Raw genomic sequence first — 57,671 nt, 5'->3', positions numbered from 1 at the left:
GAGTTGGTACCGCAATATTTGGTGCGCGCGATTAGTCAGACGCTTTGTTTGAATGATTGTTGCTTGCAATAGCTGTTACTTGAAAGAATTGTCTGTTGCCATAAGCTATTATTAAAACCGTTCTCTCTGCTCTTTGTGCAAACAGTATTTTATTGAAAGTTGGCCTTATATTAATAGGTTTAATACAAACGCTGTTTGGTTTAAACAACATCCTCGGACTTAGTTACCAGCAGTTGATTGATTTTGAGTTTTTCAGTAGCAAGAATCTCAAAATGATAATTGGCATAGTCAATACTGTCGGTCTTTTTGGGAATTTTGCGTAGCATATACATCATAAAGCCACTGATCGTTTCATAGTTTTGACTATGCGGTAGACTGACGATACCAAGCGCCCTAATAACATCTTCAATCGGGGTCATACCGTCGATCAGCCACGAGTTATCAGTGCGCTGAACGATGGGCTGCTCCTCTAAAGTAACTAGCTCGCCCATTACAATACTCATCACATCTTTTAGGGTGATAACGCCTACTACTAAAGCGTATTCATTAACGATGACCGCAAAATCTGCACCCGTTGATTTAAACGTTTCTAACACTTCAAATAGCGATAGCGTATTGGGAACGAACAGCGCAGGTTTTAGCAGCGCTTGATCGGTCAGGCACACTAGCTGTTGTTCAAGTACCGATGCCAAAAAGCTACGGGACTCAACATAACCAATGATATGTTCTAAGTCGTCGTCGATGCAAACTAAGAACTTATTGTGCGGCTGTCTAATCATTACCGCGACTATATGCTCAGTACTAGCCTTGCTATCAAAGTAAACTACATGCTCACGAGGATTCATCACTGAAGTCACTGTTCGCTCTTGCATCTCAAAAATATTTTCAATTAAATGGTGTTCTTGATGCTTAATGACTCCTGCTTCTGCACCAGCATCCATTACCGCATAGATATCCTCTGAAGTCATATCGTCTTGACGAATTGTGGAAATACCTAGCGCTTTAAACAGTACGTTTGCTGCGCCATCGAATACCCAAATTATAGGCTTAAAAATAAAGATCAAAAATATCATTGGTCGTACTAATTTGACAGAAACATTTTCAGAGTCTGACATAGCCAGCCGTCTTGGCATTAAGTCAGCGAGCAGTGAAAACACACTAGTGATAATGATAAACGACAGTACAGAGGCTACAGTTTCATTTTTAAATAACAGCGATAAATAAGGACTGATAGCTGATTCGCCAATCGCTCCAGCGGAGATAGCTACTGCATTGAGCACGACTTGGACTACGGTAATGAAGCTGCCGGAATGTTGTTGCATATTGAGGACATCAAGGGCACGTACTTCCCCTTCTTTGGCCATCACTTGTAACTTAATCTTGCGGCTGGCGGCAATGGCAATTTCAGCACCAGATACAAAGGCGCTTAGGGCCAGTAATAAAAACAGAAACACACTAGCGGTTAGCAAGCTCATGAAATACTCGGATAAATATAGATGGGATTATTGAAGCGATAATTAAGGAGACGATTAAGTCGGCTATTGGGATAAAGATAAAAAGTAACGACACAAAGTAAAGACAGTGACTAAATTTTATTAACAGGTAATAAAAAAGCTGGGCAAGTACCCAGCTAATAATTTCATCATTGATTTTTCTATAAGTCTGATTGTCGGCTAGCTAGGGTTTAAGCTAGCTAGCCTCTATCTTTTATAGTTAGCCTTTTAGTGACCATTTATTTACTAAGGGATAGCGACGCTCGCGCCCAAAAGCCTTGTGGCTGATCTTAGTACCTATGGGTGCTTGTAGGCGCTTAAACTCGCTATGGTCGACCATCTTGATGGTTTTAGCGACTAAGTCTTCGTCAAAACCTCTAGATACGATATCTTGATAGCCCATATCTTCATCGATATATAAGGTGAGGATACCGTCCAATATGGCATAATCGGGCAGACTGTCTTGGTCGGTTTGATCAGCTCGTAGCTCAGCTGAAGGTGGGCGAGTGATGACTCGTTCAGGAATAACCGGGGTGTCTTCTAAACGATTACGATAGCTGGCCAAGTCATAAACTTGGGTTTTATAAACGTCTTTTAATACGTCAAAACCACCCGCCATGTCACCATATAAAGTAGAGTAGCCTACTGCTAATTCAGATTTGTTACCAGTAGTAATAACCAAATGACCAAATTTGTTCGATAGCGCCATCAAGATCACTCCACGGGCGCGAGCTTGGATGTTCTCTTCTGTAGTGTCCGCTGGTGACTTGTTAAATAATGGAGCAAGGGTATGACGAATGCCTTCTACTGCATCAAAAATAGGACATACAGTATAAGAAACATTCAAGCGGCGTGCTTGTGCTTGGGCATCCTCTAAACTAATTTTTGAGGTGTACTCATAAGGCATCATCACGGCATAGACTTTGTCTGCGCCTAAGGCGTCGACAGCGATACATAAAGTCAGCGCTGAATCAATACCACCGGACAGACCAATAATCACCCCAGTAAAGCCGGAGTTATTAACATAATCACGTAAGCCCACTACTAAGGCTTGATACATCTCAGACTCACGGCTCAATGATAGGGGCGCTTTAGCTTGAGTGTTAAAGGTACCAGTATTGACATCTAAAGTGGCTAGCAACAGCTGATTCATAAAGCGTGTAGCTTCGTGAGCAATATTACCGTTGGCTTGTACTGCCATTGAGCCACCGTCGAATACTAAGTCATCTTGACCACCAACTGCATTAACATAAATAATCGGTAGCTTATTGTCACTACTGCGCTTGCTTAGCATGGCTTTGCGAGTATCTTGCTTTTCTCTTTGGAAAGGAGAAGCATTGAGACTAATAATGAGCTCTGCACCTTGCTCCTTTAGTTCTGCAATTAGGTTCTTTTCCCATAAATCTTCACAAATAAGAAGACCTATAGTTATACCTTTATAGTCAAATAAAACTTGGTTACGACCTTTATCAAAATAACGACGCTCGTCAAACACCCCGTAATTAGGTAAGAATTGCTTATGATAAAAGCCCTTTTGATGGCCGTTATGCAAAATAGCCGCTGAGTTAAAAGTACCGTGATGATCCACATGAGGGTATCCAACAATCATGACGATATCTTCAATGTCACTCAAGTTAGACAAAGCGCTTTTGATACGGCCTGAAAGACTAGGGCGTAGTAATAAATCCTGTGGAGGGTAACCTAAAAGCGCTAATTCAGGGAAGATAATAACATCAGCACCTTGTTCACGTGCTTCTATTGCAAGCGCACGCATTTTTTCAGCATTGGCGGTAATGTCACCGACTAAGAAATGCGATTGAGCTAAGGCAAAAGTAATAGAGTTGGTCTGTGCAGATGGTTGTTCAGCAGTATTAGTAACAGAGGGATGAGCGTGGCTATTGTCTTTTGACATTGTTATTGTTCCTATCAATATAGTATTTAAAATTTAGTGGATTATTATTTATTTGGATCGTCTAGTTAAAATGCTTAGTTAGAATGTGCTCACCAAACTATAATATATGGCTTAGTTTTTTAAAATAATTCAGTTATAGGGCTTAATGATTTAACTTGTTTGTACAATTTATCGCTTATGATGTTTGCTAGCTAAAGTATTATTTGGCCAGTAAGCTAGCCAAATAATACGTAAAAAGTATAAAAAAAGTAAATGCTTAGCTACTATTCTTAAATTTAGCCTCAAGACAGGTCCGTGAATCTAGTGCTGAGACTGAGCTATATAGTTGTACTAGCTAGCAAAAATATTGCCAAATAGGCAGCTAAAAAAAATCTCAATGGATTTCGTATGCACAAAATAATACCCTTAGTATAACATCAATTACTAATGCTAAGAGAACGCTACGGTGTTTTTGCACCCTAAACAAAACTATATTATTATCGACTTAAGTGAGTTTTGCTTACTATTACCTTTAGTTTTATTTCAATACTAAGGCGTGTTGAACATTCGACTGCAACAGTGTCTATTAGTCCTTGTTCAACGCCGCCTTAACAGACTACCTAAAACAAAATTGTAAGTAAAAATTACAACACAGTATTATTTATTCGTCTTATCCTATTGCATAATGGCTGCTGGTTGTTAAGATGTTTGCTAGGCGCATAGATATACAGTTTATAAACTTTTACTCATAGGCTCATGCCTACATATTCATATAATTCGCAGTAACATCCTATAAGGCTGTTACTGGTTGGTTCATACGCTATGATTGAAAACTGGACAAAAGAGGTCGTTATTCAGCGATTACTAGCCATTACGTTACTAGTGATACTGTTTATACTTTGCTTTCAAGTGGTGCAGTTCTTTATTGTGCCAGCACTTTGGGCTGCGATTTTGGCCTACGTTACTTTTCCTATTTATAAGTTTTTCCATGAAAAAGTAAAGTTCAGTTCAAATGTTAGTGCGGCCATTATGACCATTAGTATCTCGCTAATGATAGGGGTACCCTTAGTTATAGCGATATTTATACTGCAACAAGAAGCGCTTAGCCTCTATACTAATCTCATCTATCGTATCAAAGTCGGCTATCTTGATATGCCCGATTCTCTTAAAAACCTACCGGTTATTGGTCAACAAATTCAAGATATCTTATGGAGAGTAAATAAGAATCCTGAGGGTACTCTCGAAGCTTTTCGTGCTTGGATTCAGTCGCACTTATACTACGGCAAAGTGGCTCTCGATGTATTGTTCAGCAGTCTTGCCAAATTGGGTATGGCTTTGATGACGCTTTATTTCTTTTATCGTGATGGCATCAGTCTAATACGGCAGATTCGTCAAGCCTTGCGTAATATCATCGGCAACCGTATTGATGGCTATATTGATTCTGTAGGCACCACCACGCGCGCTGTAGTCTATGGTATTGGTCTAACGGCATTAGCGCAGGCATTACTGGCTGGCGTCGGTTATTACTTTTCTGGTGCGCCTAGTCCTATCTTGCTTACCCTCATCACTTTCGGAGTGGCGCTAATACCTTTTGGTACCCCGTTTGCGTGGGGCGCAGTATCGATCTGGCTGTTGAGTCAAGGTTATACTACTGAAGGTATTGGTCTCGCTTTATGGGGTGTTTTAGTGATCAGCTGGGTCGATAATCTTATTCGTCCTATCGTCATTAGTGGCGCTACCAAGATTCCTTTTATCATTATTTTTATCGGCGTATTAGGCGGTCTTACAGCTTTTGGTTTCGTTGGTTTGTTCATAGGCCCTGTAGTACTAGCTATTGGCCTTGCCATTTGGCGTGAGTGGATATCACAGCATAAAAACGAGATTTTTGCCCCTAAGCAAGTGTTATTAACTGATAATCAAATGTTATTAAACTTCGAGAAGCAGAATAAAGACGATAGTGAAAATCCTGCAAACAGTTAATAGCTGGTAATGGTAAATGAATATTCCTATATACCAATAACCCTATAACCCTATAATCCTATAATCCTATAATCCTATAATCCTATAATCCTATAATCCATTAAGCTGATGGCACTACTATGTTAACTAATAAACCGATTGTCCTGACTATCCTTGCCGATAGTAATATCGCTAGCCTTGATGACTTTTTTAATTCGCAAACCTTAGCTCAAGATGCAGCGCAGAATATAAAAATTATAAAAGTAGTAGGCCGTGATATAGATGCGCAATTGCTAAGCGAGCTACAACCGGATGTATTGCTGATACGTTCAGTGACGCTAGTGGACAAGCAATTACTAGCTAATAATACTAGTGTCAAATTTGTTGGATCAGCCACCATTGGTACTGATCATGTCGATCAAGCTTATCTGGCTGAGCGTCATATCACTTTCGCTAATGCTGCTGGCTGTAGCAAACATTCCGTTGCCCAATATGTGCTGACAGCGATACTGACTTTGCAGCCCCAATACTGGCAGCAGCCGATGACCTTAGGTATTATTGGACTAGGGAATATTGGCAGTACGCTAGCTCAGTATGCTACTGATCTAGGCTGGCAAGTACTAGGTTACGATCCGTTGTTACCAGCATCAAAATATAATAATGCCAGCTTTGAGCAACTGCTTAGCCAAAGTGCTGCTATTAGTTTGCATGTGCCTTTGACGGTTGCCGCTAATGGCAAAGCTATTAACAATGCTAGCGATTATCCAACTGAGCATCTTATTGATTCAGCAGCGTTGCAGCTTATGTCGCCTGATGCGCTACTGATCAATAGTGCGCGCGGGCCAGTGATTGCTGAAGCAGCGCTAAAGGCCAATATTGAAAGTACTGGACGCCAAGTGGTGCTAGATGTGTTCGAGCATGAGCCGCAAGTCGACAAGAGCTTACTGGACCAATTAGCTTTTGCCACGCCACACATTGCAGGATATAGCGTAGAAGGTAAGCTGCGCGGCACCCAGATGATCTATGACGCCCTATGCGAACAGTTGGCAGTCGAACCTGTGCAATCTATGCTGCATCTATTGCCAGCGAACTTGTACTTATGGTCTGAGCTTAAAGCTCATCCTGAGCGTTTGGATAAGTTTTATGATATCGCAGAAGATGACCGAGCATTGCGGGCAAAAATAGTGGATGGGCAAGTCAAAGGTGCTGACTTTGATCAGCTGCGTCGGGACTATCACTTGCGTCGTGAATGGCAGTCCTAATGGTTTCGTCTCTAATATTTAACGTAAAAATCTAGTTGACAACTACCAGTGAGCACTAGTATAAGATGAGCCTAAATAATGAGTCGCTTATAAAAGCTACGGAGGATAAGGCAGTTTATGGGCCTACAATGAGTTTAGCAGTGGCGCACAAAAGAGCAAAAATGCTAGCTGACATCAGGCAGTTTTTTGCGCAGCGTCAAGTGTTAGAAGTGCAGACGCCCTTATTGTCACAAGCAGCAAATACTGACACTTTTTTGCAGTCAGTGGCTTGTAGGGTAACTTATCAGGACAAGCCTAGTGCTTATTATCTACATACTTCACCCGAATTCGCTATGAAACGTTTGCTCGCTAGTTGGCAAGTAGCGATTTATCAAATCTGTCCAGTATTTCGTGATAACGAAATTGGTTCGCGCCATAATATTGAATTTACTATGCTCGAATGGTATCGACTAGGTTATAGCTTGACGGAGCTAGGCGAGGAGTTGGCAAAATTACTAGAAGTGCTTTACGGTTATCCGGTAGTTATGACTCACTATCGCTATATCGATGCGTTTATTGACTTTGTAGCTATTCACCCTCTCACCTCTAGTGTTACCGCATTGAGAGCTATAGCTGAGGATAAAGGTCTAGTCGCTAAAAGTTTTGCGCCGCCGTCCCACTCTGTAGAAAGTGAGGAGAGTATTAGCGCCGTTTTAGAGGATGACGCTGACAATCGTCAACAGTGGCTGGATCTATTGTTTAGTCACTTGGTAGAACCCAATCTAGGTCACGATTTACCTACTTTAATCATCGACTATCCTCCAGCTACTGCTGCACTAGCTAAGACTGATGTTGACAAAGACGGTAATCTTGTAGCCAAGCGCTTTGAGCTGTATATAAATGGTATTGAGATTGCTAATGCTTACGATGAACTGGCCGATGGCGCAGCGCTGCAACAACGCTTTGAGCAGGACAATCTGTTACGTCAACAGCATGATTTAGCACAAATGCCTATTGATCAGCATCTAGTTGCTGCTTGTGATGACTTACCGGCTTGTAGTGGTATAGCCGTTGGTTTAGATAGACTATTGATGGTTATCTCAGGTGCCAAAAATCTAAGAGAAGTGATCCCTTTCCCTAGTGATTTGGCCTAATAGCTAATAGCGATTAACCAGTAATTAACAAGCCATCAGCAATACTCATTAATTATCAATCATCAATAGCTACGCCATTTAAATAAACAAAAGAGCGTACAGGCTTTTTAGCTTGTACGCTCTTTTTAAGTATCTACTTACATGATGGTATAGTCGCCATGCAAAATACCCTTCGCAAGTAAAAAATTTACAATTTAAAGTCAGTTCAAGCACGGGGTCTAATTAACGAACTAAACGGTTCAGCCCATCAGCAAAAGACTTTTTATCACGGTCGCCATAAGGTTTCTGACCGCTCATCTCCTGCAATTCTAAAACGCCAGTACCACGCATAGTATCCATGAAGTCACGCATATTGAGCTTTTGCTTAATGTTATTATGATCGTAAATGACCCCACGTGAGGTCAGTACTTTGCCGCCTTTATCCAGAATATCATTGGCTAGTGGAATATCGCTAGTAATAGCCAAGTCTCCTGCTTGAATATTTTCAGCGATATAATCATCAGCTTTATCAAAACCTTGTGGCACCACGGTCATAATTAATAGCGGTGACTTACGTAATTTAATAGGCTGATTGGCGACGAATATTACGGTAGTCTGAGTACGTTCAGCTGTTTTAATAATCAAGTCTTTGGCTATTAGAGGTACTGAGTCAGCATCAACCCAAATCTGCATTATTTTTTCACCTTATTAACAGGTTGTTTTGTAGATTTTGGCTTAGTAGTGGTTTTAGGCTCTGCTGTTTTGGTGGCATCAGCATTATTACTAGTCATCACTATTTCAGCAGCGCTTGACTGCTCCTGTTGCGAATCGTTGCTTTGAGTATCGGTTACTAGTTCCGCTATCGCTTGGTTAATTAATAGTGAAGAGGGCTTTTTATCTAAGCCCATTTTATTAGGCATGATAGTGATCAGCTTAGCTAATGCCAGTTCTAAATCGGCAACATCATTGGGCATCAGGGTAATATGAGCAATCTTGCGATCTTCACGCTCAGCTTTATGATAGCTGTGATAGTGCGCGCCATCAATAGCCATTATCGCTTTAGTATCTGGATACTGCCCTAGTACGTTGAGCATAATAACCGGATGTATATTATCAGTATCTCCAAGGGGCAAGCCGACCACCGCCCGTATGTGATTTTCAAACTGACTAGTAACAGCGCCTTCAATGCTCCAATGCCCAGAGTTATGCACTCTTGGAGCAATCTCATTCGCCAACAGGTAATCATTACCGCGCTCATCTTTAGTAACGAACAGCTCAAGCGCCATAACGCCTACGTAGTCGAGATGATTCATCAAACTAGTCATGCTGCTCTGTGCTTGCGCAAACAAGTGGCTAGTGCCTACAGCTGGTGCTTGAGTTTTAGCCAACACACCTTGATAGTGATGGTTTTCCACTAAATCATAACAGCGTACGGTACCGTCTTGGCCACGTGCTGCAATGATGGATACCTCACGGCTGAAGTTAATAAAGCCTTCGGCTATAAGTGGTGCTGGCAGTGAAGTAAGGCGACCATCGCCACTCACCGCAGCTTTGAGCTCTTGCCAAGCCAGCGCTATGTCACTTTGCTCTTTTATAACGTATTGACCTTTGCCATCATAGCCACCACGACTGGTTTTCAACACGATAGGCAGGCCCAAAGTACTGCAAGCTTGCTGCAAGTCAGCTAGAGAGGAAACTGCTTTAAACGGTACAGTAGCGATGTCAAGATCATTGAATAATTGTTTTTCTTTTAAGCGGTCTTGCGCAATCTCAAGGGCGATAGGAGGTGGAAACATTCCCTGTTTTTGCTGGCTAGCAGAAAGTTTAGCCAAGCGTTCAACAGTCGCAGTAGGGGTGTTTTCAAACTCTAGCGTAAATACTTCAGCAGCAGCGATGAAATCCTCTAATTGCTCACTAGTATAAACCCGACCATAGAGGCCAGCTGGACAATCAGCATTGTCCTCCAAAAACACGCACTGATAACCTAACGGCATAGCTGCTTGAGCTAGCATCATGCCGAGCTGACCACCGCCTAAGATACCGATAGTGCGAATAGTTTGAGTAACAGGATAAGCATTGGCTGTGGTCATAGCTGGCCTTTAAATTAATAAGATGATTTGAATGATTTGGTTAAGCAGACTCTACAATACTCTAGAATATTGCAGAATCAAAATCTAGGGATAGCTCGCAGAGTAGTAAGGCTAATAAAATAGCAAAAGGTGCACTATAGGCACCTTGTCACTAAAACACTTATGTAAAAGACTTATACAAAGTAACCATTACCTACAATAAAACCTATTTATTAGCAAGTAAGTTAAATACAGTAGCTGTTTTTTATTTACTGGTTAATGATACCTGGGGTGGGACTAGCTAAGATAGTTTCGGTTTGCTTTTGACGTAGGTCATGCAGTTTGGTAGCTAGCACCTTATCTTGTAGCGCCAAGATCTGAATAGCAAGCAAAGCAGCGTTATAAGCACCGGCACTACCGATCGCTAAAGTACCAACCGCCACGCCTTTAGGCATTTGAACGATAGACAATAAGCTATCCCAACCGCTGAGCATAGAGGACTTAACGGGTACACCCAATACTGGCAATGGCGTTTGGCTGGCACACATACCTGGTAAATGAGCAGCACCGCCCGCACCAGCTATAATCACTTGTAAGCCATTATCTTTGGCGGCTTTGGCATAATCAAACAATCGGTCAGGCGTTCGATGGGCTGAGACTACTTCGCATCCAAAAGCAACATCGAAGTCAGCTAATAGTTGTGCAGCAGCGCTCATAGTAGCCCAATCAGACTGCGAACCCATGATGATACCTACTTTGGCTGGGCCGGCAGGTGAGGTAATGGGATTAGGTTGGGTAGTGACAGTGCTCATGGCGCAATATCCTCAAAAAGACTATCATACAAAAATTCTACTACTGCCGTAAAGACAAGTTTGAGTGCTACTGTTAATAGAGCATAATTTAGCGGTTTTTTAAACATTATTTAACTGCCGATTGCCAAAGGATGAATAGCTAATTAATAATTAGTTAATTAATCAGACTGTATCAAACCGTATTAGACAGTAGAAGATTAACAGTCGTGGCGATGCTGGACAAAATTGCTGGAGGAGAGTGCTAAGGACTTAGTAGTCTCTAACTGGTAGCAAGTCAAGTAGCCACTATCTACCGCTGCAGAATAGTCGGTACAAATAACTTGTGCACTTAAGGGCTGTGGCTCACCAGTTAGCCAATAATGGCCCACGAATACTAGTTTATCGGTCTTTAAAGTAAAATCGATATTTTCTGCTAAGGCATCTATCGGAATCTGCGCTAATCCTGAATCTGGGGCGCGCGCAATTTGATGGATAGTGCGTTTATTTAATTCATCTAGCCACCAGCGTACTCGCACTCTTGAACGTTCAGTACCTTCTTTATCGATAATGACTAACCCTGCTGGTAGCGGAGTTTCTACTCCCTTTAGCACCCGCTCTAATGCCTCATAAGGCAAGCTGTGCTTTTGTGAGGTCATTATCAGTGCTTGCTCCGTTAGACAGTGATTAGCGCTCAATAACGGCTGCAATACCGCCATGCTGTCGACATCCCAGCAAGCATGGACAAAACAAGCGTAGTCAGTTTCAATCCATAATGGTAGCTCATATAAACGTGCCAGCCAATAACGATGTAAATCAGAACCAAATGCTATCTCTGCCAAAAATGCTTGATGCTGAGCAGTATGGATAGCATTGTGCGGGCGTAAATACTGATCTGGCTCATTGGGGTCAATGGTAGCATAGGCTAAGGCATTGTATTCATGATTGCCCATAACCGCATCGGCCACATCAGCGTCTAACATGGCAAATACTAACTCTAAGGTGGCGAGCTGCTGCGAACCTCGGTCTATCAAGTCACCAATGAACAGCGCTCTATGATTGTTAGGAGGTTCAAAATATTGGCCGTTATGAACATAACCTAACTGCGTGAGCAAGCCAATAAGCTTGTCCGCATAACCGTGAATATCGCCGATAATATCTATAATCATAACTAGCTTTCTATACTGATTTTTTATACTAAAAGGTACAGCCCACTAAAAGCTGGGCGAGAGTAAAGCGTTAATGAAATGTGGCAATATCTGAGGCTGTAGAGCAATAGTAGCTATTACCCCAAAGGCACCACCCCATAAGTGAGCCATATGATTGATATTAGAGCCACCACGCTTGTTGGCATAGATACTGTAAGCGACGTAGGCGACAGCGAATAAAATCGCAGGAATAGGCACGACTGCGAATAAATAAATCATGTCCCAAGGTGCTAGTAAGATAAAGGCGAACAATACTGCTGACACCCCACCTGAGGCGCCTAGGCTTAAGTAACTGGCATTGCCTTTATTTTTAAGATAGCTTGGAATCATCGCCACGACGATAGCCAAAACGTAGAACACTAAAAAACCATAACCTGCTAAAAACGGCTGATATATGCCTTCAATAGCTCTACCAAAAAAGTATAAAGTGAACATATTAAACAGCAAGTGCATACTGTCCGCATGAATGAAACCGTGAGTGACAAAACGATCCCATTGCCCACTGCTTACTGCTGGTGGATAAAAAATAAGACGATTAAACAAGGCCTTATTTTGCCATGCCAATAAGCTTACGATAACCGTAATAATAATAATAAGGGTGGTGTGGTTCAGCAAAGGGAAATCCTTAGGCAAATACGAATTAATAAAGGGGCTAAAAGCCTACTAGCTAACATAAAAGGGTATAGCAAAAATCTAACAAGTAGACCTTATCTTAGTGACTTTAAAAATAAATCACAACGATAGCGCAGCGTAATTTACATACACATACAAATTTGTAATGACTAACTACGGCTTTAGGAGTAGTACTTTTTATTGCTTATTTATTAGCAGATTCATTTAATAGTTAAATCTTTCTATGCCCCAGCGAAATCTGTTATCAAAGCTCTCACTACCAAATTAGCAGCCAAATTGACTGCTGGCGGCTACTGAAGGGACTACTGTACTAGTACTGCCATTTTAACGCTATTCTTCCATCAGGAAAGTATTAACAGTGATGTTTTAAGGAAGCCATTTTAGGAGAAATTTCTAGGAGCCATTATAAACGACTAATTATAGAAGACTGTAGGTTTTTTAGCGACAATAGCTAACAAAAGTTAATTATTATCTAACTAATGAGTGACTTTAATAGCAATTATGTCCATAGTGTAAGCCTTTCATAATATTTTCTTCTAAGAAATATAAGGTTTTGCCTAAGCTGCCGCTATCTGTGAGAATAGCGCTAATCTAGGTAAAAACCATGACAATTATCGATTAATCGGTATAGATCTTAATACCAGAACTACAAAACAATATAAGCGATAAGGCTTATCTAGCAGTCATCAGCTTACTTGAACAGGTCTATGCGCTACTAGTTGCCCGTCTAATATCAGCAGATATTTATAGTCATTTGCTAAGTACCCAAGCGTTAGCAACAGAGTTGACTAATAGTATTTTTGAGCAACTTTGGCCTTATTCTGAGTAGCGACAGTTTATTACTAATGATTTGGCTGTTACTTATCATGTCGATTAGGCTACTGGCTACTACCAAGCAACTAATTAACAATGCTAGTCATCTGAACTATCAAAAATTTGAGGTTCTCACTAAAGGTCAGTCGTTATCTGCTTACTTAAAGCCAAAGCAGGCAGCGATACGTCAATACTTGCCGATATGGGCAGCTCCTGTAATATCAGCTGCTATGCCAACTAGTCAAGAGCAGCTTATAGCCAGTGTTAGTATTGATTCAGTGGTTACCACTATTGTTGATAAAAAGGCTAAAGCAGAAATAGAAAACCAAGGAGTAGGAAAAGAAGTAGGGTTTTTAGAGCTAGGAGCTAGGAGCTAGGAGCTAGGAGCTAGGAGCTAGGAGCTATGAGTCTAATAGCTGCAATAACCAGAATGAATTTGATAACGTTAGTAACTTTAATCATAATCTAAAAAATTTTAACAACAGCAATCAGCCAGCTGGCAATGTGTCTTTAGCAGAAGTAGAAAATTTGGTCAGTAAGTCCATCGTATCTGACTCTTTAACCCATGCGATGCCAATTGATAAAAATATAAACCCTAATAATTAATGGCTATTTAAAGTTAATTAGGACCTGGATTATTAATCCGTTTTTATCATTCCATTAATCTATTGCTGTATCTATTTTCTAAGTTGAGTAGGTGATGATTATCAATTAGGGGTTCTCTATTATAAATTTGAAAAGCCTATAGTTCACAGGTTCTCGTAATAGATAATATTATCTGTTTATATTATGTTATCAATTCGTTGTGAATAAGGCTCGCAGTTACGCCTAACAACTGAAAAATTACTTATAGTAGCATTTACACAACATCAGGTTTATTGTGGTTCACAGTTACCCACAATTATAATGTAGGCATCCGTTAAATCGTTATTTATATTTGTATTTATTTTTATAAGTAGTTATTTAGTAGAGTGTTCTTTATTAAACTAGTTTGATTGTTAGGAGTAGTTGTTGATTGAGTTTTACAGATCTTCTTATAAAATAAGTAACGCTACCAATTATTATGATCATAGTATTTATTGAAATTTAAAAGATAATATTGGGCTTAAGTCATTATTTTTTTTATCAAATAAATTACGTTATGGATAAATATTTTAGGTATAGTGATAAGATATAATAGTAGTCAATAAATAATTTTGCTAGGCAGCAATGTCATAGTTTTACTGTTTTAAGAAAAGTGCCAATGATTTTAAAGCTTGTTGGCAAACCATTGTAACTTGAGGAAATATATTATGGATATTATTAGTCATTTAACACGCACAGTCACTCCCGCAGTACTAGGAGGTGATGATAACTCTGCCAAAAAGAATTTGCTTGAACAGTTCTATGCTGTTTTTGCCGCGCGTTTAGCGGATACAGACACTTATGACCGCTTTGCCAATGAAAATATCGCTCGTGATGATCAAGGGTTTTATGATCGCGTATGGACAGAGGGTAGTCATCGTGATCAGATATCAAGCGAGTTATCAGCTGCGCACAATGTAGACGCTACCGCTTCACGTGGTTTAATCGCTATGGCAGCTCCTTTGGCTTATCACGAGATCAAAAGCTTAGCAGGTACTACGCCAGTACCGCAGTTCTTAAATGACAATTTATCCAGCTATCAGCATCACATTCCTGCTTGGGCTAGTGCTGTTATTCCTGCTGGAATGCTGGTTGCGACTCCTGCTGGCAAACGTATTTCTGACACTACCAGTATGGCGCCATTAGTACGTGAAGAAGAAGAAAAGTCAGGCAGCTTTATGAAAGCATTATTGCCTATCATAGGTCTGATTATTTTGGCTGCTTTGGCTTGGGCCTTATTACGTGGTTGCCAAGAAAACCCAGAGCCTGTAGGAACGCCTGTAGTCACTGAAGAGCAAGTAGCAGATAATGGTCAAGTTGCCGTTGCTGCCGATGTAGAGCCTGCTGCATTACGTATCGCCACTGGCGAAACGAACAGCACTTTATATGCTTGTAGTATGACTGTTGGTGATGATGCGCTACAAGGTACTGTAATGAGTGCGATGAGCGATGCTTTCGGTACAGAAGCTGATAAGTGTCGTGCTGATGTCGATAATGACTTCGCCATAGATATGCCAGCCGCCCCACAGCTTGCTGCTATCTTAGCAGTTATTAAAGATGTTCCTAACGCCAGCATGATTATTAAAGGTGATAAAATCTTAGTAAACTCATCTGATGAGACCGTGCTAGCTAAACTAGTTAGTGACTTACAAGCTGTTGCTCCTGCTATGACGGTGGAAGCAGAAGGTCCATTGGATCTACAAGGCGAAATTGATGGTAGCTTAGCAGCTGCTGATGCCGCTATGGGCAAACTTGGTGAAAACCCAGATCCACGTGATGTTGCTCGTGCCTTAAGCTTACAAGTTATCAACTTTGAACTTGATGAAGCGCTTATTCCAGAAGCCAACAAGCCTTTCCTTGATCGCGCTGCTGCCCTTATTAAATCAGTACCTGATATGGCATTAACTATTGTTGGTAATACTGATAGCTTAGCTTCAGATGCTTATAATTTAGATTTGTCACGTCAACGTGCAGAAGCTGTAAAAGATTACTTAGTCTCTAAAGGTGTCGATGCTAGTAAGCTATCTACTAAAGGCGCAGGTGAATCTAACCCTATCGCTGATAACTCAACGGACCAAGGTCGTTTCCGTAACCGCCGCATTGAATTTACAGTATATGATGAGTCAGCAATGGGTAAAGAAGAAGAAGTAACTGCTGGTACTAGTACCAATACTGCTACTAAAGGTACGGCTACTATGCCAGATCCTGATTTGAATCCACTTGATAGCAACAATGATGATTTGCTACCAGATAGTGATGACCCAACTCAAGGTACTGCTGTAGATCCAAAGAAACCATAAGGTTAAAATATAACCCTGTTTAATTTTAACTAGTAAGTGATTAAAGTTTCTTAAAGAGCAGTAACCATAAAACAAAAACCGCGTCTTTAATGGACGCGGTTTTTTTGTTTGATTTTATCAATGACCTTGCAACCCGCCATCGATGTTGCATGCTATAGCTAGCTACTATTTATAGTTAGTAGGATCTAGTAAGTCGCTGACTTTATCTGATAACTGCTCAGCCATTGACGGAGCAAAAAAAGCCGTTGAGACCGCAAGTTTTGCTTGTTGCCAGTGTTGAAACTGCTGACAAGTTTCTTCAAGACTGCCTAGCCATTGCGGAATCTTACCGCGCATGGTTTTAATTCGATTTTGATTAGGATAAGGCAGCTCTTGTGCTGCTTCAGCTGCTTCATGAGCCGCTACTCTATCATTACAGACTAGGGCGATATCACAGCCAGCTTCAATTGCTGCTCGTACTCGTGCACTGACATCACCTGCGGCCTGAGCGCCTTGCATTGACAAGTCATCGGAGAAAATCACACCATCGAACTGTAGCTGCTGGCGTAGAATATCTTGTAACCAAACTTTAGAGAACCCAGCAGACTTAGCGTCGATCTGCGAGAAAACAACATGGGCTGGCATAATCGCATCAAGCCAAGGAAGGGTCTGCATAAAGGGTTGAATATCAGTCGCCATGATCTCATCAAAGCTACGCTCATCAATAGCTTCTGCAACATGCGAATCTGGCGCAATGGCGCCATGGCCAGGAAAATGCTTGCCAGTAGTTGCCATACCAGCGGCTTTCATACCCTGCATCAGCTGAGTACCTAGAGCCACAATTATCTGCGGATCTTGATGAAAACTGCGATCGCCAATCACTTGACTGATACCATCTCTGTCTAGCACGGGGGCAAAGCTGATATCGATACCTACTGCCAATACTTCAGCAGCCATTAAATAACCACAATCATAAGCTAAGCTTAAAGCGCGGCTCGGATCTTGATCAAATAACTTACCCAGCTGTCCCATAGCAGGCAGCTTAGTAAAGCCTTCACGTAAGCGTGCTACACGACCTCCTTCTTGATCGACTCCTATTAATATATCAGGATTGTAATAGCGAATATCGTCACATAAATGGCGTACCTGCAAAGGCTCCTTTACGTTGCGACCAAACAAAATAACGCCACCAACTTGGGCTTGCTTGATTAAGCTAATATCCTCAACCGTAAGTACTGTGCTATCAATATCGATCATCAATATGCCGTACATGATCCATTCTCCAAAGTGCTATAGTTAAGCCAAAAATTTATGGTTAGTTATAGTTTACAGCGTTTACTATTATCGCTTGCTGATTAGCTATAGTCTCTATTATAAGGCTAACTGCGCTAAAGTCTAACTAGCTAATATTATCCTATTGCTGGTATGGACTAATAGCTTTGATAAACAGTCTTGATAAGTAGCCAGTTAAAATAACGGTTGATTTCGGCTTATCCAGCTATGTTTAGGCAGAGTGCTACATTAGCAGCAGTCCGAGGATAAACGTAAAAGAAAGTTTGGTATAGCTAACTACAGAGTGTAAGATTGTTTATACAGTTTGAGACAATTTGTCACTAATGCACATGCTACTATCGATTTTTAAACTGGATTTTTGACTCAGTTTAAGTGGTTTTTCAATGCTAGTTAAATAATTTGTTATCTAGCTTTGTACTACTTATAATTGATCGATCTTTAGACTATTAGCTTGTTAATTAACAACGATATTCAATAGCGCCAATAATAATTAGTTTCTAACTTAATACCACTATTCAAAACAACTAGGTAGATATGATGAAAAAACAACCCGCACAGTGGTTACTAAGCGCCGCTTCAGTTGGTATCGCTGGTGTGATCTTGAGCCAAAGCTATGGCACGGCACTAGCAGACACCAATACAGAAGGCTTTGTAGGAACCCCAGAGCAAAAGCTCACTACTCGCCAAGTTGCGGCCTTACTTGATAGAAGCCATTATTTAAATCAGCCACTTGATACGAAGATGGGTAGTGAAATTTTGGCGATGTACATTGACAGCTTAGATCCTAATCATACTTTGTTTTTGCAGTCTGACGTTGATGAGTTCACTAAAAAGTATGGCAGCGAGTTCGGCAGTCGTCTCAAACGTGGGGATCTATCCGCCGGTGTCGAAGTGTTTGAGCGCTATAGAAAACGCTCGAATGAGTACTTCGAGATGGCGACAAAGATGCTCAAGACTAAAATAAATCTAACGGGCAACGAGACTGTAGTACTGGATCGGGAAAAGCTACCCCATTTCACTACCAAAAAGGCCCAACGCGATTACTGGGCGCAGCAGTTAAAGTTCCAGCTTATGAGCATTACTTTAGGTCAAGAGGATGAAAAAGCCAAAGAAAAAGTATTCTTGAGTAATCCTGATATTACTCGTGGACAGGATCTAGTACGTGATGATCAGCGTACGCCGAGTGAGATCTTAATGAACCGTTTCTCGCGTCAGCAAGGACAAATGAAGCGTCTTAACGATGACGAGATCATGGAAACAGTCCTCAATACGGCCATGCTTACTTATGACCCGCACAGCAACTACTATGCCCCTATTCAAGCTAATGAGTTGCAAATCCAATCCAGCTTACAGTTAGAAGGTATCGGGGTTTCTATCCGACCGGATCGCAAAAATCCAGACTATACTCGTATTGTGACTTTAGTCGATGGGGGACCAGCGGCTAAAACGGGTCAAATCAAGCCTAATGACTTGATCATCGGTATTGCTACAGATGGCAAAACTATGACTGACGTAGTGGGTTGGTCAACGCGTGAGATCGTCGGCCTCATTCGTGGTAAGCGTGGTACTTCAGTGACATTGAAAGTACGTCAGCCTAATACTCCTGAAGCCGCTACACGCACTATATCTGTAGTACGTGACATTATTCAGCAAGAAGAGTCCGGTGTCACTCATCGAGTAGTAGAAGTTCAGCGCCCTAATATTGACGCTACCCCTAAACGCATAGGGGTGATAGAGATACCTAGCTTTTATCTGAACTATCGTGCGCGTCGTAATGGGGAGGACTATCGTAGTGTCAGCGTCGATACCGAAAAAGCCTTGAAAGAGCTTAATAAACAAAATATAGATGGGTTAGTCGTTGATCTACGTAATAATCCAGGCGGCTCATTAGATGAAGTGGCTAAAATGTTAGGGCTATTCGTCAAGAGCGGGCCGCTAGTACAGATTCGTGATAACCGAGGTAATATCCAAGTCTATCGTGACGATGATGGTGGCAAGCAGCTGTATGATGGCAAGATGGTAGTGATAACCAACTTAGCCTCAGCTTCTGCTAGTGAGATTTTTGCTGCTGCCATCCAAGACTATGGTCGTGGATTGGTAGTAGGTAGCACGACTACTGGTAAAGGTTCAGCACAAATTCAACTAGATACTTTGGCATTGGGTTCCGCGACTTTGACTCAGCGTAAATTCTATCGCATCACTGGTGGTAGTACGCAGAACAAAGGCGTAGTACCTGATATCAAACTAGTAAATATTTATGATGACGCGACTTTTGGTGAGCGTGCTCAGAAAAAAGCTTTACCTTGGGATACTATAAAAACAGCGCCTTATAAGCCTGAAGCTAAGTTCAGTAACAGTACTTTAGCCACGCTTAATCAGCAGTCAAAGATTCGTCAGCAGCAAGATCCGCAGTTTGTCTATCTGTCAACACTCAACGATATTCGTAATATGGATGATGAGAAAAAACCTATAGATTTGGATATTAATAAGCGCCGTGCCAAAATGCAGCTGATTGAAAACCGTACTTTAGCCGCTGAAAATAAGCGTTTAGAGGCTACTGGTGAAAAGCAATACTCTAACTGGAATACTTATCAAGCTGCTATGGATGCTAAGTTCGAAGAACTCAGTCAATTGAAAGAGAGTGAACGTCCAAAGCTACCAGAAAGTGAAGTGTTTGTTAATGAAGCAGCTTACTTAATGCTGAATGCTGAATCATCAGTACTAGCTAGTCCTGAGCAAAAACTATAAAGGTAAACTAGTCATTAAATTTGCCACTGAAATAGTCGCTAAAATTGACGTTAGGTCGATGTAAGCATATGCTTACGTGTAATGACGTTTTAGCGACTTACTGACTTTGAGCTAATCTGCGATTATGGACTCACAGCACAATTTAATGATATTGTTTATCGATACTGTTTTAGGATACTAGGGATTGGTATTTTCTCACAGCGTATAAATTGATCTAGGGATGGATTGCTGGTTATGGATGATAAGACTGAATGACTGTTGGTTAGTTGGTACTTCGGGATTAGGTACTAACTAACGCTAGTAAAAATAGTTAGATAACTGTTGTAAACTGACAGTTAAGTGAGTAATAGAGACCGTATGGCGATTATCGTCATGCGGTTTTGTTGCGTCTGGTCGTTGAATAACTTTTGTAATGTAACAATGTCGCTGACTAGTGGGTTATAGTTTTGAGATAGCTTGTTAAGTACGGCTATAGCTTGTTGCTATAGTCGTTACTGGCATCCAATCAATATTAACATGGCAAATAACTGCTATTAAATAGTGATGATCAGCCACAAAAAAGCCAGTAACGATAGTTACTGGCTTTTTTAGATTTAGACTATCAATCTGTTCAGATATATAGATAAATCTTTAAAAGAATTGTTGGCTAAATATTTTGCTAATGAATCAATTAAGATCAGTGCTCAACGCCGCCAGCACCATGAGTATGGCCATGGTTTAGTTCGTCTTCAGTAGCTGCACGTACTTCTTGGATTTCAACATCAAAAGTCAAACGCTTACCAGCTAGTGGATGGTTAGCATCTACAGTAACTTCTTTGTCATTAACGTCAGTAACAGTAACTAGCATTACTTGACCGCCAGCTTCTGACTGGAACTGCATACCAGGCTGAATGTCTTCTACGCCTTGGAAATTATCGCGAGGTACTTTTTGTACCGCTAGTTCTTGATATTCGCCGTAGCCATCAACAGGCTCAACGACTGCATTGACTGTTTCGCCAGCAGACTTACCTTCGAGTTGTTGCTCAAGGCCTGGAATGATGTTGCTATGGCCGTGCAAATAAGCTAAAGGTTGACCTTCTGGAGACTGGTCAAGCACGTTGCCTTCGTCATCTTTTAAAGTATAGTTAAATTTGACAGCAGTATCTTTTGTGATAGTAGTCATAAATTATCCTAAATATATTATAAAAATTAAATTCGGTTGCAATAAACCTGAAAAAGCCAATCTTTACGCTATAAAGCCAAAATATTAGTCGATTATAAGCAGTTTATTAGAGTAACTGTGACAGTTAGCCTCTTTAATTGAGATGGTGTTAATAACTTTCAAGGTAAAAACAATAAAAAAAACTAATTATATAATATATCAGATATTTTAAGCTAATTGTTAGCCAGAATAGTCATTACTAACGGTTTAGCCGTTGCGTTTTTTGCTAATGACTTCTACCATAAAGGTAAATATTACTATAAGTATAGACTATGACTACTATATCCAAAAACCCTAATGATCAAGCAAATATAGCTATAGTAAACAGTGATAATACGACTGCTATCAACTACTGTATCAATTTTGAGCGCTTTAATGAGCATTTAGTCGATGTCACCTTAAACTTCGCTGCGATTGTCGATGCTCCGCAACTATGGTTGCCAGCGTGGATTCCAGGCAGTTACCTGATACGTGAGTTTGCCCGTCATATCACTGCCGTTCACTATGAGGTGTTAAATATTGATACTGATACTGATACTGATACTGGTAATGAGATTAAGGCTAATATTAGTAATGCGCCTGAATTATATCGTGGTCAAAAAATAGACAAAAATACTTGGCAGCTACCAGCCGTAAAAGCAGGGCAAAGGTTGAGCGTATATTATGAAGTCTATTGTTATGACTTATCTGTACGTACAGCTTATGTCGATCAGCAGCGTCTATATGGCAATTTTACCTCCTTAGCGTTAGCTGTTGAGGGACAAGAGCAGTCGCCAGTACAAGTCAACTTATTAGTGCCAGCTGCCTTTTTAGCTGATAAAAATGAGGCTGACGTTGAGTTGGCTTGTGGACTTGATGCTAGCTATTTGCAAAGCCTTAATCAACAAGGTCCCAATCAACAAGGTTATGGTTTACAAGCAGATAGCTATCATCAGCTGATTGATCATCCGTTTGAGATTGCTAGCCAACAGTTCTTTGATTTTATTATTCAAGATGATAATAATCAGGCTTTAAGCCATCGCTTCTATCTCTCAGGTAAGCATAGCGCCAATATGGGCCGATTACAGCAAGATATTACCCAAATATGCCAAAGCTATCTTAATTGGCTAGGGGATGCGCCTTTTAATGACTATACTTTTATGACTTATGCCAGTGGTCAAGATTATGGTGGTCTAGAGCATATCAATTCCACTAGCCTAATTACCCCGCGCCGTGATCTGCCTAGCAGCAATGAGCCTGCAATGCCGAGTTCTGATTATCAGCGCTTTTTAGGCTTGTGTAGCCATGAGTATTTTCATTCTTGGTGGGTGAAGACAGTAAGTCCAGACGTGATGATCGATGTTGATCTGCGCCGTGAAGTATTTACCCCGTTACTTTGGGTGTTCGAAGGCTTTACTTCTTATATTGATGACTTTATGCTACAAGCATCGGCTGTTATAGATAAATCCAGCTATCTTACGTTGTTATCTGAGCAGATCAGTCGTTACTATCAAACCCCTGGACGGGCCCAACAAAGCGTAGCAGAGTCGAGCTTTGATGCTTGGATCAAGCTCTATCGTAGCGATGAGAACACTGCTAATGCTGGTATTAGTTACTATAATAAAGGCGCATTAGTAGCCTTATGCCTAGACTTGACCTTACTAGAGAAAAGCGCTGGTCAGTATCGCCTATTCGATGTGGTAAAAGCCTTTTATGGACAAGCTAAGCAACAGGGCAGCAAACGCATTGGTATTAGTAGCGCTGACATGGGGCAGGTTATCAGTCAATTTATGCCACAAGCTGACTGGGAGGACTTTGAAGGCCGTTATATCAATGGGGTAGAAGAGCTACCTATCGAACGCCTGCTAAGCGCGAATGGGATCAAAATTCAAGTGGACCCTAAAGATAGTGCCGATAAAAAAATGCCTTGGGGTATGAGCTGTACGGAGACTGCTGCTGGGTTAAAAGTTAATCGAGTACAACGTAGCAGCGCAGCTGCGCTGGCAGGTATCTCTGCTAATGATGTGATTATCGCCCTCGATGGTATAAAAGCCGATAATAAGCAGCTAGTCGCTTTAGCAGTGGCCAATAATAACCATGCAATTCGCTGTCATCTATTCCGCCGCGATGAGCTGCTAGTCGTCACGGTATTACCCGCTGTACAACGGGATAAGCAGGACAGCTTGCAACAGGTATTGGCCGCACCCTCTATACATAAAGTAAATTTGCGTTTCAATAATGACATTAATAGCACTAGAGATACTGTTGATCCTAAGCAAGCCCCTGCTTGGCAAAATTGGCTGGAAGTCCTATCAACAGCAAAAAGTTAAAATAATATTTTATAAATAAAAAACTTAGAGTTAAACATCATATTCTAACTCTAAGTTAATAACTAAATAAGCGTAGTGCGTATTGCTAAGATGAGTGCTAATAAAGTAGGGAGTGGCCAAGCAACTTAAGCGGCGGGCTTATTCTTAGTAGCTGGCTCAGTCTTTTTAATGGTATCTGCAACTGCTGTGCTTTCGACGCTATTTAAGTCATCATTAGATACTGTTTCAATGCTTGGATGCATAGCAATCCATTGTTGCAGCATTTTTTTATTAGGCTGCTGCTCGTCAATGATAGATCTAGCCAATGCCAGCATATCTTCATTTGTACCATACTTAAGCTCAATCATAGCCATATCAGCGGCGCCAACATAATGCGCAAGCATACTGCGAGCAAATGCTAGATCAGCTATTGGGTCTGTGCTAGCTAACATCATCTGGTCATACATCGGCTGCGTGCTATCCCTATAATCCTGCTGTACAAATGCAGTTTCAAGCTTAGGCTTAGCCGCATCTAGATGGCTGGCCAGCCATTTGTTAATAATGGCCATCTCAGCTTGCTGCTCATCGCCAATTCGTTGAGCAAGCTCTTGCATGCTAGCATCATCACCATACTTTAATTCGATAGTGACTAAGTCGAGTGCACCACGATGGTGGCCGAGCATAGCTTTAGCAAAGGTAGTGTCTGGATCGTTATAACCCATACCAATCTTCATCTCATCATACATTCTAGTTAGCGACTTAGTGTAGTCCTTACGCATATCAGTCATCGGTGCTTGATCCGCTACCATATCACTCGCTGATATATTGTTATCAGTATAATTTTTAGTATCAGCCTCAATCTCAGTATCTGTTGTCGCTTCCACTGTAGGGATCGACGGCCTGACTGGTTCAGCTGCCGTAGTCTCAGTACTTTCTACTGAGTTAGCGGTTGGTTGACAAGCGCTGACTACAAGTGCTGTACAAGTACCAATAGCAACGAGAGCAAGACGATAATGACTAATCATGAAAGGTCCTTAACTTAAACTGGCGTTATAATAGATCGGTAGAGCATAGAGCTACACTATAAAAAACTATATAATTAATATAATAAATACTAACAGATCAACCTTACTGGTTCGAGACGCGAAGTTGCCAATGTATTAATAATACTGAGGTCAGCGGTTATAACAGCGCAATAGACGCTTTTTATCTCATTTAGGCCCTATTTCAGTGACTGCTGTCATAACTAGAGCTTATAGCGGTTAATCGTTAATAGCTAATAGCTAATAGCTAATAGCTAATAGCTAATTGCTTATAATGCTCAGTGTTGAGCTCAATATGTAACTGTTCACCTACCGCAAGGTCTCCTAGCTCAAAACCTGCTACTGACCAGCGAATTAGACGTAGACAAGGCAGTCCAACTTGGGCGGTCATACGTCGAACTTGGCGATTTTTACCTTCATAAATGGTTAGCATCACCCATGAAGTGGGGATGCTTTTGCGTTCTCGAATAGGGGGGTCACGTTGCCAAAGCTTGATTGGTAACTCAGTCTCATTAACTAGCACGGCTTTGGCAGGTAAGGTCTTCCCGTCTTTTAATAACACCCCTTTTGTTAATGCTAGCAGCTGCAATGGTGTCGCTAGTCCTTCAACTTGTACTAGATAAGTCTTACCTTGTTTGGCAGTAGAGCGATCAAATTTATTGGTTTTTGGCGGCTGGGTAATGGCTTTATTCACCCGCCCATCATCAGTCAGTATCAATAAACCCTCTGAGGTGGCATCGAGTCTACCGGCTATGCGCAGTGATTTATCGTTAAAGTACTCAGATAAAGTCGTATGATCATTATTACTATCATCACGAAACTGGCTCTGTACCCCATAAGGTTTATTGAACAACACGATGCTAGAGGTCGACATAAGACAGAAGTTCCTAAATAAAAGAAGCAAAATTAAATAAAAATTAGACAAGTGAACGCCATGTTAGCAATCTTTACAGCAAAAAACACCCCAATAGTCTTAGACCATTGAGGTGTTTTACTTATAAGCCTAAATAGCGTCAAGCAATAAAGCCGCCTAAGCGCAATTATCTAAGCACAATAAGCCCATAGAAGTTATAAAGATGCCAAAGCGTCGTTAAATAACTTACTAGGACGCATTACTTGCTCGGCTAGTTTTTCATCAGCAAGGTAGTAGCCATGGATATCTACTGGTTTGCCTTGAGCTTCATTTAGCTCTTTAATAATCGCCGCTTCATTATCAGCGAGTTTTTGAGCTAATGGGGCAAACTGTGCTGCAAGCTCACTGTCTTTATGTTGTGCCGCAAGCTCTTGTGCCCAGTACATAGCCAAATAGAAGTGACTACCACGGTTATCTAACTCACCCGTTTTGCGTGAAGGTGATTTGTCATTTAATAACAGCTCTTCTGTGGCCTTATCGAGGGTATTGGCTAATATCTTAGCTTTAGCATTGTTATCGTTTTCTGCTAAGTGCTCCAAAGATACCGTCAAGGCCAAGAACTCTCCTAGTGAGTCCCAACGTAAATGGTTTTCTTCGACCAATTGTTGGACATGCTTAGGTGCTGAACCACCCGCGCCCGTTTCAAACAAACCGCCGCCTTTCATTAGTGGTACTACTGACAGCATTTTTGCACTAGTGCCTAACTCTAGAATTGGGAATAAGTCAGTGAGGTAATCACGTAAGATATTACCAGTAGCAGAGATAGTATCAAGACCACGGGCAACGCGCTCTAGCGTATAACGCATAGCCCGAACTTGTGACATGATTTCGATGTGCAGGCCTTTAGTATCGTGATCTTTTAGATACATGTTGACCTTTTTGATCAGCTCGTTTTCGTGTGGACGATACGGATCTAACCAAAAGATGACTGGTGTATTAGATTCGCGCGCGCGACGTACGGCAAGCTTGACCCAATCTTGGATAGGCTCATCTTTGACCTGACACATGCGCCAGATATCGCCTTTCTCAACACGCTGCTCAAGCAAAATTTCATTGGTTTCTTCGTCAACAATACGCGCAATACCATCATCGCTTGCTTCAAAAGTCTTGTCGTGTGAGCCGTATTCTTCTGCTTTTTGTGCCATTAGACCGACGTTAGGCACTGTACCCATAGTGGTTGGATCAAAGTTACCATGCCATTTACAGAAATTGATCATTTCTTGATAAATACGAGCGAAGGTAGACTCAGGCATAACCGCTTTGCAATCATAGGGCTTGCCATCAGCACCCCACATTTTACCGCCGTTACGAATCATAGCAGGCATAGAAGCATCTACGATTATGTCACTTGGTGAATGGAAGTTAGTGATTCCCTTTGAAGAATCAACCATCGCCAGACGTGGGCGATGTACTTGGCATGCATGTAAATCACGTTCAATCTCTTCACGTGTTGATGCGGGTAGTTTTGAGATTTTGTCGTATAGATCTGCCATGCCGTTATTAACATTGATGCCTAACTCATCAAAGAAAGCACCATGTTTGTTAAAGGCATCTTTATAATAAGTTTTAACCGCATGACCAAAGACGATAGGATGCGATACTTTCATCATCGTGGCTTTTACGTGCAATGAGAATAAAATACCTGCTTCACGGCAGTCTTCCATTTCACGCTCATAAAATTCAAGCAGTGCCTTTTTGCTCATGAACATAAGGTCGATGACTTCTTTATCAAGCAAAGAGATGCCTGTTTTGAAGACATTAACCGTACCATCGTCGGCTAAGCGTTCCATGCGCACGGTACGGGCTTTATCTAATGTGATAGATTGCTCACCTGCATAGAAGTCGCCGCTGTGCATGTGCGATACATGAGTTTGTGACCATTGCTTCCATTCACCCATTGAATGCGGATGCTTACGAGCATAGTTTTTAACTGCTTTCGGCGCGCGGCGGTCTGAGTTACCTTCACGCAGTACAGGGTTCACTGAGCTGCCTAGGCTTTTGCCATAACGCTGACGCAGCTGTTGTTCTTCCTCTGTTTTTGGATCATCTGGGAAATTGGGTATAGCGTAACCTTTGCTCTGCAACTCTTTTATACAAGCTTTGAGCTGCTGAACAGAAGCACTGATATTGGGCAGTTTGATAATATTAGTATTAGGATCTTGGGTTAAGCGACCAAGTTCAGCTAGATTGTCAGGGACACGCTGTTGTTCAGTTAAGTATTCTGGAAATTCAGCCAGCACGCGCGCGGCAACTGAGATATCAGTAGTCTCAACAGCAATCCCTGCTGTATGAGTAAAAGCCTTTACTATAGGTAAAAATGATAGGGTTGCCAGCGCTGGGGCTTCGTCGGTTTTTGTATAAATAATTTTTGACATTGTTGTAGGTCATTCCTTTAGGTTGTCGTTAACGATAGAGCGTGTCTAATAGCTCAAAATAAAGCAAACCCTGTGCAGAGTTGCCAGTTGCTTGCAACGCTATTTTAGACAACACGCCCATTAAAGATAATATAAGTGGTTTAGTCTATTAGCCGATTAATTAGTCAGTTAGTGAGCTAATCCCCTACTTATGAATAGCTAAGAGTAATACTAGTATCAGTGCCATTAGTATATAACAATGGTAAGACAGTTTATTATTATTACCGAATCAAAGATATCTATAAAGCAAGTTCATACAGTAGGACAGACCTCAATAATTGTCAATTGAAGCTGTTGATTTTGACAATAAAAAACACCTCAATAGTCTTAGACTATTGAGGTGTTGTTAAGATAAAAGCTTTAACTATCCTAAGGCGAGTTTGGTTTTTTCTGCACCGTTTTCGGTTATAAAAAAACCTAATCCAGCTTAGTGTGCCTGTAGCTTATTCATTACTTAACTGCGATTGCAATTAAGCAATTACAAAGAAGCAATAGTTTCATTTAATATTTTGCTTGGACGCATCACGTCAGTGGCTAGTTTTTCATCGAAGAAATAATAACCATCGATATTGATAGCTTTGCCTTGAATGTCATTTAGCTCTTTGAAAATAGCGTCTTCATTATCAGCCAGTTTTTGCGCTAAAGGTGCAAACCTCTCTTTTAATTCAGCATCGTCATTTTGCGCGGCCAGCTCTTGTGCCCAGTACATAGCTAGATAGAAGTGGCTACCACGGTTATCCAACTCACCCGTTTTGCGTGATGGTGATTTGTTATTCAATAATAGTTTTTCTGTCGCCATATCTAAGGTATCGGCTAATATCTGCGCTTTTGCATTATCTTCATGAGTAGCTAGATGCTCTAGAGATACCGCTAAGGCTAAGAACTCACCTAGTGAATCCCAACGTAGATGGTTTTCTTCTACTAGTTGCTCAACGTGCTTAGGAGCTGAACCACCAGCACCCGTTTCAAACAGACCACCACCATTCATAAGGGGCACGATTGATAACATTTTGGCACTAGTTCCTAACTCTAAAATTGGGAACAGATCGGTTAGGTAATCGCGTAATACGTTACCCGTTACTGAGATAGTGTCTTTACCGTCTTTTAGGCGCTCTAAAGTGAAACGAGTAGCCTCACGTACAGGCATGATACGAATGTCTAAGTCGCTAGTGTCGTAATCCTTTAGATAGTGTTCAACTTTTTTGATCAATTCTGCGTGATGTGGACGCTTTTTATCTAACCAAAAGATAGTTGGTATCTTGCTAGCACGAGCACGAGTCACGGCTAATTTAACCCAGTCTTCAATCGGCGCATCTTTGACTTGATTCATACGCCAGATGTCTTCGGCTTCTACTTTATGCTCAGTTAGTACTTTGTCATCACTATCGATAACTTGTACTTTACCGGTAGAAGGTATTAAGAAAGTTTTATCATGTGAGCCATACTCTTCAGCTTTTTGCGCCATCAAGCCAACGTTAGGAACTGAACCCATAGTAGTGGGATCAAACGCACCGAATTCTTTGTGGAATTTGATAGTTTCATCATAGATGCAAGAGTAGCTGCTATCTGGGATAACGGCTTTAGTATCATGCAGCTCATTATCAGCGCCCCACATTTTACCAGAACTACGAATCATCGCTGGCATTGAAGCATCGACAATCACATCGCTTGGTACGTGTAGGTTAGTGATGCCTTTGTCTGAATTAACCATGGCAAGATCTGGGTTGCTTTCATAGATGCTCTGAATATCAGCTTCGATTTCTTTGCGTTTTGCTTCTGGTAGCTCTTGTATCTTAGCTAGCAGATTGCTAAAGCCATTGTTAACGTTAACGTCTAGCGCTGCAAAAGTATCGCCATGCTTAGCAAATAGCTCTTTGAAATAAACTTTTACTGCTTCACCAAAGATAATAGGATCAGAAACTTTCATCATCGTGGCTTTTAGATGCAAAGAGAACAATATGCCAGATTTTTTAGCGTCTTCTACTTGTTCTTCAAAAAACTCAACTAAAGCTTTATGGCTCAAGATAGACGCGTCGATTAGTTCACCTTTTAGTAGGGGAGCTGGCGACTTTAACTCAGTAACGGTGCCGTCATCAGCAGTATGAACGATACGGTAATCAGTGGCTTCATCAAGAGTTACTGATTGTTCAGTATCAGCAAAATCACCATGGCTCATAGTAGAAACGTGAGACTGAGAATCGGCACTCCATGCGCCCATTGAATGTGGATGACTTCTTGCAAACGCTTTAACTGCTTTGGGTGCACGTCTATCAGAGTTACCTTCACGCAAAACCGGGTTGATAGCACTGCCTTTGATTTTGTCATAACGCTCACGAGCGTCTTTTTCTACGTCTGTTTCTGGGTGATCAGGATAATCAGGTAGGTCATAGCCTTTATCTTGCAACTCTTTAATCGCCGCTTTAAGCTGCGGGATTGAAGCGCTGATGTTAGGCAATTTGATGATGTTTGCTCTAGGTTGTTTTACCAATTCACTCAAAGCTACGAATGCGCTAGGAATGCGTTGCTCTTCAGGTAAAAACTCTGAGAATAAAGCAATGATGCGACCTGCTAGAGAGATATCAGCGGTTTCAATAGTAATGCCAGCGGTGTTAGTAAAAGCCTTTACGATAGGCAAGAATGATAAGGTTGCGAGCGCTGGAGCTTCGTCAGTTTTTGTATAAATGATTTTTGACATTGTAGTATGACATTCCTTTAGGTTGTGGTTGATAAGGCTCAAATTCAATTTAATAGTGGTACATAGCCCTATAAAATAATGGACTGGGCAATTGGATCAAATACACTGCAGGTAGTTTGCGGAAGGCGTTCAAGTTTGCGTAGCTTTTTTTGTTGACTGGTCTTTAATTTACGGGCGTGAACGCTCTGAAAACGTTCATTAACCTAAGCCGTTTTGATGATGTAATCTGTACGGTCTGAAAGAGAGAGACTAACTATAGTTAGCCTGCTATAAATCAATTAGGGTGTTGAATGCGATGTCAACCTTGCATGTTGAACTTAGAATACTATTCTCGCTCGTATCCGCAGTATCTGAATTATATTAGACTATTAAAAGCATTATTCTACCAGTGATTAGCATAAATTACATCATTTGCGTGCAAGCAGCATTGATATAGCTTGTATCCTTAACCGCCAACTACTTAATAGTTGGCTGTTTTTAGTCAGTAGACAGCAGCAGTTTAAGGATCAACAGCATCGGTACTTTCAATGAGCACATTACTGTCTAAATGGTTATTACTCTGCGTTTGATCATCCATGCTATTACGTTTAATCTTGTCAGGATTGGTTTGCGCAGCGTTGTTATTGCCTAAGGTTGACGCGCCACTGATCTCTTGACCGTTGCAGGCACTTAAAAGCGTCAGACAGCTAATGATCAGTGATAGCACTAGCCTTCTGGTAACCGCAAAAGATAGATTCCGTAGAAAAATAAGCATAGTACTCTCCTAAAGGGTATTGAGTATAATAAATCAATTTCCAGCTTAAGCTTGCCTATAGTTTGCCTAAAAACCTAGATGATTTTTGCAAATCGTGACAGCAATTTGCTGAAATTTTGCTACGCTAGAAACCTTTCAAAATAAATGGTGAGCATTATGAGTTTACAGTATGCACTCGTCGGTGATATGAGCTGGCAAGATAGGGCTAAGTGGCAGACTCCTGACACCCCATTTATGTCTTTTGCATTTTGGCAAGCCTTGCAGGCTACTAATGCTATTGGTGAGCAAGCTGGCTGGTTACCTATTTTTGTATTAGTGTATCGTGCTGGGACAACAGCGGCAGACAGTAAGGGCGAGAATGGCGCTGATAATTATAATTATGACAGTAACAGCGACACTGATAACCCTGATGCCAATAACAGCGATGCTAATAAAAATAATACCAACAACAATCAATTAAACAGTCAAGATTCTGATAAAGCAATCATTGATGAAAGCCTGATGCAGCCAGTAGCGGTAATGCCGGTGTTCGTTAAAGGCCATCATCAAGGTGAGTTCGTTTTCGATTATGCTTGGGCTGAGGCTTACGCCCGTTATGGTATCGATTACTATCCGCGTCTAGTGACTAGTTCGCCTTATACCCCTATTACGGGTCAGCGCTTTTGGCTAGTAGAAGGCGAGACCCTAAATACTCAGATTATTGAAGCGGCTATGGCAGGGGTTGATGACCTCGCTCAGCAAGTAGGTGCATCGAGCTGGCATGGCTTGTTTGTGACCCCTGAGCTGGCAGCGCTAGCCGCCTCGACAGACAGTGAGATAGCTGAGGCGCTAGCCAATAGTCATAATAATAGTCATGCTAGTGATGAAAATGCTGAGGTGATAAACTCCAATGCTTTTACTACTCCTGTTTTAGAGCGTCAAGGCTGTCAGTTTTTATGGCAAAATAAAAATTTGCTAGATAACGAGCAGCCCTTTGCTGATTTTGACGGCTTTATTATGACCTTGACCGCCAAAAAGCGTAAAACTATTCGTGCTGAACGGCGCAAAGTGGCAGCACAAGGTATTACTTGCGTGCGTAAATGTGGTGATGCGATCACTGACCAAGATTGGAAAGTATTTTATCATTGTTACGTGATGACTTATGCGGTACGTGGCCAGCAGCCTTATTTGAGCGCTGACTTCTTTATGCAACTAGCGGCTAGCATGCCTGAGCATCTTATGTTGGCGCAAGCGCTCGATAACACTGGTGAGATTATTGCTAGTAGCTTATTCTTATATGATGTACCGGATGTATTTAGCAGTGATGATAGCTCAGCAGATAATAGAGCGACGACTTTATACGGCCGCTATTGGGGTGCGCTTGGTGAGTACGATAGTTTGCATTTTGAGCTGTGCTATTACCAAGGTATCGAGTTTGCCATTGAGCAAGGCTTAAACTATTTTGATCCAGGTACTCAAGGCGAGCATAAGCTTATTCGTGGCTTTATACCGACCAAAACCCACTCGCTGCATCGTATTTTTGACTGGCGATTTATCCCTGCAATAGCCAATTTCTGTGAAGAAGATCGCTCACGTATGGCGCAGTATAGACAGCAGGCGCATGAAGCTTTGCCGTTTAATAATGATAATATGCCCATATTCGATAGTAATGCTTAAGGGCTTTATCTGATTATGTCGCAGCTTAGTAACTCCTCTTCCTGTATAACCCAGCCAGCTGCAGAACTGTTACCGTGGCTCGAAGCTAAAGGATCGCTGACGGCAATGCTAGAGGCCAAAGCAGGGCAGCCACTACGAGTGCAACGCCAGTTTGAAGGCTATCGCCGTTTGTCGTTAGTACAAAAGCGCCAATTGGGTTTACAAGGTTCAGCGCTAAACCGCCCTATGATGGCATGGGTGCGTGAGGTGCAGTTATATGGCGATAGCGAGCAGGCATGGGTATGGGCACAAAGTCTTTTTCCAGTGTCGAGTCTACAAGGACGAGCCAAACGCCTACAGCAACTAAAAGGCACGCCGATTGGATATGTATTGTTTAAGCGCAGTCGCACTTTGCCTAATCAGCGCAGTATTGATAGTACTAAGCAGGGCTGGCAGCGGCAAACTTGCTACAATTGGTATGGCCGCAAGGTGCTAATCAGTGAGACTTTTTTACCAGAGTTTTGTCAGAGCTTAAATGCTATATAAGCCTAAATGCTAGCAACTGATAAGGGTTTTGCGGTTAATTAGCCAGTTATCGAGCGCTTGCTAGAGCAAGTGGCCGCTTGGAGTGATTTGACAAAGCTATTGCCGATGAGCATACGGCTTTCGCTATAAGCTACTGAAATTCTAGGGCAGTTATAGGAAGTGTTTAGCCACTATTATTTGTGGGGTTATTGGTTACTTTGCTCAGCCAAAGCTGAGGATTTTTTATGTAGGTAGAATAAGGTTTCATGGTACACTTGTGCGACAACGAAATTCAATATGCAACGGCGCATAAACAGTATTGTTGTGTACGGCAAGCCTCCTTTGGTCTAATATTTCCCTCTAGTAATATTTCTCATAAAAAATACTCTATATAGGACATAACTATGTTTAAAGATATCTCTATAAAAGAATATGACCCAGCTCTTTCTGCTGCTATGGAAGCTGAAAGCGTACGTCAAGAAAATCATATTGAGCTTATCGCTTCAGAGAACTATTGCTCACAAGCTGTGATGGAAGCCCAAGGTTCAGATCTTACCAATAAATATGCAGAAGGCTATCCAGGCAAGCGTTATTATGGTGGTTGTGAGCACGTAGATATCGTTGAGCAGTTAGCTATTGACCGTGCAAAAGAGTTGTTCGGTGCTGAATATGTCAACGTACAGCCACACTCAGGCAGCCAAGCCAACTCAGCAGTATTTTTAGCGCTTCTTGCTGCCAATGATACTATTTTAGGGATGAGCCTTGACGCTGGTGGTCACTTGACTCATGGCGCTCACATCAACTTCTCAGGTATCAACTATAACGCTGTGCAGTATGGCTTAGTTGAAGAAACTGGTCTTATCGATTATGACCAAGTTGACCGCTTAGCGCGTGAGCATAAGCCTAAAATGATTATTGCTGGTTTTTCAGCGTATTCACAAGTGGTCGATTGGCAGCGTTTTCGTGATATTGCTGACGAAGTTGGCGCTTATTTCTTAGTCGATATGGCACACATCGCTGGTCTAGCCGCTACGGGTACTTATCCTAACCCAGTACCCTTCGCTGATGTAGTGACTAGTACTACCCATAAGACTCTACGTGGTCCACGCTCAGGGATCATCATGTCACGTGATGATAAGCTAGCTAAAAAAATCAACTCAGCAGTATTCCCAGGCAACCAAGGTGGCCCATTGATGCATGTTATCGCTGCTAAAGCGATTTGCTTCAAAGAAGCTTTGGAAGATAACTTTAAGACTTATCAGCAGCAAGTGATCAAAAACGCCAAAGCTATGGCGGCAGTCATTCAAGAGCGTGGCTATGAAATCATCTCTGGCGGTACTGAAAACCATCTAATGCTTATCAGCTTAGTTAAGCAAGAAATGACTGGTAAAGAAGCGGATAAATGGCTGGGTGATGCGCACATTACGGTTAATAAAAACGCCGTACCTAACGATCCAAAATCTCCGTTCGTGACTTCTGGTATTCGTATCGGTACGGGCGCTGTGACCACTCGTGGCTTCGATGAAGCAGACGTAATAGAATTGGCAGGCTGGATGTGTGACGTGCTAGATGCGCGCGGTGATGAAAAAGTACTAGCCGAAGTGCGTGCAAAAGTCGAAGCAATCTGCACGAAAAAACCGGTTTATGCTAAGAATCAGTAAGTTTTAACGTTGTAAAAAATGAAAACCGCTTAGCTTTTGCTAGGCGGTTTTTTTGTGGTTACGATTTAAGAACGAAGCCTGAGAGTTTGTTGTAGGCAAATAATTTAACTTAACTGCGCTAACCATAAGTTCATGGCAAAGCCAATAAATAGTAAGCCTGTAAAAGTAGTACTTATAATGATTAGTGTCGGTGATTGGCTAAATTTTCGAGAGAGTTTTTTACCTGAAAACACCATGACACTCAAATAGCTAAAGCTAATGAGCTGTAGAATAATGGCCAATACTAAAAAAGATAAAAAGGGGTGAGGGTAATTCGGCTCAACGAACTGCACAAAAAACGATAAGAAAAACAATATGGCTTTAGGATTGGTCAAGCTAAGTAATAGCGCACGATAAAAGAAGTTTTGGCTAATGGGCGCTGTTACTAGCTTTGGTTTAGCGTAAGCGATCTGAGCTTTATGACGAAAGGTTTGATAGCCACTTATGAGCAGTTTTATCCCCAAATAAGATAAGTATAATCCGCCCAATAATTTGATAGCGGTGAAAAGAACAGGGTAGAGCTTTAGCAGGCTGCCCATTCCTAAGACGGTCACTAGTATCAAGATACTATCACCCAAAAATATACCAGCTACCGTGCGATAGCCTTTTCTAGCGCCGTGTGCGGCTGACACTGATAGGCAGTATAAACTGTTGGGACCCGGCAGCAAGATAATGATGATTGAGCCAATAATATAGGCAGTAAGATCAGTGATACCGAACATAAATAATTTTCATCATTCAAAATAAAGGGCTAATTATACTGGTGCGCGGAGCGACACCCTACGACTAAGCTAAACTAATTAAATTAATAAGGTCTATTCTGATTTGTCTATCAAGATGAAGTGTTGATTTAAGGTGTAAGGTGGATTAGGTCAAGCTTAATTCACCTAAGCAATTCCAAGCTAATAGTACCAGGATAATAAAAATACCATAGAGAGCCTTATGAAGCCTGACATCAATAAATTACTCAAGCAGCTAGAACAGCATCCTAACGATGATAAGCTATTAGCGAAAATTGCGCTTCACTATATCGAAAATCCAGAGGGCAATAAGGATTTAGAGTACTTAGAAGAAGCTTATCAAGCCAATCCTTCGATAGAGAATACTCATAACTTGGCATTTTGGCTATATCATGAATATGGAGATGAAAATAGAAGTCTTGAGCTACAGCGTCAAGCTTTACTTTTACAGCCTAAGTCCTATTATCCTTATGCCAGTTATATTCTAATGCTTACCTTTGACGTTGGATACACAGACGATAGCTATTTGTATAAACATGCAAATCAATATGATTCGGTCATAGAATACTGTTTAACAGCACTCGAAAAGTTTTATGCTGCGTCAGCTGAGCAGCATAAGGTACATCAACTGCTGCCTGTTAATATATTTAATAATATCGCTTGCACTTATGTCATGCTTGATAAATACCAAGAGGCTTCAAAATATTTTGTTAAAGCTCTGCAAGAACTTGAAGATATTAAAATAGATTCCAATAAGAATACAATCTCACAATCCATACTAGATGAAAAAAAGTATAACATTTCACTGAATCAGGTTAGGCTACAAATCCTTATTGGAAACCTTCAAAAAACTGTAACGCTATTAATTCAGTTAGAAAAAAATGCTCACTACGATAATTTAGATATTGCTAACCTTTACGCCAGAGCAGGAATGTATGATATTGCGTGTGAAATAATTCCTGAGAGTGCTATGGATGACTCATGGGAATTGATATGGTATGCCATCTACAATGCTGATAAAGATAGATGGTATAGAATGAAAAAAGCTATGCTTGACGATGAAATTAAATATTTGTCTGAGTCTAAAATTGATGCTGAAAAGTATAGGCTAGAAAATAGGCTGGATTTATTTGAAGAGGAAAATGAAGCTATAGAATATCTAAAAAATATAATTAACAATCGAATAATTACACTAGAAGCTGATAGCATTTCTAAGCCTGATAGTAGTATCAAAACAGAGTTTAGTAGAGAGTTTTTTGGTTGTTTATTATTTGGCTGTTCTTTACATAATAGTTTGTTAAGCGACAGCATTTCGTGATTTTAGCCATTGAATGCTGGGTTAAAAACCCAGCCTACGCTAAAGCAGCCAATTTACTTACGTCATTAAATAAGAGTATCAGCTCACAACCCACAACTGCGGCTGACCAAAATCATTATAAGCATCTTCAATGATACTTTTAAACATATTAAAGTCTTCGGTATTAATCTTCTCTATATCGGTTAAATCCAACTGTAAATATTTAACGTCACTATCCGTTAGAGAGTCCCATAGCGCATCCCAATTATGACCGAAATAAGCGGGGAAATCGCAAGCTTTTGCCACGCTCGTTAATAGCGTGTCTTTATTCAGCTCATTATCGATAATAATAGGGACAGCTTGCTCAGGCATGCTGTCATACGCATCGCTATTCCGTTCAATGTAGTAAATGGCTTGGCTCATATCAATTTACCTCAAGTTGGCTAAAGCTGTCGTAGTGATCGAGCGTTAGATAATAGACGGTTGGTGGATTGCCACCAGTAACGATACGTCGTGCGCCACGATGAGATACACCGGGCGTGGGTACAGTATATTCCCGATAGTAGCCTCGCGCTTCAGCAGGCAGCCTATTTTCACGATTACCAAAAGTTGAGCCGTCTTTATCAGGATAAGGATACGGCCCGCCTTGTTGAATAAGGGCAATAGTATTGTCTATCTGCTTATCGCCCGTAATGGCATTTGATGCAGTGGCTGGCGCTACTGTAGAAGTACTAGATGAAGAGTTATTAGATGCTACATCTTCTAAAACTGACTCAGGCTGCACTGCACTAAAGCCAAAATAAATAACCGCCACAGCAATAATGGCGATCAAACTAAATAGAGTCGATAACTTACTTTTTTTATTAGGGTTAGCACGGTTGTTATTAGTGTTGTGATGACGATTCGCATTAGCTTTTTTAGAGTTACGCTTTAGTGAATGATTGGTTGAATCTGATGCTGAGCTTTCAGCAATACTTAAGGCAATGGAAGTAACTTCAGTTGCTTGTAGCTGGTTTTTAGCATTGCGTTCACTATTGAAATACACCCGTTGGCCTACAGTTATTGGCTGCGATAGTCGCACTTTACTGATATGAAAGAATACATCTTCGGGTTGATTATTAACATCGATAAAGCCATAACCTTGGCTTTGATTCCAGTGTTTAATTTCGCCACTCTGCATAACTGCACTGCCTTAATAACTGTCTATGTTAAAGCAGTATATACAACATCATTAACACTCACAAAACAAAAGCTAGTAGTAATGATGGTTCGTAAGCATAAAAAACGCCAGCAAAAATACTGACGTTTTAGTGGTTCGAGAGGATGAATATCATTAATGGTTATAAAAGCGATTAGCCATTATAAAAGTCACTAAGCACGAGTCTCGCCGTGACCATAAACGATCCATTTTTGTGAAGTTAGTCCTTCGAGACCTACAGGACCACGAGCATGTATTTTATCGGTAGAAATACCAATCTCAGCCCCCAGACCGTATTCAAAGCCATCAGCGAAACGGCTTGAAGCATTAATCATCACACTAGCTGAGTCCACTTCACGAATAAAGCGCTGTGACTTAGTATAGTTATCAGTGATGATGACATCGGTATGATGGCTACCATGAGTATTGATATGCTCAATAGCTTCGTCTAAGCCAGCAACTATTTTGATCGCTAATATCGGTGCAAGGTATTCAGTATCCCAATCTTCAGCGGTTGCTGCCGATAGATGCCCAGCAAGCTTAGCATTGTCTTTTAATAGAGCATATGACTGCTCATCAACACGCAATTGCATCGCCTCGTCCGCTGCAATAATCGCTTCAGCAATCTTAGGCAGCAGCTCTTCAGCGACAGCTATATCTACTAATAAAGTCTCCATAGTGTTGCAAGTACCGTAACGATGGGTCTTAGCATTAACACTAACTTTTATCGCAATCTCGGCTTGGGCATCACTGTCGATATAAGTATGACAGTTACCATCTAAATGCTTGATGACTGGTACTTTGGCATCGCGACTGATACGTTCAATCAAACCTTTACCACCACGGGGTACTATCACATCGACATAGGCAGTCATAGTGATCAATTCGCCGACGGCTGCACGATCAGTAGTCTGTAGTACTTGCACGCTATGCTCAGGAAGGTCAGCAGCTTTGAGACCTTGATGAATACATTTAGCAATCGCTTGATTAGACTCAAAAGCTTCTGAGCCTCCACGTAGAATAATAGCATTACCTGATTTTAAGGCTAGAGAGGCTGCTTCTAAAGTGACGTTTGGACGTGACTCATAAATCATGCCCACTACCCCTAGTGGCACGCGCATCTTACCTAGATGGATACCTGAGGGCTGAAAAGTCATATCAGTGACCTCACCGATTGGATCAGGCAAAGTCGAGACATCTTTTAGGCCTTGTAGCATACCGGCAAAACGAGCATCGTTAAGCTCTAAGCGATCTAGAAGAGCGGCGTCTAAATTATTCTTTTGCCCATTATCCATATCTGTTTTATTAGCAGCCAGAATCTCTGACTTAGCAGTGACTAATTGATCATGAATAGCTATCAATGCAGCATTTTTGTGACTAGTATTAGCAGCGGCAAGGGCGCGAGAGGCAGCACGTGCTTGTTTACCGACGCTTTGCATATAAGTAGCAATATCTGTAGTAATCGATTGAGTCATGTATTATTTTCCTTATGTTTATAAGATTTTTAAACCAGAGAAAGTAGCAAATGATTAGAGTGTTAAAGATACCAAATGGTAGCAAAAGCTGATATAAATAGAAGTTTTAGGCCCTTTACTGCCTAACGCTATTTAACATAGAGCAGATTAAGGCGATAGTAAAGGCGAATTTAAGCATACTAAGTAGTAATGATGGCCTCTTCGAGTGATTTTAGTGTCCTTAGTGATGTTGGCTGAAGCGTATTGAACCTTCACAACTAAACCCTGTGGTATTCATATGGCCAACCTAGCCTAATAGTGTTACTTATTTTTAACACAAGTATGGTGTAAATACTAAAGTAGTACTTGCAAGCTGCCATTATAGTTACTATCAATACCACTAATATTCCTTATAATCGATAGTCTATTATCGTTATTTATTGCTAGGTAGGGCATAGCCACTATGGAGAGCCAAGATGGCCACGGAAGATAACAACTCTAGAAAACCAGCAATATCCAAAAAATGGCTGTACGGCTCTTTGGCAGTAATTGCCCTGATTTTGGGGCTTTATTTAGATAATTCAGCGGTAGCTGCTGAATACAGTGCAGCCATTAACCCAGTCACACTAGTAAAGACTAATCAGCAAGATGACAATTTAGATAGGGCCACTACTAGCGAAAATAATGATTCTGACAGTGCAGATAGTGATGACGATTTTGAAAATAACAATGATAAAGAAAACGACGACGTTGACTATTCTTTTGAAGACGATATGGAAGACTAACTAACAATAGTAAAACTATTTTCTATCGCTATTGTGCTATACCTTTGCTCTTTGAATACAAGTCTCGAAAGCTTTAGCTGGCTGGCTACTATCTTAAAATCAGTGAAAAATAGTCTTTGTTAAAAAAGCCTCCGCTAAAAATAGACAATTACTGTAGTCGATTATTAAACATTGCTTAATAAACCTAACTTGTTGCACAGCTTATGATGCAACCTAGTTGGAAAAGCTCAAACTACTATTATTTATTATCACAGTTTTTAATTTCACTAAAAAGGTAACTATTATGATCACGTCATTACCAATAGCTAAGAAACTACTAATGACTGCTTTGGCAGTAGCGGCATTGACATTAAGTGCTTGTGCTGACAAAGAGGCAGCGACTGGTGAAGCGGATATTACAGCTGATGCACAAACTGCCATAGAGCAAGAAGCTACAGGGGTTAGTGATGTAGAGCAAGGGACTAAAGCAGTCAATAGTACAGTTACTGTAGATGATCCATCAGTCAATGGCAGTGCTAGTGCAGAAGCTGATGATAATAAGGCTACTGTTGATGAGTTAGGCACGGAAGATGGCATAGAAGGTAATACTATCGATGATTCAGAAGTATTAGAGGGTAGCGAAACGCAAGAACACGTGTCGACTTACTGATTTTAACTATTAAGCCGCTGACTAATCAACTCTGTAAAACAAACATTTATGTCATTAAGTTGATTGGTAAAGCTGCTAATAGTGTTATTATATAGTCACATTTTGCGTTCTAAGATGATAAAATAAGGCTCAAGTCTGCACTAGCGGCTTGGCCTTTTTTTATGATGTATTTTTTATTAATAATCGGAAATATGCTGAACCATGCCTGATATGACTAAAGACTCGACTCGCCCTATCGCCTTAGAATTGCAAGACTTACATAAGAGCTATGGCTCCTTAGCTGTCCTAAAAGGCGTGTCTCTTACAGCCTATGATGGGGATGTTATCTCAATTCTGGGCTCATCTGGCTCCGGAAAATCCACCCTATTGCGCTGTATTAACTTGCTGGAAAAACCAACGCAAGGTCGAATTAGAGTAGGTGATGAAGAGCTAATCTTAAAGCCTAATAAATCTGGTGAGTTGCAGGCGGCAGATATCAAACAGCTTGAAAGCTTACGTGCCAGTGTGGGTTTTGTATTCCAGAACTTTAACTTGTGGCCACATAAGACCATTCTGCAAAATATTATCGAAGGGCCAACGCAGGTTCTTAAGATAAAAAAAGACCAAGCGATTAGCGATGCAGAAGTATTATTAGCTAAGGTTGGCTTATTGGATAAAAAAGACGCTTACCCAGCCAATTTATCTGGCGGTCAACTTCAGCGAGTGGCTATCGCTCGTGCTTTGGCTATGCAGCCTAAAGTGTTGTTATTCGATGAGCCTACGTCAGCACTAGATCCTGAACTAGTTAACGAAGTATTAGTAGTAATGCGTGAGTTGGCGGAAGAGGGTCGTACTATGTTGATCGTCACTCATGAAATGCGTTTTGCCCGCGAAGTCTCTAGCCAAGTAGTATTTTTGCATCAAGGCGTTGTGGAAGAGATAGGAACCCCTGAAAAAGTCTTTGATAATCCAAACTCGCAGCGAGTCAGAGACTTTATGGCTTCGCATCGTCAACACTAATATCTTAAAGCTATTAGCTTATCCATTAGCAGCTTAAAACTAGCAGCTGCCAAGGTTTTTGCCCAGCACGCTCACTACTACATATTAGGCCACTAGCATTTGCTGAGTGGCTTTTTATTATTAACTAACCTTGAAGCAAAAAATTCACTCTCCTAGTTTTACTAATATTATCTGCATGGCACTAGTTAAAATTTTGGCCACACTATTATAGTTATTACTCTACCGTTTATTACGGGATAATGACAGTCAACACCTAAAACGTTTGTTTTTGATATTTTAGTAAGGTATTATCGAGGAGTTTATAACCTATCGATATTTATGACTATTTTAGTGATTTGGCATGGATGTCAAATGCCAATAATAGCAGCCACGCTTATCAAGAATTAAGGAACATATGATGTTTAACTCCCGTCTTTTATGGTCTTCTATGACTATTACTGCCGCTATAACTTTGGCTGCTTGTAGTCAGCAAGATACTACTAACACTGACGCTACTGCTACTGATAGCGCTGGTAAAACCATTCGTATCGCTACAGAAGGTGCTTATCCTCCTTTTAACTTCACTAATGCTGATGGTAGTCTTGGCGGTTATGATATTGATGTAGCTAATGCTCTGTGTAAGCAAATGCAAGCCAAATGTGAAATCGTTGCTCAAGATTGGGACGGTATCATTCCAGGCTTACTAGCACAAAAGTATGATGCAGTGATTGCTGGTATGTCGATCACTCCTGAACGTCAAGAAAAAGTTGACTTTACTGAACCTTATTTCGCTAATACTATGGTATGGCTGACTGACACTAAAGGCAGCTTTGATCCTTTAGCTATTAAAAATCTGAATCTAGGTGGCCAACGTTCAACTACTCCTGGTGCCTATTTGCAAGATAACTATGAAGGCAAAGACGGCAATACTGTACAGTTATATGACAATTACGATAATGCCTATTTGGACCTGAAATCAGGTCGTAGCGATGCCGTATTAGCTGAAAAAGTCTCAGCAAAATCATGGTTAAAAGATAATCCTAAAGGCTTCGGTATAGTAGGCGATGAGATTGATAACGATGATAATATTGCTATTGCAGTACGCAAAGGTGATTCATTAAGAGAAGACTTTAACAAGGCTTTGACTGAGATTCGCAGTAATGGTGAGTTAGCACGCCTTGAACAAGCTAATTTTGGTGAATAGTTTTTAGTAATCGTTATGGTTTGTTAAGTTGCGATCTACTAAGTCATTTACCTATCAAGTTACTCCCTATACAGTAGTGAGCACTTGGATAATAAGCCAATTTAGCCACTACTAGATAAACAAAGGAATAGACATTATGGCCCTTTCAATAGCTTCATCAAAAATAACTAAAGCCATGTGGCTGGCACCTTTGAGTGCTGCTGTACTTATGCTTGTTGGCTGTAATAATAGTGCCACACCAACTGAGAAAGCTGCGACTGATACCTCAGCTGATGCTACACCATTGAATATCAAAATCGCTACCGAATCGAGCTATAAGCCTTTTAGCTATACTGATGCTGATGGCAAACTTATCGGTTATGAGATTGAGCTGGTCGATGCTTTATGTGAGCAAATGAAAGCTAAGTGCGAAGTAGTTTCTCAAGACTGGGATGGTCTGATTCCTGGTCTAAACGCGCAAAAATTCGATGCCGCTATTGCTGGTATGTCGATTACTCCTGAGCGTAAAGAAGTGGTAGAATTTAGCGATCCGTACTTTTATAGTGGTATCGTGCTAATTGGTAAGAAAGGCGATAATATTAGGGTTGAAGACCTAAAAGGTCAATCTATCGGCTCACAGCGTGCAACTATTGCCTCGCAGTACTTGCAAGACGATCATCCAGAAGCAGATATCAAGCTCTATGATACGCAAGATAATGCTTACTTAGATCTAACCTCAGGTCGTGTTCGTGCCATGATGTCTGATAAAGTCACTGGTATTGACTGGCTAAAAACAGCAGCTGGCCAAGATTACGAAGTTAAAGGTCAAGAAATCAGCACTAATGATGATGCTATGGGTATTGCTTTTCGTAAAGGCGATGCTTTAGTAGCAAAATTCAATACCGCTTTAGCTGAGCTAAAAGCTAATGGTACTTATGATCAAATCACTAGTAGCTATTTCGGTACTACCACTACTGCTGCTGCGCAGACCTCAGTGACTCCAGCTACCGAAGCCGTAGTTGAAGATAAGCCTGTTAAAGCAACTAATTAATAGCAGCATTAATAGCTATATCAAAATCAGCTAAAAATATTATTTAACACTGTAGTAGCGGGTAGCTAATAGCTTCTTTATAGGTCAAAGCCAAGCTACTACTTTTAGATATTCAGTTAATATGCTTAGCTAATAAGGGAATTAAGGATGATGACCAACAGTAATGCTAGCCAAGTTTCAGTCTTCAATAAGATACTAGGTGGCAAGGGCACAACCAGATGCCACTTATCAAAGACAATCCTGACCTTAGCTGCTGGCTTAGCTTTAGCAAGCTGTGGTAATAATCAACAAGTAGGCACAGAGGCGAATACTGACAGCAACGACAATGCTGCTGCTAGTCAGGATGAAGTGCTACGTATCGGTACAGAAGGTGCTTATCCGCCATTTAACTATACTAATGCTGATGGCTCGCTTGGCGGTTTTGATGTAGAAATGGCTAATGCTTTGTGTGCAGATATGCAAGTGACTTGTGAGATCATAGCTCAAGACTGGGACGGTATTATTCCCGGCTTAAAAGCGGGTAAATACGATGCCATCGTTGCTGCTATGTCGATAACCCCTGAACGCGCTGAGCAAGTCAGCTTTACTGATCCTTACTTTAGTAATAATTTAGTGTTTTTGGCTAAGCAAGATAGTAATTTTGATCCTAGCAACGCTAAGGATATTGATAAAAATCTAATTGCAGCCCAGCGCTCGACGATTTCATCACAGTGGCTTGAGAAAGCTTATCCACAAGCCAAAATGAAGCTCTATGATACTTTGAGTAATGCTTTTCTAGACTTAGGCTCGGGTCGTGTTGATGCGATGATCTCTGATAAGCTACCAGCGCTACAGTGGCTTAACTCAACCTCTGGTAAAAATTATGTGCTAAAAGGTGATGAGATCGATATTAATGATAACTTTGCTATTGCTGTACGTCCGGGCGATGAGCTACAAGCCAAGCTCAATAAAGCCTTAGCCAATATAAAAGCTAATGGTGTTTATGATGATCTTAATAAAAGATACTTTGCAGTACCAGCAGCTACTAGTGCTGTAGGCAGTGACTCAGCAACCAAGGCAGCAGTAAAGCCGGAAGGTAGTAATGCTGATAGCAAAGCGCAGTAAGGCTCAAATAGTTTATAAGTAAAAATGAGGATATCACTATAATGGTGCTATCCTTTTTGCTTTTTTTACCTCGCCTTTTATGTGATGCTAGTTACTGATGTTAGCAATATAAAACCTTTGTGCTAGAAGAAGTTATTTGCTAACTGTCGCTTTTATTTTTGCGATTAACATCAATGCTACTGGATATGATAAAATCAGCGCTCATTTCTGTATCTGCAATGAGCGAATCAATCACTGATTGTTTTGACCACTATTTTATTAACTTGTTAGGGCGTTTAGTGCGTCCCCATCTAAAAAGAATGAGTGAGCCCTAGTGTTTGATTTACAAGGATTTGGCGCGCTATTATTAAGCGGCGCAACTGTCACCATCAAGCTTGCTATGACTAGCTTAGTCATAGGTATGGCTTTAGGGCTGCTCGGTGCCACAGCTAAGTTGTCTAACGTTTGGCTGCTACGTAAGCTTGCGACCCTCTATACGGCAACGATGCGTGGTATTCCTGAGCTGCTATTAGTATTATTTATATACTATGGCGGTTCCATCTTATTGATGAGCGTCCTCAAAAAGTTCGGCTATAATAACTACGTTGAAATCAGCGCATTTTGGGGCGGGGTGATGGCGTTATCCATTGCTTTTGGTGCTTACGCGACCGAAATTTTTCGAATGTCGATTCAAGAGATTCCGGTAGGTCAAAGCGAGGCAGCCAAAGCGGTAGGTATGCGTCCTTTCCAGACCTTTTATCGAATTACCTTGCCACAAATATGGCAGATTGCCTTGCCAGGTCTAGGTAACCTATTTCTAGTACTATTAAAAGACACGGCGCTGGTATCAGTTATTGGCCTCAAGGATATTATGTATCAGTCATCACGTGCGGCACAATCCACCCAGCAACCTTTTACTTTTTATATGGCGGCAGCGATTATTTATTTAGGGCTGACGATGTTGATTACTGGCTTTATGATGTGGCTTGAGTGGCGCGCTAATCCTGCAGCTCGCTATTCTAAAAAGCTGAACCGTCAATCAGTAACCAATCAATCAATCAAAGGGTAGGGGGAGAGACTCATGGATTGGAATTGGCAGGTTATTTTTGATCATATCCCAGATTTATTGGGTGGCGCAGTACTGACTGTACAGTTAGTCATCATCTCCAGTATTATTGGCTTGTTCTTCGGCATAATATTGGCATTGTTACGGTTGTCCAAAAGCTGGATAGTACAAATATTACCTTTCTCCTATATTTTCTTCTTTCGTGGTACGCCCCTGTTAGTACAAATATTTTTGATTTATTATGGCCTTGGACAGTTTGAAGCAGTACGTAACTCTTTTCTATGGGAGCCAATACTGAGTCAAGCTTACTGGTGCGCTATCATTGCTTTTACTATGAATACTAGCGCTTATTTAGCAGAAATTATTCGTGGTGCTATTCAGGCTATTCCGATTGGCGAGCTCGAAGCAGCCGACGCTATCGGTATGTCCAAGTGGCAAAAGCTGACTCGCATTACCTTACCACGGGCTTTCGGTATCGTTATTCCTGCTTATAGCAACGAAGTTATTTTTATGCTCAAAGGTAGTGCCCTAGCTTCAACTATTGCTTTAATGGATATTACTGGCGTTGCCCGCACTATCAGCGCGCGTACTTATACCTTGATGGAACTGTTTTTTGCCGCAGGTATCGTCTATCTATTACTGTCTTGGGTCATTCTATTCAGCTTTAGACTGTTTGAAAAGCGCATGAACCGTTATATGACTTATGTGCCACCTGATGTGACTACTCGTACTATTCCTTAACTTATTGATACATTTATTACAATAGTAATCGTAAGTAAAAAAACATACTATGTATCGAAAATAAGGCCTTAAAAATATTTAAGGCCTTATTAGCTTAATAGAGCCTAAGATTTAGTAGGCATGTAATCATTTCAAATGTTTTTTTGTGAAAAAGTAGGTAGATTTTGAATAGAAATTCCAATGTACTATTTGATAAAGATTTGAGCGAAAATTTATACCAGCTGTTAGATGAAGGTGTGGCCAAAAAGTTAGCAGGCCAACCCCTTCAACGTTTAACTGCGGATTTAAGTAATAGCCTAGATAAGAGGCTAGATAGTGACTTAAACCATCCTCTAGTAAAAAATTCTGATAACCGTTTAGATGAGTTGCCAAATAAAAATCTTATTAAAAAGAAGAAGAAAAAGAAAAAAGATAAGCCTGAATTAGTAGCTCCATTAGCTATTAAGCTTGATAAAGCAGTAGAAACGGAAGCTAAGCCTTTACTTGGTACTTCAAAAGCTGTCGAAACTATGTTTCGCAATGCCTTACGTACTGAGCTTGATTTGATCGCCTTAGCGGCAACCAAAGCCAATATTATGATCTCGCTCAATGGTATTATAATTTCAGCTTTGATGATTTCAGGCGCCTTTATCTTTGTGTCCTCAGCAGCATTTTTGATCCCAGCTGGGATGTTTATGTTTACTGCTGCCGCTTCAATATTCTTCGCTATACTCGCCGCCTCACCCGAAAAAGCAAAATTCTTCAAAGGTTTTTCTAATTGGTTCAAAGCCTTTGTTAAGCGTGATGCACATTTCCATGATTTAAAGGAATACTTGGCACGTGCCAATCGAACTTCATTGAACGGTGATATCAATCCACTGATTAATAAAGACCGTATGCAATTGTCGCGTGAAGAGTACTGGGAGCGCATGCAGATACTGATGCGTGACCGTGATGAGACTTATCATGCAATGAGTGATCAGCTCTACTGGCTCGGTCAAATAGCAGCACACAATTTTAAAATGCTCAATATCTCTTATGGCTTATTCCGTTGGGGTATGCTGGCCTCCGTATTGGCTTCTATATTGCTAAAGTTGATGTTGTTCTTTTATCCAGGAGTAGGTGCTGACATTCCCCCACAGCTGGATCAGACAGGCATGGGTACTTTGACTGGAGTCTTTGAGCCATCAGCGGTACAACAGTTACCTGATGGACGAGTATTAGTAATTGAGGATGAAGAGCAGCGCGCAATGAATCTTATGACTATAGCGCCTGATGGTAGCTTGAGCGAAAACGCGGTAGCTAGTCTACAGTTGACTCGTAGTTTCGGTCGCAAGCTCAACGATTTAGAAGGTCTAGCAGCTGATGACAAAGGTTTTATTTATACGGCTACCTCGCATTCGTCTGACACTAGTGGTAAGCGTGATCCTGCTCGCGAACAGTTGATACGCTTTCGGGTTAACGGTAACATCGCCGGTGATATCTCTAATATCAGTAATTTACGTGATAGCTTAATGAAGTCGCCAGTGGTTGATGCTGCCTTTAGGGCACGACTGAATACTAAGGTTAATTTCGATAAGCTAGATATCGAAGGCTTAGCTTATGACGATAGCAAAAACTCTCTAATGCTAGGCTTGCGGGCACCTATGGCTGGCAAACTATCTGTGATTATACCCATTGTTAACCCAAATCAGATGTTTACCGATAACGTGGCTCCAGTCTTCGATCAACCTATTTTCTTGGATCTGAACGGTGGTGGTATTCGCTCTCTATACTTCGACCCGGTATTAGCAGTGTTCATTATTGCTAATGAAATTAATGATCCAGCAGGCAATAAAGAAGCACAAATTTGGACATGGACGGGCAACCGTAAAGACAAGCCTGTTAAAGTTGATACCCCTGAGTTAGCAGCGCTTCAAAATATTGAAGCTGTTGATTCAATTACCGCTAACGGCACCATCAAAATGTTATTCATGGCTGATGAAGGTGATGCTAAAAAGGGCATTCATGCCAGATATATGATGTTAGATTATAATAAATTTAGCCAATAAATATTATTTATTATTATGAGCTACTGCCATTAGCTAGCCTAACTACAGTTATGATTTTAAAAAGGTCAGTTTAGGGGCTAATTATCAGCGATACTAGTTCATTATTTTATTATTGCATATGCTGTTCCACAGTTAACTATCTCATGAGAAAGTATTATGAACATATTACCAAGTCGCATTTCTTCGAATCTTCGTTTGGGCCTATTGACTACAGCATTAGCTGCTATCGCAGCTGGCTCCTTACTGTTGTTCTATCCTACTGCGAAGGCGACACCAAGTTTGAGTGAAGATGGGATGGGCGTTTTCAGTGATATTTACGAGCCTTCAGCAGTGTTCCAGCTTAATGATGGCAGAGTGCTACTGGTCGAAGATGAAGAACATCGAGCGATGAATATTTTGACTATCTCTCCTAACGGTAGCTTAAGCGAAAACAAAGCCGCCAACCTTAGATTAACTGAAGGGTTTGAGCGCCAGCTTGACGATTTAGAAGGCTTAACGGCTGACCACGAAGGGTTCATTTATGCAACCACATCACATTCATTGCGGAAAAACGGTGACCGTGATCCGAATCGCGAGCAGTTACTGCGTTTTCGAATTAAGGGTGACGATGTTGCTGACATCGTTAGTATTACTACCTTACGTGATGATTTGACTAAATCTAAGGAGCTAGCGGCAGCGATAAAAGCTGAAACTAATAAAGAGCCTGACTTTAATGAATTAAATATTGAAGGGTTAACTTATAATCATAAAGCTGATGATCTGATGCTTGGCTTGCGTGCGCCACTAGCAGGAAAGTTAGCTATTGTAGTGTCGATCGCTAATCCGAATGCGGTATTTGATGACCAAGCTGCAGCAATATTTGCTAAGCCTATCTTTCTAGACTTAGATGGTGGTGGTATTCGCTCATTACATTTTAGTACTGCTCTAAATAAGTATGTCATCGCTAACGAAGTACAAAATGAAAAAGGCAAAGACCACTCTAAGATATGGACTTGGAGCGGAAATCCTAAAGAGGCGCCTATCGCCATAGATCTACCTGAGTTGTCAGATATGAAGAACATCGAAGGGATCGACTCTGTCAAAGTGAATGGGGTAGCTAAACTACTATTTACCGCCGATGAAGGTGATGAGAAGAAAAATAAGCCAGCGAAATATCGATTTATAGATGAAGCTAAGTTTAAATAGCTGGTTATTGATTGCTAACCGTTATGAAGCGGTTAGAAAGTAACTGTAAAATAGTTATCCAAAAAGTAACTGTAAAATAGTTATCTAAAAAGTAACTGTTAACCCTTAATTCTATAGTGAGCTCCTGTTATGAATTCTGCATCATTGAAGCCTTTAACTATTGGCAAAGTTGTCTGTGTTGGTCGTAATTATGTGGCTCATGCACGTGAATTAGGTAATGAAGTGCCTAGTACACCGCTATTATTTATGAAGCCGGTCTCCGCTATAGTGAATATTAGTAATACTGCTGCTGCTAATAAAATTGTCCGACCTGATACTAGCCGCTATGGGGAAACCCATTACGAGGCAGAATTATGTATTCAGTTAATGGCTGACTTGTGTGCTGCGACTGTTGAGCAAGCGCAGCAAGCAGTTGGCAATGTAACTTTAGGGCTAGATTTGACCTTGCGTGATTTGCAAAGTAAATTAAAGGATAAAGGCCAGCCGTGGGAGCGTGCTAAATGCTTCGATGGGTCTTGTGTACTCGCAGATTGGGTTGATGCGCGAGCGTTTGGTGACTTAACTCAAGTACATTATCAGCTTTATATCAATGATGAGCTCAAGCAAGATGGCGATAGCGCTCTGATGCTATTTTCAGTATATGAGCTGCTAGCGGACATTAGCCACGCTTTTAGTCTGCAAGCCGGTGATGTCATTATGACTGGCACACCGAGTGGTGTTGGTATATTGCAGGCTGGTGATGAGCTGAAGCTAGTCTTAGCTGCGCATCAGTGGCAAGCCCAAGTACAATAAACCCTATTCATAAGCAATTATTCGCATAAAATCCGTTCTATCGAATCATAGGTTTTGGCCTAGGGTTTTTTGTTATATCACTTATAGTTTATCACCGAGCCAAATAGGCTGAGCCAGTCGCAAAAACTCTTAATTGACTAGCCTATTAATGACAAAATTACTTAAGAGTCAAATCATCTTCTTTTGTTTAGTAAATTTAAAGGCTAAGATGATCCTATCTTTATCATAGAATACATAAAACTATGCCCAGTCCAGAGTCATTCGTGACCTTTTATGATCTCTCCAGCTCTGATATCAGTGCAAAACCTGATGTCGACACCGCTACCAATTTAGATACTGACAAATATCCCCCGAGTGATGTGTATGAGCAGTTAGCCGATCTTGACTACATTCATGTCGATCGACCAACGACAGATGATAGAGACCCGTTAGGCCATCAGGGGCCTACCTCTTTGAGTGATGTGTTCGAAGGATTAGCTCAGTTGGCTACTATGGGTGTAGTTGAAATCACTGATATTGTAGAAGCGATTCATCGGGAAATTATCTTACGACCTATTGGTCGCTTTAATGAAGGTAACTTGAGCAAGTGGCAGCGTGGTATCACTGGCCGTATTTACGGTACCGTACGCTATATCACCTCAATGGTTGGCAATAACTTGACTACCGGGTTATGGTTATATAACAACATGACTAAGCAAAAAAATATCCAACGGCTTCCTAGAAGTCTTAGACGGCTAGTTAATATCTTAAATGGGGTAATGGGGGATCACTTAGTCACTCACAAAAACCCTCTCGCTATTCCTATGGATATGTATGATAGTAAGAGTTATCTGCAACGCGAAACCCTGTCAGGACGAGTAATTATTCTCTGTCATGGACTGTGTATGAGCCATTTAAGTTGGAACGTTGCTCATAATAACAGTCTAGGTGAGGCGCTCATGGCCAGTCAGCCCAACGCTACTATCTTATACCTTAACTATAATACTGGACGCCGTATCTCTAGTAATGGGCGTAGTTTCTCTAACATGCTACAGAATTTGGTCGATGATAATCCTGATATCTCACAAATTGATTTGATCGGTCATAGTATGGGCGGATTAGTTGCTCGCAGTGCGCTGTTTTATGGTAAAGAACAAGGCAACCACTGGGTACAGCGAGTGGGTAATCTAGTCACTTTGGGCTCACCACATCATGGCGCAAGCTTAGAGCGCATTGGGGTTTTTGTGCAGGATATGATCGGTAAGCTACCTTTTGCTGGATCCTTAGCTAAGCTGGGCGATTTACGCAGTGCTGGCATTCTGGATTTACGCTATGGTAGCGTTCGTGATGCCGACTGGAACTCGTTACCCGGTCGCAGTGTGTTGCCACAAGACTTTCGTCATCCTGCACGTCTACCTTTACACGTGCGCAGCTATTTCGTTGCTGGTACCTTAGTCGAGGCCCACTACGATTCTAAAGCTGCAAGCCTATTAGGTGATGGCTTAGTAACAGTAGAATCGGCCTTGGGTGAGGATGCTGGCGAACATACCTTGATAGTGCCAGAAGGTCACAAAGCTATTTTCTATGGAGTGAGCCATTATAATTTGATCTACAATCAACGCGTCCATGAGCAAGTTGTTATTTGGTTATTAGATAATGGCCAAAGCGATCTTAATCAGATGTATCAGGCGCTTAGAACTCGTATCTACTCTTATCCTAATGATTTAGATGTAGTGGTTTAGACAGAGTAGTGATTTAGATAGCGTAGTCTCTAAAGTCTGTATTATTTTTAAAAAGTGCGGTGTTTAGCAGAAGATAAGTTAGCAAACCACTTATTAGTTGATAAAGGATTTACCTATTAGGCAGAGGTAATTATGATAATCATTAATAAAGTAAGCATTAATAAAGTAACTAGTAGAGCAATGATGATGGCGGCGCTATTTTTAGTACAGATTGGCTGTCAAGCTGAGCAGAATAGTAGTACTGACGATCAACAGGCTATTAGCGATAACCAAGCTATTAATGATTCTAACCAAGCTATCAATGACCCCAAACAAGCTATTAATAACCCTAAGCAAGCTACCAGTATAAATACTAGTCGGCTAGGATCTTGGTCTGCTGAGCAATTCGACCAAGATAACAAGCCGTTATCAGTTTTTTCTGTCGATATAACGCAGTTAAGCGCTACGTATATTGCTGGGAGCTATTGCTACGTTAGTAATTATGGTAGAAAAATAGATTGTGATAATGACTTTGTCGGTAAAAGACAGCAGGATAATAAGTACTTAATCAGTTTTAATAGCTCTTTCGATAATATAAAAGTAACTGCTAGCTTAAAATTCGATAATAATAGTCTAGCTTGGCAGTTATCAGACTATCCCAAAGAGATGACGGTGGCGCTGCCAAAAGATAGAGTTTTGACTAAGAATAGTGAGGTTGCGGCTACAGAATATACGGTCATAAACGAGCGCGCCTTTATGTATGAGAATAAGTCAAAATCTGCTAAGACGGCTGCTTATTTTATAGAGGGCGATACTATTAAGCCACTACGAGTTGAGGGTAACTGGCTATACGTAAGCTATAAAAATAATACTAAATTGGGGTGGTTGTTAGTCGAGGATTTGACAGACAACACCCGAAAAGTTGCAGCAACAAAAGCTGATATTTCCCCCTCTGGCTTTAAGTTAACTAAAGATGGTTTTGCTAATATTTCTATCAATCAGCATTATGATGATCAATTATTTATAGAAATCGCTGATAGTAGAAACCCCGAAGTAGATTATTGCTTCTTTGCCAAAGCCAAAAATTATCCTGAGAGCTTGTTAAGCTTATATATTATCGATAATAAGGTAGCGGCTATTTATGTTGGTGACTCAGGCTTTAAATCTTCCACAGGAATAAAAGTAGGCGATGCAGAGCAGAAGGTATATGCCAAACATGCCAATCAGAGTCCTGAGGTGTATCCAAATATTTATACTGGTCAACCCGTCATTATTTATTGGAATGATGATGGCAGCAAAATAGGGACGCTTTACGAGATTGATCAAGGTAGAGTCTACGATATAAGAGTAGGTTATGATGAGCAGTTAAAGGCAGCAGAGGGCTGTTCTTAGGGAGACTATACGGTTTAAAAATTTCTAAGATCTAGGATGTTAAGCTAGTTTGTAGTCTAATGATTTCTGTAATTTCTTAACGAAAAAACCCTCAAGCATCAAACTTGAGGGTTTTTTATTAGCTAATAAAAAATTTTGAGAGAAATTAACTCATACTATTCAACAAAGATACTAGCTACGTCATCTTTATCGAACCGATAAATCTCGCCACAGAAGCCACAGTCCATCTCAAATTGTCCGCCTTGTTCATCACAGATATCGAGCATTTCATCTTGACCGATTTGCAATATCGCCGTTTCACATTTTTCTCTAGAACAAGTACAGCCAAACGTTAGCGCTTTGGCTTCTGGCAATACTACCTCTTCTTCATTATACAAGCGATAGAGCAGTTCAGTAGCAGGTAATGAGGTTAACTCGGCAGGCTTAATAGTACGAGTTAGTACTGACAAACGCGGCCATAAATCGGTATCGACTTTTTCTTGCTCTTCATCATCACGACGTGGCAACAGCTGTACTAAGATACCGCCTGCTTGCAAGCCATCGGAAGCCAAATTAATCAAAGTTGGAATCTGTGCTGATTGCTTCTGATAATGGGCTAGGCAGTCGGCTAAATTATCATGACTACGCTCGACGATACCTTGGTACGATTCCCCTTTTTCAGGTTGAATGTTAATAAATAACACTCCTTCGCCAGCCGCGCCAAGCTCTGCAAAAGCTTGGTTAGCAGTAGTCATAATATCCCAAGCGTGCCGTTGTTCATCACTATCTGCCTTCCAACTTGCAAGACCACGGATAACACCGTTTTGATCACATTCTGCCATCGCCCAATTGAGCAAGTTGTCGCTGTCTGAAGATTGTAATTGAATGGATAAGCGCCCGTCAATTTTGACTGTGCTTATCAATAGGCTAGCTGCCGTGAGCATTTCGCCCAATAAGCACTTGATGGCTTCAGGGTAGGGCTTTTGTGCGATAGTATTGGCATAACTACGTGATAAACGTACTACATCGCCACGCACTGGTGAGTCTTGGATAAAAAAGCGTTGACGCACATCGTTATCAGTACCAATAGCATCGGTTGTCGAAGTTTGCATATCTTGAGTCATAAGTCATTTATTGTATTGAGAAGTTGTGATCTTTATGGGGATTATCGCTGATTTATCAACGATGACTACCCTTTGATGATCTAAAAAATAATCTTCATTAGCGTTAAAATCTAATATAAGAGTACTAGTAAAAAATAGGGGCTAGCGTTTATAGGCTAGTTAAAAATAAAACCTTAGTGAGAGTCTGGTAATGAATGTAGCAAAGGCTCAAAAAATATTACTAACCCATGCAAAATTGTTGTACAGTAACATAAAGTTGCATTATGATAATTAACAGTAACAGCAGAGAGGTAGAGGAAATTGCTGAGCTGAATTTTTTTAATGGATGATTTTTTTGTTTTCAATGAATTTTAACTTTAATAATGTGATAAAAGGATGTATCTCATGACTTATTCAATGACAAAACCTTTAACTCTTGCTGTTTTTATGGTGCTAGGACTGGCTGGCTGTAACAACAGTAGCCAAACCGCTACTGAAGATAAACCTGTTGACGATACAGCAAAGACTGACCCTGCAGCAAATACTAATGGTACTCTTCAGAAAATAAAAGATTCAGGCACTATAGTTGTTGGTTATCGCGATTCTTCTATTCCCTTTTCGTATATTGCCGATGACCCTAATCAGCCGATGGGTTACGCCCACGATTTAGAAATGAAAATCGTTGAAGCCGTTAAAGAAAACCTCAACATGCCAGATTTGAAAGTTCGCTATAACCTAATCACTTCACAAACCCGTATCCCTTTAGTGCAAAACGGTACTGTTGATTTTGAGTGTGGCTCAACGACTAATAACGTCGAGCGTCAAGAGCAAGTTGCTTTCTCTAATGGTTTCTTTGAGATTGGCACCCGATTATTGACTAAAGTTGATTCAGGTATTAAAGATTTTGAAGACTTAAAAGGTAAGAGACTAGTCACTACTGCTGGTACTACTTCAGAGCGTTATATCCGTCAGTATAACGACGAGAAAAAGATGAATACTGATATTATCTCAGCTAAAGATCATGGCGAAGGCTTCTTGATGTTAGAGAATGGCCGTGCTGATGCTTTTATGATGGATGATGTGCTACTAGCTGGCGAAAAAGCCAAAGCTAAAAACCCTGATGAGTGGGTAATTGTTGGTACGCCACAATCATTTGAGATTTATGGTTGTATGATGCGCAAAGGTGATCCTGAATTTAAAACAGTGGTGAATGACGCGCTAAATAAAACCTTTAGCTCAGGCGAAATCACTAGCATCTATGACAAATGGTTCTTAAACCCAATTCCACCAAAGAACGTCAACCTAAAGTTTGAGATGTCAGATAACTTAAAGGCGCTTATCGCTAATCCGCATGACAGCGATCAGCCAAAAGCAGCTGTGGCACAATAACGAGTATTTCTCCCTCACTATAGCCAGTACTCAAGTTCGGTTTAGCAATAAGCTAAGCCTAGCTTGAGTATCCATTGTTCGCTGTTCGGAGAGATCACCATGAATTATAGCTGGAACTGGGGTGTGTTGTTTGAACATACCGGTATCGGTAATGAGCTGTACTTACATTGGATGATTACTGGTGTTGGTTGGCTATTGCTGATCGGTAGTATTGCTTGGGCCATTGCTATGGTCATCGGTACTATCTTCGGTATTATGCGCACTTTACCTAATAAGACGGCACGTAGCATTGGTACTGCATATGTGACCTTTTTCCGTAATATACCTTTGCTTGTGCAGTTATTCTTTTGGTTTTATGTTGCCCCAGGTTGGCTAACACCGGCACTGCAAGAGTGGTGGTTTAGAGACTTGTCACCGAATACCTCAGCCATGCTCTCAGCGAGTATTGGTTTAGGTCTATTTACCGCTGCGCGTATCGTTGAACAAGTACGTACTGGTATTGAGTCGCTACCTGAAGGCCAAATAAATGCCGCTTA

At 41.0% G+C, this 57,671-nt stretch carries 46 protein-coding genes (2 of these 46 running past the window's edge); 27 read left to right on the top strand and 19 right to left on the bottom strand.

The window, feature by feature from the left end; genetic code table 11:
* Window positions 1–35, top strand: partial view of a YggS family pyridoxal phosphate-dependent enzyme gene (locus KPY62_RS06760; RefSeq protein ID WP_216581337.1) — the end only. It extends 757 nt beyond the left edge of the window; 35 of the gene's 792 nt are visible here — the last part of the coding sequence; its start codon lies off the left edge, out of view; the stop codon is at window positions 33–35.
* Between the two features lie 165 nt (window positions 36–200).
* On the opposite strand, the gene KPY62_RS06755 is transcribed toward KPY62_RS06760, so the two are convergent.
* Window positions 201–1,475 (bottom strand): hemolysin family protein, encoded by a 1,275-nt coding sequence (locus tag KPY62_RS06755; RefSeq protein ID WP_216581336.1) that lies wholly within the window; start codon window positions 1,473–1,475, stop codon window positions 201–203.
* Window positions 1,476–1,713: 238 nt separating this feature from the next.
* A complete protein-coding gene (locus KPY62_RS06750; RefSeq protein ID WP_216581335.1) occupies window positions 1,714–3,405 on the bottom strand; it encodes an NAD+ synthase in 1,692 nt (563 codons plus the stop codon).
* Between the two features lie 801 nt (window positions 3,406–4,206).
* On the opposite strand from KPY62_RS06750, the gene KPY62_RS06745 reads away from it, so the two are divergent.
* The 3 genes from KPY62_RS06745 (at window position 4,207) to epmA (ending at window position 7,738) form a co-directional block, all read left to right on the top strand.
* On the top strand, window positions 4,207–5,364 hold the full coding sequence (locus KPY62_RS06745; protein ID WP_216581334.1) for an AI-2E family transporter: 1,158 nt from the start codon (window positions 4,207–4,209) through the stop codon (window positions 5,362–5,364).
* Between the two features lie 119 nt (window positions 5,365–5,483).
* Entirely contained in the window at window positions 5,484–6,605 is a 1,122-nt protein-coding gene (locus tag KPY62_RS06740; RefSeq protein WP_216581333.1) for a 4-phosphoerythronate dehydrogenase, read from the top strand.
* A gap of 65 nt (window positions 6,606–6,670) precedes the next feature.
* Complete coding sequence (epmA, locus tag KPY62_RS06735) at window positions 6,671–7,738, top strand: EF-P lysine aminoacylase EpmA (RefSeq protein ID WP_216581332.1); 1,068 nt, start codon at window positions 6,671–6,673, stop codon at window positions 7,736–7,738.
* Window positions 7,739–7,960: 222 nt separating this feature from the next.
* Here epmA and KPY62_RS06730 read toward each other — a convergent pair whose 3' ends face one another.
* From KPY62_RS06730 to KPY62_RS06710, 5 genes are all read right to left on the bottom strand, one after another.
* A complete protein-coding gene (locus KPY62_RS06730) occupies window positions 7,961–8,410 on the bottom strand; it encodes a YaiI/YqxD family protein (protein WP_201621772.1) in 450 nt (149 codons plus the stop codon).
* On the bottom strand, window positions 8,410–9,807 hold the full coding sequence (locus KPY62_RS06725) for a 5-(carboxyamino)imidazole ribonucleotide synthase (protein ID WP_228730600.1): 1,398 nt from the start codon (window positions 9,805–9,807) through the stop codon (window positions 8,410–8,412). The genes KPY62_RS06730 and KPY62_RS06725 overlap by 1 nt, the downstream gene beginning before the upstream one ends.
* A 248-nt stretch (window positions 9,808–10,055) precedes the next feature.
* Window positions 10,056–10,598 (bottom strand): 5-(carboxyamino)imidazole ribonucleotide mutase, encoded by a 543-nt coding sequence (gene purE, locus KPY62_RS06720; protein ID WP_216581331.1) that lies wholly within the window; start codon window positions 10,596–10,598, stop codon window positions 10,056–10,058.
* A 197-nt stretch (window positions 10,599–10,795) separates the two neighbouring features.
* Complete coding sequence (locus KPY62_RS06715; RefSeq protein WP_216581330.1) at window positions 10,796–11,743, bottom strand: metallophosphoesterase; 948 nt, start codon at window positions 11,741–11,743, stop codon at window positions 10,796–10,798.
* Window positions 11,744–11,788: 45 nt separating this feature from the next.
* On the bottom strand, window positions 11,789–12,397 hold the full coding sequence (locus KPY62_RS06710; RefSeq protein ID WP_216581329.1) for a rhomboid family intramembrane serine protease: 609 nt from the start codon (window positions 12,395–12,397) through the stop codon (window positions 11,789–11,791).
* Window positions 12,398–13,281: 884 nt separating this feature from the next.
* Here KPY62_RS06710 and KPY62_RS06705 point away from each other — a divergent pair.
* Together KPY62_RS06705 and KPY62_RS06700 are read left to right on the top strand one after the other, a co-directional pair.
* Window positions 13,282–13,605: a hypothetical protein gene (locus KPY62_RS06705; RefSeq protein ID WP_216581328.1), complete on the top strand. Its 324-nt coding sequence runs from the start codon at window positions 13,282–13,284 to the stop codon at window positions 13,603–13,605.
* A 915-nt stretch (window positions 13,606–14,520) separates the two neighbouring features.
* Window positions 14,521–16,152, top strand: coding sequence for an OmpA family protein (locus KPY62_RS06700; RefSeq protein WP_216581327.1), 1,632 nt, complete (start codon window positions 14,521–14,523; stop codon window positions 16,150–16,152).
* A gap of 165 nt (window positions 16,153–16,317) precedes the next feature.
* Here the strand turns inward: KPY62_RS06700 and nagZ are convergent, their stop codons facing one another.
* Window positions 16,318–17,403, bottom strand: a complete 1,086-nt coding sequence (gene nagZ / locus KPY62_RS06695) for a beta-N-acetylhexosaminidase (RefSeq protein ID WP_216581326.1) — start codon at window positions 17,401–17,403, stop codon at window positions 16,318–16,320.
* A gap of 558 nt (window positions 17,404–17,961) precedes the next feature.
* On the opposite strand from nagZ, the gene KPY62_RS06690 reads away from it, so the two are divergent.
* Complete coding sequence (locus KPY62_RS06690; protein ID WP_216583195.1) at window positions 17,962–20,172, top strand: carboxy terminal-processing peptidase; 2,211 nt, start codon at window positions 17,962–17,964, stop codon at window positions 20,170–20,172.
* A 676-nt stretch (window positions 20,173–20,848) separates the two neighbouring features.
* Here the strand turns inward: KPY62_RS06690 and KPY62_RS06685 are convergent.
* Window positions 20,849–21,334 (bottom strand): FKBP-type peptidyl-prolyl cis-trans isomerase, encoded by a 486-nt coding sequence (locus tag KPY62_RS06685; RefSeq protein ID WP_216581325.1) that lies wholly within the window; start codon window positions 21,332–21,334, stop codon window positions 20,849–20,851.
* Between the two features lie 311 nt (window positions 21,335–21,645).
* Between KPY62_RS06685 and KPY62_RS06680 the strand changes: the two genes are divergently transcribed.
* On the top strand, window positions 21,646–23,682 hold the full coding sequence (locus tag KPY62_RS06680; RefSeq protein ID WP_216581324.1) for a M61 family metallopeptidase: 2,037 nt from the start codon (window positions 21,646–21,648) through the stop codon (window positions 23,680–23,682).
* Window positions 23,683–23,807: 125 nt separating this feature from the next.
* Here the strand turns inward: KPY62_RS06680 and KPY62_RS06675 are convergent, their stop codons facing one another.
* The 5 genes from KPY62_RS06675 to KPY62_RS06655 form a co-directional block, all read right to left on the bottom strand.
* Window positions 23,808–24,686: a DUF305 domain-containing protein gene (locus KPY62_RS06675; protein ID WP_216581323.1), complete on the bottom strand. Its 879-nt coding sequence runs from the start codon at window positions 24,684–24,686 to the stop codon at window positions 23,808–23,810.
* A gap of 265 nt (window positions 24,687–24,951) precedes the next feature.
* The gene (locus KPY62_RS06670; RefSeq protein WP_216581322.1) at window positions 24,952–25,578 is read right to left on the bottom strand and encodes a pseudouridine synthase; all 627 of its coding nucleotides are present in this window, start codon (window positions 25,576–25,578) and stop codon (window positions 24,952–24,954) included.
* A 194-nt stretch (window positions 25,579–25,772) separates the two neighbouring features.
* Complete coding sequence (locus KPY62_RS06665) at window positions 25,773–27,992, bottom strand: NADP-dependent isocitrate dehydrogenase (protein WP_216581321.1); 2,220 nt, start codon at window positions 27,990–27,992, stop codon at window positions 25,773–25,775.
* A gap of 517 nt (window positions 27,993–28,509) precedes the next feature.
* Complete coding sequence (locus tag KPY62_RS06660; RefSeq protein ID WP_216581320.1) at window positions 28,510–30,726, bottom strand: NADP-dependent isocitrate dehydrogenase; 2,217 nt, start codon at window positions 30,724–30,726, stop codon at window positions 28,510–28,512.
* A 499-nt stretch (window positions 30,727–31,225) separates the two neighbouring features.
* Window positions 31,226–31,480 carry a hypothetical protein gene (locus tag KPY62_RS06655; RefSeq protein ID WP_216581319.1) on the bottom strand — a complete coding sequence of 85 codons (255 nt, stop codon included), beginning with the start codon at window positions 31,478–31,480 and terminating at the stop codon, window positions 31,226–31,228.
* Between the two features lie 156 nt (window positions 31,481–31,636).
* Here KPY62_RS06655 and KPY62_RS06650 point away from each other — a divergent pair, with 156 nt between their 5' ends.
* From KPY62_RS06650 to glyA, 3 genes are all read left to right on the top strand, one after another.
* A complete protein-coding gene (locus KPY62_RS06650; RefSeq protein ID WP_216581318.1) occupies window positions 31,637–33,136 on the top strand; it encodes a GNAT family N-acetyltransferase in 1,500 nt (499 codons plus the stop codon).
* A gap of 15 nt (window positions 33,137–33,151) precedes the next feature.
* Window positions 33,152–33,661 carry a chorismate--pyruvate lyase family protein gene (locus KPY62_RS06645; RefSeq protein WP_216581317.1) on the top strand — a complete coding sequence of 170 codons (510 nt, stop codon included), beginning with the start codon at window positions 33,152–33,154 and terminating at the stop codon, window positions 33,659–33,661.
* Between the two features lie 383 nt (window positions 33,662–34,044).
* Entirely contained in the window at window positions 34,045–35,301 is a 1,257-nt protein-coding gene (gene glyA / locus KPY62_RS06640; protein ID WP_216581316.1) for a serine hydroxymethyltransferase, read from the top strand.
* A 104-nt stretch (window positions 35,302–35,405) separates the two neighbouring features.
* On the opposite strand, the gene leuE is transcribed toward glyA, so the two are convergent.
* The gene (leuE, locus tag KPY62_RS06635; RefSeq protein WP_216581315.1) at window positions 35,406–36,062 is read right to left on the bottom strand and encodes a leucine efflux protein LeuE; all 657 of its coding nucleotides are present in this window, start codon (window positions 36,060–36,062) and stop codon (window positions 35,406–35,408) included.
* A 220-nt stretch (window positions 36,063–36,282) separates the two neighbouring features.
* Here leuE and KPY62_RS06630 point away from each other — a divergent pair, with 220 nt between their 5' ends.
* Window positions 36,283–37,398 (top strand): hypothetical protein, encoded by a 1,116-nt coding sequence (locus KPY62_RS06630; protein WP_216581314.1) that lies wholly within the window; start codon window positions 36,283–36,285, stop codon window positions 37,396–37,398.
* 78 nt (window positions 37,399–37,476) lie between these two features.
* Here the strand turns inward: KPY62_RS06630 and KPY62_RS06625 are convergent, their stop codons facing one another.
* The 3 genes from KPY62_RS06625 to KPY62_RS06615 all read right to left on the bottom strand — a co-directional run bounded on the left by KPY62_RS06625 (window position 37,477) and on the right by KPY62_RS06615 (window position 40,050).
* Window positions 37,477–37,800 (bottom strand): barstar family protein, encoded by a 324-nt coding sequence (locus KPY62_RS06625; protein ID WP_216581313.1) that lies wholly within the window; start codon window positions 37,798–37,800, stop codon window positions 37,477–37,479.
* A gap of 1 nt (window position 37,801) precedes the next feature.
* Window positions 37,802–38,557 (bottom strand): ribonuclease domain-containing protein, encoded by a 756-nt coding sequence (locus KPY62_RS06620; protein ID WP_216581312.1) that lies wholly within the window; start codon window positions 38,555–38,557, stop codon window positions 37,802–37,804.
* A 191-nt stretch (window positions 38,558–38,748) separates the two neighbouring features.
* A complete protein-coding gene (locus KPY62_RS06615) occupies window positions 38,749–40,050 on the bottom strand; it encodes a glutamate-5-semialdehyde dehydrogenase (RefSeq protein WP_216581311.1) in 1,302 nt (433 codons plus the stop codon).
* 455 nt (window positions 40,051–40,505) lie between these two features.
* Between KPY62_RS06615 and KPY62_RS06610 the strand changes: the two genes are divergently transcribed.
* From KPY62_RS06610 to KPY62_RS06550, 13 genes are all read left to right on the top strand, one after another.
* Entirely contained in the window at window positions 40,506–40,814 is a 309-nt protein-coding gene (locus tag KPY62_RS06610) for a hypothetical protein (protein ID WP_216581310.1), read from the top strand.
* A 283-nt stretch (window positions 40,815–41,097) separates the two neighbouring features.
* A complete protein-coding gene (locus KPY62_RS06605; RefSeq protein ID WP_216581309.1) occupies window positions 41,098–41,463 on the top strand; it encodes a hypothetical protein in 366 nt (121 codons plus the stop codon).
* A 201-nt stretch (window positions 41,464–41,664) separates the two neighbouring features.
* Window positions 41,665–42,462, top strand: coding sequence for an ATP-binding cassette domain-containing protein (locus KPY62_RS06600; RefSeq protein WP_216581308.1), 798 nt, complete (start codon window positions 41,665–41,667; stop codon window positions 42,460–42,462).
* A gap of 394 nt (window positions 42,463–42,856) precedes the next feature.
* Window positions 42,857–43,645 carry a transporter substrate-binding domain-containing protein gene (locus KPY62_RS06595; RefSeq protein ID WP_216581307.1) on the top strand — a complete coding sequence of 263 codons (789 nt, stop codon included), beginning with the start codon at window positions 42,857–42,859 and terminating at the stop codon, window positions 43,643–43,645.
* Between the two features lie 136 nt (window positions 43,646–43,781).
* Window positions 43,782–44,675: a transporter substrate-binding domain-containing protein gene (locus KPY62_RS06590; protein ID WP_216581306.1), complete on the top strand. Its 894-nt coding sequence runs from the start codon at window positions 43,782–43,784 to the stop codon at window positions 44,673–44,675.
* 147 nt (window positions 44,676–44,822) lie between these two features.
* Window positions 44,823–45,779 (top strand): ABC transporter substrate-binding protein, encoded by a 957-nt coding sequence (locus KPY62_RS06585; RefSeq protein WP_228730599.1) that lies wholly within the window; start codon window positions 44,823–44,825, stop codon window positions 45,777–45,779.
* A gap of 313 nt (window positions 45,780–46,092) precedes the next feature.
* Window positions 46,093–46,827, top strand: coding sequence for an ABC transporter permease (locus tag KPY62_RS06580; protein ID WP_216581305.1), 735 nt, complete (start codon window positions 46,093–46,095; stop codon window positions 46,825–46,827).
* A 12-nt stretch (window positions 46,828–46,839) separates the two neighbouring features.
* On the top strand, window positions 46,840–47,565 hold the full coding sequence (locus tag KPY62_RS06575; protein ID WP_216581304.1) for an ABC transporter permease: 726 nt from the start codon (window positions 46,840–46,842) through the stop codon (window positions 47,563–47,565).
* A gap of 164 nt (window positions 47,566–47,729) precedes the next feature.
* Window positions 47,730–49,595 (top strand): DUF3616 domain-containing protein, encoded by a 1,866-nt coding sequence (locus KPY62_RS06570; RefSeq protein ID WP_216581303.1) that lies wholly within the window; start codon window positions 47,730–47,732, stop codon window positions 49,593–49,595.
* A 156-nt stretch (window positions 49,596–49,751) separates the two neighbouring features.
* Window positions 49,752–50,780 (top strand): DUF3616 domain-containing protein, encoded by a 1,029-nt coding sequence (locus tag KPY62_RS06565; RefSeq protein WP_216581302.1) that lies wholly within the window; start codon window positions 49,752–49,754, stop codon window positions 50,778–50,780.
* Between the two features lie 129 nt (window positions 50,781–50,909).
* The gene (locus KPY62_RS06560; protein ID WP_216581301.1) at window positions 50,910–51,572 is read left to right on the top strand and encodes a fumarylacetoacetate hydrolase family protein; all 663 of its coding nucleotides are present in this window, start codon (window positions 50,910–50,912) and stop codon (window positions 51,570–51,572) included.
* A 242-nt stretch (window positions 51,573–51,814) separates the two neighbouring features.
* Entirely contained in the window at window positions 51,815–53,293 is a 1,479-nt protein-coding gene (locus tag KPY62_RS06555) for an alpha/beta fold hydrolase (RefSeq protein WP_216581300.1), read from the top strand.
* 132 nt (window positions 53,294–53,425) lie between these two features.
* Window positions 53,426–54,664, top strand: coding sequence for a hypothetical protein (locus KPY62_RS06550; RefSeq protein ID WP_216581299.1), 1,239 nt, complete (start codon window positions 53,426–53,428; stop codon window positions 54,662–54,664).
* 155 nt (window positions 54,665–54,819) lie between these two features.
* Here KPY62_RS06550 and KPY62_RS06545 read toward each other — a convergent pair whose 3' ends face one another.
* The gene (locus KPY62_RS06545; RefSeq protein WP_216581298.1) at window positions 54,820–55,767 is read right to left on the bottom strand and encodes an Hsp33 family molecular chaperone HslO; all 948 of its coding nucleotides are present in this window, start codon (window positions 55,765–55,767) and stop codon (window positions 54,820–54,822) included.
* 384 nt (window positions 55,768–56,151) lie between these two features.
* Here KPY62_RS06545 and KPY62_RS06540 point away from each other — a divergent pair, with 384 nt between their 5' ends.
* Together KPY62_RS06540 and KPY62_RS06535 are read left to right on the top strand one after the other, a co-directional pair.
* A complete protein-coding gene (locus KPY62_RS06540; protein ID WP_216581297.1) occupies window positions 56,152–57,135 on the top strand; it encodes a glutamate/aspartate ABC transporter substrate-binding protein in 984 nt (327 codons plus the stop codon).
* Window positions 57,136–57,234: 99 nt separating this feature from the next.
* Window positions 57,235–57,671, top strand: the 5' portion of a protein-coding gene (locus KPY62_RS06535) for an amino acid ABC transporter permease (RefSeq protein ID WP_216581296.1). Its footprint extends 310 nt past the window's final position; 437 of the gene's 747 nt are visible here — the first part of the coding sequence; the start codon lies at window positions 57,235–57,237; its stop codon lies beyond the right edge, outside the window.

Source organism: Psychrobacter sp. TAE2020 (genome assembly GCF_018919485.1).
Classification (GTDB): Bacteria; Pseudomonadota; Gammaproteobacteria; order Pseudomonadales; family Moraxellaceae; genus Psychrobacter.
The sequence above is the reverse complement of the archived record's forward strand: the minus strand, read 5'-3'. Positions and strand labels throughout refer to the sequence as shown.

What these genes read in the sequence shown, in the direction of transcription:
- KPY62_RS06540 (WP_216581297.1), top strand. Translation starts at nt 56,152, where the DNA reads ATGACTTATTCAATGACAAAACCTTTAACTCTTGCTGTTTTTATGGTG.
- KPY62_RS06725 (WP_228730600.1), bottom strand. Translation starts at nt 9,807, where the DNA reads ATGACCACAGCCAATGCTTATCCTGTTACTCAAACTATTCGCACTATC.
- KPY62_RS06585 (WP_228730599.1), top strand. Translation starts at nt 44,823, where the DNA reads ATGATGACCAACAGTAATGCTAGCCAAGTTTCAGTCTTCAATAAGATA.
- KPY62_RS06670 (WP_216581322.1), bottom strand. Translation starts at nt 25,578, where the DNA reads ATGTCGACCTCTAGCATCGTGTTGTTCAATAAACCTTATGGGGTACAG.
- KPY62_RS06625 (WP_216581313.1), bottom strand. Translation starts at nt 37,800, where the DNA reads ATGAGCCAAGCCATTTACTACATTGAACGGAATAGCGATGCGTATGAC.
- KPY62_RS06555 (WP_216581300.1), top strand. Translation starts at nt 51,815, where the DNA reads ATGCCCAGTCCAGAGTCATTCGTGACCTTTTATGATCTCTCCAGCTCT.
- KPY62_RS06655 (WP_216581319.1), bottom strand. Translation starts at nt 31,480, where the DNA reads ATGCTTATTTTTCTACGGAATCTATCTTTTGCGGTTACCAGAAGGCTA.
- KPY62_RS06675 (WP_216581323.1), bottom strand. Translation starts at nt 24,686, where the DNA reads ATGATTAGTCATTATCGTCTTGCTCTCGTTGCTATTGGTACTTGTACA.
- KPY62_RS06605 (WP_216581309.1), top strand. Translation starts at nt 41,098, where the DNA reads ATGATCACGTCATTACCAATAGCTAAGAAACTACTAATGACTGCTTTG.
- epmA (WP_216581332.1), top strand. Translation starts at nt 6,671, where the DNA reads ATGAGCCTAAATAATGAGTCGCTTATAAAAGCTACGGAGGATAAGGCA.
- glyA (WP_216581316.1), top strand. Translation starts at nt 34,045, where the DNA reads ATGTTTAAAGATATCTCTATAAAAGAATATGACCCAGCTCTTTCTGCT.
- KPY62_RS06665 (WP_216581321.1), bottom strand. Translation starts at nt 27,992, where the DNA reads ATGTCAAAAATTATTTATACAAAAACCGACGAAGCCCCAGCGCTGGCA.
- KPY62_RS06750 (WP_216581335.1), bottom strand. Translation starts at nt 3,405, where the DNA reads ATGTCAAAAGACAATAGCCACGCTCATCCCTCTGTTACTAATACTGCT.
- KPY62_RS06660 (WP_216581320.1), bottom strand. Translation starts at nt 30,726, where the DNA reads ATGTCAAAAATCATTTATACAAAAACTGACGAAGCTCCAGCGCTCGCA.
- leuE (WP_216581315.1), bottom strand. Translation starts at nt 36,062, where the DNA reads ATGTTCGGTATCACTGATCTTACTGCCTATATTATTGGCTCAATCATC.
- KPY62_RS06595 (WP_216581307.1), top strand. Translation starts at nt 42,857, where the DNA reads ATGATGTTTAACTCCCGTCTTTTATGGTCTTCTATGACTATTACTGCC.
- KPY62_RS06680 (WP_216581324.1), top strand. Translation starts at nt 21,646, where the DNA reads ATGACTACTATATCCAAAAACCCTAATGATCAAGCAAATATAGCTATA.
- KPY62_RS06650 (WP_216581318.1), top strand. Translation starts at nt 31,637, where the DNA reads ATGAGTTTACAGTATGCACTCGTCGGTGATATGAGCTGGCAAGATAGG.
- KPY62_RS06590 (WP_216581306.1), top strand. Translation starts at nt 43,782, where the DNA reads ATGGCCCTTTCAATAGCTTCATCAAAAATAACTAAAGCCATGTGGCTG.
- KPY62_RS06730 (WP_201621772.1), bottom strand. Translation starts at nt 8,410, where the DNA reads ATGCAGATTTGGGTTGATGCTGACTCAGTACCTCTAATAGCCAAAGAC.
- KPY62_RS06715 (WP_216581330.1), bottom strand. Translation starts at nt 11,743, where the DNA reads ATGATTATAGATATTATCGGCGATATTCACGGTTATGCGGACAAGCTT.
- KPY62_RS06550 (WP_216581299.1), top strand. Translation starts at nt 53,426, where the DNA reads ATGATAATCATTAATAAAGTAAGCATTAATAAAGTAACTAGTAGAGCA.
- KPY62_RS06700 (WP_216581327.1), top strand. Translation starts at nt 14,521, where the DNA reads ATGGATATTATTAGTCATTTAACACGCACAGTCACTCCCGCAGTACTA.
- KPY62_RS06560 (WP_216581301.1), top strand. Translation starts at nt 50,910, where the DNA reads ATGAATTCTGCATCATTGAAGCCTTTAACTATTGGCAAAGTTGTCTGT.
- KPY62_RS06610 (WP_216581310.1), top strand. Translation starts at nt 40,506, where the DNA reads ATGGCCACGGAAGATAACAACTCTAGAAAACCAGCAATATCCAAAAAA.
- KPY62_RS06565 (WP_216581302.1), top strand. Translation starts at nt 49,752, where the DNA reads ATGAACATATTACCAAGTCGCATTTCTTCGAATCTTCGTTTGGGCCTA.
- KPY62_RS06740 (WP_216581333.1), top strand. Translation starts at nt 5,484, where the DNA reads ATGTTAACTAATAAACCGATTGTCCTGACTATCCTTGCCGATAGTAAT.
- KPY62_RS06685 (WP_216581325.1), bottom strand. Translation starts at nt 21,334, where the DNA reads ATGACTACTATCACAAAAGATACTGCTGTCAAATTTAACTATACTTTA.
- nagZ (WP_216581326.1), bottom strand. Translation starts at nt 17,403, where the DNA reads ATGTACGGCATATTGATGATCGATATTGATAGCACAGTACTTACGGTT.
- KPY62_RS06755 (WP_216581336.1), bottom strand. Translation starts at nt 1,475, where the DNA reads ATGAGCTTGCTAACCGCTAGTGTGTTTCTGTTTTTATTACTGGCCCTA.
- KPY62_RS06705 (WP_216581328.1), top strand. Translation starts at nt 13,282, where the DNA reads ATGTCGATTAGGCTACTGGCTACTACCAAGCAACTAATTAACAATGCT.
- KPY62_RS06630 (WP_216581314.1), top strand. Translation starts at nt 36,283, where the DNA reads ATGAAGCCTGACATCAATAAATTACTCAAGCAGCTAGAACAGCATCCT.
- KPY62_RS06575 (WP_216581304.1), top strand. Translation starts at nt 46,840, where the DNA reads ATGGATTGGAATTGGCAGGTTATTTTTGATCATATCCCAGATTTATTG.
- KPY62_RS06545 (WP_216581298.1), bottom strand. Translation starts at nt 55,767, where the DNA reads ATGACTCAAGATATGCAAACTTCGACAACCGATGCTATTGGTACTGAT.
- KPY62_RS06600 (WP_216581308.1), top strand. Translation starts at nt 41,665, where the DNA reads ATGCCTGATATGACTAAAGACTCGACTCGCCCTATCGCCTTAGAATTG.
- KPY62_RS06615 (WP_216581311.1), bottom strand. Translation starts at nt 40,050, where the DNA reads ATGACTCAATCGATTACTACAGATATTGCTACTTATATGCAAAGCGTC.
- KPY62_RS06745 (WP_216581334.1), top strand. Translation starts at nt 4,207, where the DNA reads ATGATTGAAAACTGGACAAAAGAGGTCGTTATTCAGCGATTACTAGCC.
- KPY62_RS06645 (WP_216581317.1), top strand. Translation starts at nt 33,152, where the DNA reads ATGTCGCAGCTTAGTAACTCCTCTTCCTGTATAACCCAGCCAGCTGCA.
- KPY62_RS06690 (WP_216583195.1), top strand. Translation starts at nt 17,962, where the DNA reads ATGAAAAAACAACCCGCACAGTGGTTACTAAGCGCCGCTTCAGTTGGT.
- KPY62_RS06620 (WP_216581312.1), bottom strand. Translation starts at nt 38,557, where the DNA reads ATGCAGAGTGGCGAAATTAAACACTGGAATCAAAGCCAAGGTTATGGC.
- purE (WP_216581331.1), bottom strand. Translation starts at nt 10,598, where the DNA reads ATGAGCACTGTCACTACCCAACCTAATCCCATTACCTCACCTGCCGGC.